The organism is Pseudomonas sp. FG36, assembly GCF_057809275.1.
Window position 1 is genome coordinate 1 of record NZ_JBMDJQ010000038.1, and the last position, 51,999, is coordinate 51,999.

Consider the following 51,999-nt stretch of genomic DNA (forward strand, 5'->3'; position numbering starts at 1 on the left):
CGAACGGCAGCAGGTGAACGTGGTGCAGTTCGTGCCGGCCTTGCTGCAGCAGTTCCTCGACGAGGACGCCAGCTCCGCCTGCGCCAGCCTTACCGACATCGTCTGCGGTGGTGGCGAGCTCACCGAAGCCCTGGCCCGCCAAGTGCGCGAGCGCTTGCCGCAGGTGCGCCTGCACAACGTCTATGGCCCCACCGAGACCACGGTGGATTGCAGCGTCTGGACCTTGGAAGCGCGAGATCCGCTACCGTCCGGCGCATTGCCGATCGGCCGGCCGGTCGACAACACCCGCCTGTACGTCCTCGACGCCCACGACCAGCCCGTGCCGTTCGGCGTTGCCGGTCAATTGCACATCGGCGGAGCCGGGGTGACGCGTGGCTACCTGGGCTTGCCGGAACAACAGACCGAGCGTTTCATCGCCAGCCCGTTCGTTGACGGTGAGCGTCTGTACCGCAGTGGCGACCTGGTACGCCAGCGCCAGGACGGCGTGCTGGAGTTCCTCGGCCGCACCGACCACCAGATCAAGCTGCGCGGCCTGCGTATCGAACCGGGCGAGATCGAGGCCTGCCTGAACCGGATCGCGGGTGTGCGTGAGGCGCTGGTGCTGGTGCACGAACATCCGCACAGCGGTGCGCGCCTGGTCGCCTATCACCGTGGTGAACCGCAACAGGCCGACGCGCTGCGCCGAGCCTTGCTGGCACAGCTGCCGGAGTACATGGTGCCGGCGTTGTTCATCCATCTCGACAATTGGCCACTGACCCCGAACGGCAAGCTGGAGCGCAAGGCACTGCCGCTGCCGGATCTGCAGGCGGGCGGCTACGAAGCGCCACAGGGCGATACGGAAACCCTGCTCGCCGAAATCTGGGCGCAGTTGCTGGGTGTCGAGCGCGTAGGGCGTCACGACAACTTCTTCGAACTGGGCGGCCATTCGCTGCTGGCCGTAAGCCTGACCGCACGGCTGCGCCAGGCCGGCCTGCAAGCCGACGTGCGCACGCTGTTCGGCCAGCCGATGGTGGCGGCGCTGGCAACCACCCTGGGGCACAGCCGCCAGGTGCCGGTTGCGGCCAACCTCATCCCGGCCGATTGCACCCGCATCACCTCGGACATGCTGCCGTTGGTGGCGCTGGAGCAGGCCGCCATCGAACGCATCGTCGCCACGGTGCCGGGCGGCGCGGCCAACGTGCAGGACATCTACCCACTGGCACCGTTGCAGGAAGGCATCCTCTACCTGCACCTGAGCAGCGCGGACGCCGATCCGTATGCCTTGCGCGCGCAATTGCGCTTCGACAGCCCGGCGCGGCTGCAGGCGTTCGCCCAGGCCCTGGAGCAGGTCATCGCCCGGCACGACATCCTGCGCACCGCGGTGCTCTGGGAGGGCCTGGCGCAACCGGTGCAGGTGGTCTGGCGCCAGGCGCCGCTGCAACTGGCGCCGCTCGACGCGCAGCACCTGGCACGCCTGGACCTGGGCCAGGCGCCGCTGATCAGGCTGCTGCACCGCGCCCTGCCGGGCAGCCAACGGATCGAGGCGGTGCTGCAGTTCCACCATATCGTGCTCGACCATATCGCCATGCAGGCGGTGCAGGCCGAGCTGCGCGGCTATCTGTCGGGCCACGGCGAGCCGCTGCCGCCGTCGGTGCCGTACCGCAACTATGTGGTGCAGGCGCGCCAGGGCGTCAGCGAGGCCGAGCATGAAGCGTTCTTCCGCGCCCGACTGGGCGATATCGACGAGCCGAGCCTGCCGTTCGGCCTGCGCGAGGTGCAAGGCGAGGGGCTGGCCCTCGATGAGGCCGAGGTCGAGTTCGAGGGGGCCCGCTATGGCCGCCTGCGTGACCAGGCCCGCCAGCTGGGGGTGAGCACCGCGAGCCTGGTGCACCTGGCCTGGGCGCGCCTGCTGGGCAGTGCCTGCGGTAAGGACCAGGTGGTGTTCGGTACCGTGCTGTTGGGCCGTCTGCAGGGCGGCGAGGGCAGCGAACGGGCGCTGGGCATGTTCATCAACACCTTGCCGCTGCGGGTCGACCTGGGTGGGCTCGGCGTGCGCGAAGGCGTGCTGGCCACGCACCGCGAGCTTTCGGCGCTGTTGCTCCACGAGCACGCCTCGCTGGCCCTGGCCCAGCGCTGCAGCCAGGTGGCGGCGCCGCTGCCGCTGTTCAGCGCCTTGCTCAACTACCGCCAGAGCAGCCGGGCAGCGCCGCAGGCGCAAGCCTGGGAAGGTATCGAGGCGCTGGGCAGCGAGGGGCGCACCAACTACCCGCTGAGCCTTAACGTGGATGATTTCGGCGACGGCCTGCGCCTGGGCGTGCAGGTGTCTGCCCAGGTCGGCGCGCAAAGAGTCTGCGCGCAGATGGTACAGGTGCTCGACGGCCTGCTGCTAGCGCTTGAACAGCACCCCGAGGAGCAACTGGAGCGCCTGCCCGTACTGAGCGCCGATGAACGGCGTCAGGTGCTGGGCGATTTCAACGACACGACCCAGGCCTACGACCTCGACCAGACCCTGCACGGGATGATCGAGGCCCAGGTGCGGCGCACCCCTGATGCCGTGGCGGTAAAGGCAGAGGAGGGCGAGCTGAGCTATCGCCAGCTGGATGACCGAGCCAACCGCCTGGCCCATCACCTGATCGCCTTGGGCGTGAAGCCCGACGACCGGGTGGCGATCTGCGTCGAGCGCGGCCTGGCGATGGTGGTCGGCCTGCTGGCCATCCTCAAGGCCGGCGGTGCCTATGTGCCGGTGGACCCGGAGTACCCGGCCGAGCGCATCCGCCACATGCTCGGCGACAGCGCCCCGCTGGCGGTGCTGGTGCACGCCGCCACACGCCATGTGCCGCAGGCCGGCGCGGTGCCGGTGATCGACCTCGACCTGCCGACCTGGCTGAAGCAACCGGCACAGGCGCCGCAGGTGGCAGGGTTGACCCCGCGCCACCTGGCCTACGTGATCTACACCTCCGGTTCCACCGGCCTGCCCAAGGGGGTGATGAACGAGCACGCCGCGGTGGTCAACCGCCTGCTGTGGATGCAGGACGCCTATCGCCTGGGCGCTGACGACGTGGTACTGCAGAAGACCCCGTTCAGTTTCGACGTGTCGGTGTGGGAGTTCCTCTGGCCGCTGCAGACCGGGGCACGGCTGGTGATGGCGCGCCCTGGCGGGCACCGCGACCCCGAGTACCTGCGCGAGGTGATCCGCGCCGAGCAGGTCAGCACCTTGCACTTCGTGCCGTCGATGCTCGATGTGTTCCTCGCCCATGGCGATGTCCTGCCGCACCGCCTCAAGCGCGTGCTGTGCAGCGGCGAAGCCTTGCCGGGTAGCCTGGTGCGGCGCTTCCAGGCACAGTTGCCGACGGTCGAGCTGCACAACCTTTACGGCCCGACCGAAGCGGCGGTGGACGTCAGCGCCTGGCACTGTGTGACGGCGCCGGACAACACGCCGATCGGCAAGCCGATCGCCAATACCACGCTGTACGTGCTCGATGCCCAGGGCCAGCCCGTGCCGCGCGGCGTGGCCGGCGAGCTGTATATCGGCGGCGTGCAGGTGGCGCGTGGCTACCTCAACCGCGAGCAACTGACGGCCGAACGCTTCCTCGACGATCCGTTCGCCAGCCAGGCCGGTGGTCGCCTGTACCGCACGGGCGACCTGGCCCGGCATCTGCCCGACGGCAACCTGGAGTACCTGGGGCGTAACGACGACCAGGTGAAGCTGCGCGGCCTGCGCATCGAACTGGGCGAGATCCAGGCCTGCCTGACCCGCGTCGAAGGGGTCAAGGAGGCGGTGGTACTGGCCCGCGAGCAGCGCCTGCTGGCCTACTACACCGGTGCCCGGCAGGCGCCGGAGGCCTTGCGCGCGGCACTGCTCGGCCAATTGCCGGAGTTCATGGTGCCAGCCTCGTTCACCTACCTCGAGGTGCTGCCGCTGAGCCCCAACGGCAAGCTGGACCGCAAGGCGCTGCCGCAGCCAGAGGCGACGCAGCAGGTCTACGAGGCGCCGCAAGGCGAGGTCGAGACGCTGTTGGCGCAACTCTGGCGTGAGTTGCTGGGTGTCGAACAGGTCGGTCGCCACGACAACTTCTTCGAGCTCGGCGGCCACTCGCTGCTGGCCGTGACCCTGACCGCGCGCATGCGCCAGGCGGGCCTGGCGGCGGATGTGCGGGTGCTGTTCGGCCAGCCGACCCTGGCGGCGCTGGCGGCGGCGGTGGGCGGCGAAGTGATGGTGGAGGTGCCGGCCAATCGCATCCCGGCCGACTGCCAGCGCATCACCGTCGATATGCTGCCACTGGCGAAACTGGACCAGGCGGCGCTCGACCAGGTCGTGCGGCAGATCCCCGGCGGCGCGGCGAATGTCCAGGACCTCTATGCCCTGGCGCCGTTGCAGCAGGGCATTCTCTACCACCACCTGGCCAGCGCCGAGATCGACCCCTATGTGCTGCAACTGGGCTTCGCCTTCGCCGGCCAGGCCGAGCTGGACGCTTTCGTCGCCGCGCTGAACAAGGTCATTGCCCGTCACGACATCCTGCGCACCAGCGTGCACTGGCAGGGGCTCGATGAGGCCGTGCAGGTGGTCTGGCGCGAAGCGCGCCTGGACATCCTGCCGGCACTGGACAGCGTGCGCCTGGACCTGGGGCGCGCACCCCTGATGCACCTGAGCAGCAGTGTGGAGCACGGCCGCCTGCAGGCAACCCTGCTGCTGCACCATATCCTCCTCGACCACGCCGCCATGGAGCTGCTGGTGGCGGAGGTCGGCGATGTGCTGCTGGGCCGCGAGCCTCAGGGCGACAGCGTGCCGTACCGCAACTATGTGGCCCATGCGCGACTGCGCGACGATAGTCAGGCGCAGGAGGCGATGTTCCGCCAGCTGCTGGGCGATATCGATGCGCCGACCGAGGTGTTCGGCCTGCGTGACGCGCTGGGCGATGGCAGCCATGTGCTCGATCATCGCCAGTACCTGGACGACAGCCTGGCGCAACGCTTGCGCGGTCAGGCGCGGGCGCTGGGGATCAGTGTCGCCAGCCTGGTGCACCAGGCCTGGGGGCAGGTGCTGGCGCAGTTGTCCGGCCGTGAGGAGGTGGTGTTCGGCACCGTGCTGCTCGGCCGCCTGCAAGGCGGTGAGGGTGCCGAACGGGCGCTGGGCATGTTCATCAACACCCTGCCGTTGCGGGTCAGCGTGGGTGACATGGACGTGGTCGCAGGCGTGCGCCTGACCCACCAGCGCCTGGCGCGCCTGCTGGCCCATGAACAGGCCTCCCTGGCCCTGGCCCAGCGCTGCAGCGGCGTGCCGGCCTCACAGGCACTGTTCACCAGCCTGCTGAACTACCGCCACAGTGCGGCTGGCGGCACGGAGCAGGCCCAGGCCTGGCAGGGGATCGAACTGCTGGCCGCCCATGAGCGCAGCAACTACCCGCTGGTGGTCAGCGTCGACGACCTGGGGGATGGCTTCGCCCTGACCGTGCAAGCGGTGTCGGCCGTGGACGGAGGCTTGGTCTGCCAGCTGTTGCAGGAGGCCCTGGCCCGCCTGGTCGAGGCATTGGCGCATACGCCGGCAACGCCACTGAGCCGGCTGCATGGCTTGCCGGCAGCCGAGCGCGAGCGGGTGCTGCGCCAATTCAACGCCACCGGGCGCGACTACCCACGTGATCTGCCCGTGCATGTGTTGTTCGAGGCGCAGGCCAAGGCCAGCCCGGATGCGCTGGCGGTGGCCCATGGCACCAGGCGCTGGAGTTACCAGGCCCTCGACCGGCAGGCCAATCGGCTGGCCGGGTATCTGCTGGAACTGGGCGTGCGTGCCGGTGATCGCGTGGCCTTGTTGCTGCCACGCTCCTTCGACCTGCTGGCGGCCCAACTGGCGGTGAGCAAGTGCGCGGCAGTGTTCGTGCCGCTCGACGGCAATGCCCCGGCCGAGCGCCAGGCGTTCATGGTCGGTGACAGCGGGGCGGCGTTGCTGCTGACCCACAGCGACCAGCCCGAAGTGGCGGCGGCGCGCCGGGTCGAACTCGACCGACTCGACCTGAGCGACTATGCCGATGCGCCGCTAGGGCTGGCGGTGGATGCCGACAGTGCGGCGTACATCATGTACACCTCCGGCTCCACCGGCACACCGAAGGGCGTGCAGGTGCCGCACCGGGCCATCGTGCGCCTGGTGATCAACAACGGTTTTGCCGACTTCAATAGCCAGGACCGAGTGGCGTTCGCCTCCAACCCGGCGTTCGACGCCAGCACGCTGGAAGTCTGGGCGCCGCTGCTCAACGGTGGCGCGGTGGTGGTGATCGATCAGGACCAGGTGCTGTCGCGCCAGGCCCTGCGCGAAACACTGCTGGAGCAGGGCGTGACGGTGCTGTGGCTGACTGCAGGCCTGTTCCACCAGTTCGCCGACGACCTGCTGCCGACGTTGCGTGGCCTGCGTTACCTGATGGTCGGTGGCGATGTGCTGGACCCGGCGGTGATCGCCCGGGTACTGCGTGACGGCGCGCCGCAACACCTGCTCAATGGCTACGGCCCGACCGAGGCCACCACCTTCAGCACCACCCACGAAATCACCGCGGTGGGCGAGGGCAGCATCCCGATTGGCAAACCTATCGGTAACAGCCGCTGCTACGTGCTTGATGCCCGTCAGCAACTGCTGCCAGTGGGGGCGGTGGGCGAGTTGTACATCGCCGGTGACGGCGTTGCCCTGGGGTATCTGGGCCAGCCGGAGCTGACCGAAGAGCGCTTCGTGCCGGATCCATTCAACGGCGGCTCGATGTACCGCAGCGGCGACCTGGTCAGCTGGCAGGTCGACGGCACCCTGCGTTACCTGGGCCGTGCCGACCAGCAGATCAAGCTGCGTGGCTTCCGTATCGAGCTGGGCGAGATCGAAGCGCGTCTGGGCGAGTGCCCGGGGGTGCGTGACGCCGCCGTGATCGTGCGTGAGGACGCGCCGGGAGACAAACGCCTGGTGGCGTACTTCACCGGCGAGATCCCGGCCATCGGCGAACTGCACGAGCGTCTGCAAGGTGTGCTGCCGGACTACATGCTGCCGTCGGCTTATGTGCGACTTGAAGCCTTGCCATTGACCGCCAACGGCAAGCTCGACCGCCGTGCGTTGCCGCAGCCGGGCAGCGAGGCCGTGGTCAGCCGCGCCTTCGAGGCGCCGCAGGGCGAGGTGGAGACGGCACTGGCCGCGATCTGGGCCGAGGTGCTCAAGGTCGAGCAGGTCGGTCGCCACGACCACTTCTTCGAGCTGGGCGGCCACTCGCTGCTGGCGGTGAGCCTGGTCGAGCGCATGCGCAAGGCCGGGCTGGCTGCCGATGTGCGCGTGCTGTTCGCGCAGCCGACCCTGGCCGCGCTGGCGGCGGCGGTGGGCTCTGGACGAGAGGTGGCCGTACCCGAGAACCGCGTCCCCCACGATGCGACCCGGATCACGCCAGAGATGCTCAGCCTGATCGAACTGGACCAGACCAGCATCGACCGCATCGTTGCCGGCGTGCCGGGCGGCGCCGCCAACGTGCAGGAAATCTACCCGCTGGCGCCGTTGCAGGAAGGCATCCTCTATCACCACCTGAGCGCGGAGCAGGGTGACCCCTATCTGCTGCAGACCCGCCTGGCCTTCGACAGCCTGGAACGGCTGCAAGCCTGTGCCGGTGCCTTGCAGCAGGTCATCGACCGCCACGATATCCTGCGCACTTCGGTGGTCTGGGAAGGTTTGGCGGAGCCGGTGCAGGTGGTCTGGCGCCAAGCCCGCCTGGACGTGCACGAAGTCACTGGGCTGGGCGAGGAGGCGGTGATCGAGCGCCTGCACGATCATTTCGACGCACGCTCGCAGCGCCTTGACCTGACCCAGGCGCCACTGCTGCGCCTGACCTACGCCATGGACCCGGCCGGGCAGCGCGTGGTCGCGGTGCTGCACTTCCATCACCTGGCCCTGGACCACACGGCGATGGAGGTCATTGTCCATGAAATGCAGGCGTTGCTGTCCGGGCGCCAGCACCTGCTGAGCGCACCCGTGCCGTACCGCACCTACGTGGCCCAGGTACGCCTGGGCGCCGCCGAGGCGGGGCACGAGGCATTCTTCCGTGACATGCTCGGCGATGTCGAGGAGCCGACCCTGCCCATGGGCCTAGCCGATGTGCAGGGCGACGGGCGTGATATCGAGGAAACCCGCCTTCCACTGGATCCCGCCTTGTCGCGCCGGGTGCGCGAACAGGCGCGGGCGCAGGGTGTCAGCGCCGCGAGCCTGATGCACCTGGCCTGGGCCCGGGTGGTGGGCGTGCTGGCGGGGCGTCACGACGTGGTGTTCGGCACCGTGCTGATGGGCCGCCTGCAGGGCGGCGAGGGCGCCGACCGTGCTTTGGGCGTGTTCATCAATACCTTGCCGTTGCGCATCGACACGGCCAAGGCGGCCAGTGACGCGGTACGGCTCACCCACCAGCGGCTGTCGGCGCTGCTCGGTCATGAGCACGCGTCGCTGGCCCTGGCCCAGCGTTGCAGTGGGGTGGCGGCCTCGTCGCCACTGTTCAGCGCCTTGCTCAACTACCGTCACAGTCCGGTTGATGTCGCCGCAGCAGCTGGCGACAGCTTCCAGGGTATGCACCAGTTGGGCGGCGAGGAACGCAGCAACTACCCACTTACCCTGAGCGTGGACGACCACGGCGAAGGCTTCACCCTGAGTGTGCTGGCCCTTTTGGGGATCGGCGCCAAGCGGGTCGCGGGCTGGATGAGCTCGGCTGTGGCCGGGCTGATCCTGGCGTTGGAGCAAGGTGGCGCGGGGCAGGTCGACACATTGCCCATCCTCGATCACACAGCGCTGGGCCAAGTGCTCGAAGGCTTCAATGCCACGGCTGCGAGCTACCCGCAAGGGCACACCGTGCATGCGCTGGTCGAGGCCCAGGCGCCCGAGGCGCTGGCCGTGGTGCAGGGCGAGGAAGGCCTGAGCTATGGCGAGCTGAACCAGCGCGCCAATCGCCTGGCCCATTACCTGATCAAGCGTGGCGTGGTGCTGGGCGACCGTGTCGCGCTGTGCCTGCCGCGCGGTCCGCAGCGGCTGGTGGCGATGCTGGCCGTGCTCAAGGCCGGCGCGGCCTATGTGCCGGTCGATCCGGGCTATCCGGCGGAGCGCATTGCCTATCTGCTCAGTGACAGTGCGCCGACGCTGGTGCTGGTCGAATCGGGCACTGAGTCGCTGGTGGGCGAGGTGGCCAAGGTTGCGCTGGACAGCGATGAGTGGCTGGACCAAGCCGATGACAATCCGGTTGTTCAGGGCCTGGACGAGCATCAACTGGCTTATGTGATCTACACCTCCGGTTCCACCGGCCAGCCCAAGGGGGTGATGGTCGAGCATCGCACCCTGGCCAACCTGGTCCACTGGCATTGCCAGGCCTTCGACCTGGGCGCCGGCAGCCACACCTCCAGCGTCGCCGGCTTCGGCTTCGACGCCATGGCCTGGGAGGCCTGGCCGGCGCTGTGCGCCGGGGCGGTGCTGCACCTGCCGCCGGTGCAGATCGGCGGCGAGCACGTGGACGAACTGCTCGACTGGTGGCTGCAGCAACCGCTGCAGGTCAGCTTCCTGCCGACCCCGGTGGCCGAGCAGGCGCTGCGCCGCGGACGCCAGCACCCGACCCTGCGCACCTTGCTGGTGGGCGGCGACCGCCTGCGCCAGTTCGACCGCGATCCGGGCTTCGTGCTGGTCAACAACTACGGCCCGACCGAGACCACGGTGGTCGCAACCTCCGGTCAACTTCAGCCGGGTGGCGCGCTGCATATCGGCAAGCCGACCGCCAATACCCGTGTCTATGTGCTGGATGAGCAGCGCCAACCGGTGCCGGTCGGCGTGACCGGCGAGCTGTACATCGGTGGCGCGCAGGTCGCCCGTGGCTACTTCAACCGCCCCGACCTTACCGCCGAGCGTTTCCTTGACGATCCGTTCGCTGGTGGCCGGATGTACCGCACCGGCGACCTGGTGCGCTGGAACGCTGACGGCACCCTGGACTACCAGGGGCGCAACGACGACCAGGTGAAGATCCGCGGTGTGCGGGTTGAACTGGGCGAGATCGAGGCCGCGCTCAAGGCCCAGCCGGGCATCGCCGATGCCGTGGTGCTGGTACGCGACGAGCGCCTGCTGGCGTGGTTTACCGAAGCGGCAACGGTCGATATCGAGCGCCTGCGCGAGGGCTTGCAGGCCAGCCTGCCGGCGCATCTGCTGCCGCAAGCCTTGGTCCGCCTGGATGCATGGCCACTGACCAGCCACGGCAAGCTGGATCGCAAGGCGCTGCCGGATCCCGATCCCTCGGCCCTGGTTCGCCAAGCCTATGTTGCGCCGAGCGGTGCTTCCGAGGTGGCAATAGCCGCGATCTGGGCCGAAGTGCTGGGTATCGAGCAGGTTGGTCGCCACGACAACTTCTTCGAACTCGGCGGCCACTCGCTGCTGGCGGTAAGCCTGACCGCGCGCCTGCGCCAGGCCGGCCTGCAGGCCGACGTACGCACCTTGTTCGGCCAGCCGACGGTGGCGGCGCTGGCGGCGACCCTGGGCCAGGGCCGTCAGGTCGAGGTCCCGGCCAACCGGATCCCGGCCGGCTGCACCCGGATCACCCCGGACATGCTGCCATTGGTGGATCTTGAACCGGCCGCCATCGAACGCATCGTCGCCACGGTGCCGGGCGGCGCGGCCAACGTGCAGGACATCTACCCGCTGGCGCCGTTGCAGGAAGGCATCCTCTATCACCACCTCAGCTCGCCGGAGCACGACCCCTACGTGCTGGCCTCGCGCATGGCGTTCGCCAGCCACGAACGCCTGCACGCCTTCGTCGATGCCCTGGGCAAGGTGATCGCCCGTCACGACGTGCTACGCACCTCGGTGCTGTGGGACGGCCTGCCGCAGGCGGTGCAGGTGGTATGGCGCCAGGCCGCTCTGGCGGTCTTCGAGGTGGCGGATGAAGCCGCGGTGCCGCACGCCCTGGCCCTGGAGCAGGCCCCGCTGGTGCGCCTGTACCACTGGCCGGACCCGCAAGGTCCAGGGTTGCTGGCCGCGTTGCAGTTCCACCATATCGTCCTCGACCATACCGCCCTGGATGTACTGGGCCGCGAGCTGGTCGGTTACCTGCAGGGCGCGGCGGTGCCCGCCGGGCAGGGCGCGCCGTACCGCAACTACGTGGCCCAGGCGCGCCTGGGCGTCAGCCAGGCCGAGCACGAGGCGTTCTTCCGCGAGCAACTGGGCGATATCGACGAGCCGACCTTGCCTTATGGCCTGGGCGACGTGCAGGTCGATGGCCAGGGTATCGAGGAGGCCCAGCTGTGGCTGGACGAGACCCTGTGCGCAGACCTGCGCCAGCAGGCCCGGCAGTTGGGCGTCAGCGTCGCCAGCCTGTTCCACCTGGCCTACGCCCGTCTATTGGCCGCCACCAGCGGCCGCGACAGCGTGGTGTTCGGCACCGTGCTGCTGGGCCGGCTGGAGGCTGGCGAGGGCGCGGAACAGGCCTTGGGCATGTTCATCAACACCCTGCCGCTGCGCCTGGACCTGCAGGCCGCGACCCTGCAAGAGGCGGTGCATCAGACCCAACAGCGCCTCAGCGCCTTGCTCGCCCACGAACACGCTTCGCTGGCCCTGGCCCAGCGCTGCAGCGGCGTGCCGGCGCCGGCGCCGCTGTTCAGCGCGATGCTCAACTACCGTCACGGCAGCCAGGCGGACGAGGCCCAGCGCCTGGCGCTGCAGGGTATCGAGACCCTGCAGAGCAACGAGCGCAGCAACTATCCGCTGAGCCTGAGCGTGGACGACATCGGTGCAAGCTTCCGTCTGGTAGCCCTGGCCCCGGCGGCGGTCGGCGCCGCGCGGGTCTGCGAGCAGCTGCGGCAGGTGCTGCAGGCCATGGTCGAAGCGCTGCCACACGAGCCACGCCAGGCGTTGCTGCAACTGCCGGTACTGTCGCTCGATGAGCGCCGTCAGCTGCTGCACGACTGCAACCGCACGGCGCGGCCTCATGACCTGACCCAGACCCTCCAGGCGCTGTTCGAGGCCCAGGCCCTGCGTACGCCCGAGGCCGTGGCCATCTGCGCGGAGCAGGGTGAGCTGAGTTATGCCCAGCTCAATGCCGAGGCCAACCGCCTGGCCCATCACCTGATCGCATTGGGTGTGAGACCCGACGACCGGGTGGCGATCTGCGTCGAGCGCGGCCTGCCGCTGGTGGTCGGCCTGCTGGCGATCCTCAAGGCCGGTGGCGCCTACGTACCGCTCGACCCGGACTATCCGGCCGAGCGCCTCGGCCATATGCTCGCCGACAGCCAGCCGCGGGCGTTGCTGGTGCAACAGGCCACCCGTGCGCTGGTGGGCTCGTCGGCGACATTGGTCGACCTCGATCAGCCGACTTGGGGTGACCTGTCGGACAGCAATCCGCAGGTGCCTGGCCTGACCTCGGAGCACCTGGCCTATGTGATCTACACCTCCGGCTCCACTGGCGTGCCCAAGGGCGTGATGGTCGAGCACCGCAACGTGGTCAACCTGGTGCACTGGAGCGCCGGGCTGTTCCCGAACAAAGGCGCGGTGCTGCACAAGACCCCGGTGAGCTTCGACGCCTCGGTGTGGGAGCTGTTCTGGCCGCTGTGCAGCGGGCTGCGCCTGGTGCTGGCGCGCCCGGATGGCCAGCGCGACCCGCAGTACTTGGTAGAGCTGATCGAACGGCAGCAGGTGAACGTGGTGCAGTTCGTGCCGGCCTTGCTGCAGCAGTTCTTCGACGAGGACGCCAGCGCCGCCTGCGCCAGCCTCACCGACATCGTCTGCGGTGGTGGCGAGCTCACCGAAGCCCTGGCCCGCCAGGTACGCGAGCGCTTGCCGCAGGTGCGCCTGCACAACGTCTATGGCCCCACCGAGACCACGGTCGACTGCAGCGTGTGGACCCTGGAAGCGCGGGATCTGCTGCCGGCGGGCGCATTGCCGATCGGACGGCCGGTCGACAACACCCGCCTGTACGTCCTCGACGCCCACGACCAGCCTGTGCCGTTCGGCGTTGCCGGTCAGTTGCACATCGGCGGGGCCGGGGTGACGCGGGGCTACCTGGGCTTGCCGGAACAACAGGCCGAGCGTTTCATCGCCAGCCCGTTCGTTGACGGTGAGCGTCTGTACCGCAGCGGCGACCTGGTGCGCCAGCGCCAGGACGGCGTGCTGGAGTTCCTCGGCCGCACCGACCACCAGATCAAGCTGCGTGGCCTGCGTATCGAGCCGGGCGAGATCGAGGCCTGCCTCACCCGTGTGGCCGGGGTGCGCGAAGCCGTGGTGCTGGTGCACGACGCCCAGCCGGCCGGCCCGCGCCTGGTGGCCTATGTCACCGGCGACGTGCCGCCGGCCGAGGCCTTGCGCGAAGCGTTGCTCGGCCAGCTGCCGGAATACATGGTGCCCGCACTGTTCATTCCGCTGCCGGCCCTGCCGCTGACCGCCAACGGCAAGCTCGACCGCAAGGCGCTGCCGGCAGTTGACCTGCCGACCCGCGACTACGAGGCGCCCGCCGGCGACACCGAACAGCTGCTGGCGCGGATCTGGAGCGAGCTGCTGGGCGTGGAGCGGGTAGGGCGCCATGACAACTTCTTCGAACTGGGCGGCCACTCGCTGCTGGCGGTGACCCTTACCTCGCGCCTGCGCGAAGCGGGCCTGGAGGCCGACGTGCGCAGCCTGTTCGAACACCCGACGCTGGCAGGCTATGCCGCCATCACAGACAGAATGGAGATCGTCCTGTGAGCATCAACGAACTACTGGCGACACTGACCGCCAACAATGTCCAGCTGGCCCTCAAGGATGGCCAACTGGTGGTCCAGGGCAATCGCCAGGCCTTGACCGATGCGGCCCTGGTGGCACGCTTGCGCGAGCACAAGCCGGCGCTGGTCGCCCTGCTGGAGCGCGGCGAATACGTGGCGGCGCGCCAGGGCAGCGTCGAAGTGCCGGAAAACCGCATCCCCGCCGATTGCGAGCGCATCACCTGCGTCATGCTCAGCCTGGCCGAACTCGACCAGGACAGTCTCGACCAGCTGGTCGCGGCCATCCCCGGCGGGGCGGCCAACGTGCAGGACATCTACCCGCTGGTGCCGCTGCAACAGGGCATGCTGTTCCACCACGCCAGTGCCGGCGAGCACGATCCCTATGTGATGCAGGCGCGCTTCGTGTTTGCCGACAGCAGCCGGGTCGAGGCCTTCGCCCAGGCGCTGCAAGGGGTGATCGAACGCCACGACATCCTGCGCACCTCGGTGCACTGGAAGACCCTGGAAACGCCGCTGCAGGTGGTCTGGCGCAAGGCCCGGCTGCGTGTCGTGCAACTGGCTCCCGGCGCATTGCCCGACACCGGCTTCGACCTGACCCAGGCCCCGCTGATCCGCCTGCAGTGCCAGGCGCCGGAGCCCGGCGGGCAGGTCCACGCCACCCTGCAGTTCCACCACGTGGCCATGGACCACAGCGCCCTGGAAGTGGTGCGCCACGAGATGCTCGCCTTCCTGCTCGGCGAGAGTGACCATCTGGGCCGGCCGGTGCCGTTTCGCAACCACGTGGCCCAGGCCCTGCTGGGCGTGAGCGAGGCCGAACACGAGGCGTTCTTCCGCGACATGCTCGGTGCTGTCGACGGGCCGACCCTGGCCTATGGCCTGGGCGATGTGCAGGGTGACGGCGCGGCGCTGAACGAGCACGCCCTGGATCTCGACCTGGCGTTGTGCCGCGACCTGCGCAGCCAGGCGCGCAGCCAGGGGGTGAGCGTCGCCAGCCTGTTCCACCTGGCCTGGGCGCGGGTGCTGGGTGGCCTGACCGGGCGCGAGCAGGTGGTGTTCGGCACCGTGCTGATGGGGCGCCTGCAAGGCGCCGAGGCCACCGACCGGGCGCTGGGCATCTTCATCAATACCTTGCCGCTGCGGGTCGACCTGGATGCCGCCGACCTGGCCACGGCGATCAAGGCCACCCACCAGCGTCTGAGCACACTGATGCGCCACGAGCATGCGCCCCTGGCCCTGGCCCAGCGCTGCAGCGGCGTGGCGGCGCCGACCCCGTTGTTCAACGCCTTGCTCAACTACCGCCACAGCGCGCCCTCGGGCTCCGAGGCGGTGCGCCGGGCAGGCTGGGCAGGTATCGAGATCGTGCATGCCGCCGAGGCCACCAACTACCCGCTGACCTTGAGCGTCGACGACTTCGGCGAAGCCTTCCGCCTGACCTTGCTGGCCAGCCCAGAAGTGCCAGCGCAACGCGTCTGCGCCTATCTGCAGCAGACCCTGCGCAGCCTGCTTGCAGCCTTGAACCAGGCATCCGCGGTTGCAGTCCGCGCGTTGCCGATGCTGCCGGACGAAGAGCGCGAGCACATACTGCAAACCTTCAACCAGACCCCTGGCGCCACGGATGCTCATGGGCCGTTGCACCAGCGTATCGAAGCCGTGGCCCAGGCCCATCCGCAGGCCCTTGCCGCCACCTGTGACGACCAGTCGCTGAGCTACCAGCAGTTGAATCAGCTCGCCAACGCCCTGGCCCATCAGCTGATCGGCCTGGGCGTGCGCCCCGACGACCGGGTGGCGGTGTTCGCCCGGCGCGGCCTGGACACCTTGGTCGGCCTGCTCGCGGTGCTCAAGGCCGGCGCCGCCTACGTGCCGGTGGACCCAGCACACCCCGACGAGCGCGTGCGCTATCTGCTGGATGACTGCGCGCCAGTGGCCGTGCTGACCCAGCAGGCGCTGCGCGGTCGCCTGGGCACGCGCGCGACGCCGGTGCTGGCACTCGACCAGCCGGACTGGCCGGCGCGCCACGACGATCCCCAGGTGAGCGGCCTGGGCCCGGCGCACCTGGCCTATGTGATCTATACCTCAGGCTCCACCGGCCAGCCCAAGGGGGTGATGGTCGAACACCGCAACCTGAACAACCTGGTGGACTGGCACTGCCGCGCGTTCGACCTGTGCCAGGGGCGCCACACCTCGAGCCTGGCCGGCTTCGGCTTCGACGCCATGGCCTGGGAAGTCTGGCCGGCGCTGTGCGCGGGGGCGACCCTGCACCTGGCCCCGTCCAGCGAAGGCCACGAAGACCTCGACGCGCTGCTGGCCTGGTGGCGCGCCCAGCCGCTGGATGTTAGTTTCCTGCCCACGCCGGTGGCCGAGTATGCCTTCAGCCACCAGCTCGAGCACCCGACCCTGCGTACCTTGCTGATCGGTGGCGATCGCCTGCGCCAGTTCAATCGCACCCAGACCTTCGCCGTGGTCAACAACTACGGCCCCACCGAGACCACCGTGGTGGCCAGCTCCGGTGTGGTGGAGGCGGGCGGCGCCCTGCACATCGGCGGCGCCGTGGACAACGCCCGCCTGTACGTGCTCGATGCGTACCTGCAGCCCGTGCCCCTGGGTGTGCCCGGCGAGCTCTACATCGGCGGCGCCGGGGTCGCCCGTGGCTACCTGGACCGCGCGCAACTGACCCGCGAACGCTTCCTCGACGACCCGTTCAGCGCGACACCCGGTGCACGCATGTACCGCACCGGCGACCTGGTGCGGTGGCTGGCCGACGGCACCCTCGATTACCTGGGCCGCAACGACGACCAGGTGAAGATTCGCGGCGTGCGCATCGAGCTGGGCGAGATCGAAAGCCGCCTGAACGGCCTGCCGGGCATCGGCGAGGCGGTGGTGGTGGCCCGCGAGGACCAGCCCGGCCAACCGCGGCTGGTGGCCTACTTCACCGCCCAGGCGGGCCTGGAGCCGGCCCAGCCTGAGCAGCTGCGCGCGCAGTTGCTGGCCCATCTGCCGGAGTACATGGTGCCGGTGGCGTATGTGTCGCTGGACGCACTGCCCCTGACCGCCAACGGCAAGCTCGACCGCCGTGCGCTGCCAGCGCCGGAACGCTCGGCCCTGTTCGAGCGTACCTACGTGGCCCCCGAGGGTGAGCTGGAAGAGGCCCTGGCCCAGGTGTGGGGCGAGCTGCTGCACGTGGAGCGGGTTGGTCGGCATGACCACTTCTTCTCCCTGGGCGGGCATTCGCTGCTGGCCATGCGCATGGTTTCCCAGGTGCGCTTGCGCCTCGGCGTGGAACTGGCCCTGGCCGACTTGTTCGCCAATCCCGAGCTGGCGGCGGTGGCCCAGGTGCTGGCCGGCGCCGGGCGCAGCGAGCTGCCAGCGCTCGTCGCGGTGTCCCGTGAGCAAGCCTTGCCGCTGTCGTTTGCCCAGCAGCGCCTGTGGTTCCTCGCGCAACTGGAAGGCGGCAGCCAGGCCTACAATGTGCCGCTGGCGCTGGGCCTGCGCGGAGCACTGGATGCCGATGCGCTGGAGGCCGCCTTGCTGCGCATCGTCGCGCGCCATGAGAGCCTGCGCAGTCGCTTCGTGCCCTGCGGCGACAGTGCCGAGGTGATCATCGCCGCGACCCCGCAAGCCGGCTGGCTGCAGCGCCGGACGCTGGCGCCGCAGGCATTGGCCGGGCACCTGCGTGACGAGGCCGCCGCGCCCTTCGACCTGACGACGGGGCCGTTGCTGCGGGCCAGCCTGCTGCGCCTGGGTGAGGGGCACCATGTGCTGCTCCTCACCGTGCACCATATCGTCGCCGATGGCTGGTCCCTCGGCGTGCTGACCCGCGAATTGAGCGCGCTGTATCCGGCGCTGCGCGAGGGCAAGGACGACCCGTTGCCGGCGCTGGCCATCCAGTACGCCGACTACGCCGTGTGGCAGCGGCGCTGGCTGGCCGGTGAGCAACTGCAACGCCAGGCCGACTATTGGCGCCAGGCCCTGGACGGTGCGCCGACCTTGCTGAGCCTGCCCAGCGACCGGCCACGACCGGCGCGCCAGGATTTCAGCGGCGCCAGCCTGGCGCTGCAGCTGGATGCGCGCCTGGGGGCCGGCCTGCGGGCCCTCGCGCAGCGGCACCAGGTGACCCTGTACATGGTCCTGCTCGGCGCCTGGGCCGCTACCCTGGCCCGGCTTTGCGGGCAGGCCGAGGTGGTGGTGGGCTGCCCGGTGGCCGGGCGCGGGCGCGCCGAACTGGAGCCGTTGGTCGGCCTGTTCGTCAATACCCTGGCCCTGCGTATCGATACCGCCGGCGCGGCAAGCACCGAGCGCCTGCTGGCGCAGGTCAAGGCGCGCCTGCTCGACGCCCAGGCGCACCAGGACCTGCCCTTCGAACAGGTGGTGGAGATCGCCCGGCCGGCGCGCAGCCTCGGCCATACCCCGTTGTTCCAGACCACCCTCAACTGGCTGGCCACCGAGGGCGCCGCGCCGACCCTGGCGGGGCTGCAGCTGGAAGGCGTGGAACAGGTCGGCCAGGTGGCCAAGTTCGACCTGTCGCTGAGCATGGGCGAGCAGGGTGAGGCACTGGTCGGCAGCCTCGAGTACGCCACAGCGTTGTTCGACGAAAGCACCGTGCGCCGCTTCACCGGTTATTTCGACAGTATGCTGCGCGCCATGCTGGCCAATGACCAGGCGCCGCTGGCCGAGGTCGAACTGGTGGGCGAGGCCGAGCGCAAGCGCCTGCTGGACACCTTCAATCGCAGTGCCCTGGCGTTCCCGAACGGGCAGACCGTGCATGGCCTGGTCGAGGCCCAGGCGGCCCGCACACCGCAGGCACTGGCCGCCAGCCAAGACGACATGACCCTGTCCTATGGCGAGTTGAACCAGCGCGCCAACGCCCTGGCCCATTACCTGCTCGGGCTGGGTGTCGGCCCCGACGAGCGGGTGGCGGTGGTGGCCCGCCGAGGCCTAGACACCCTGGTGGCGTTGCTGGCGGTGCTCAAGGCCGGCGGCGCCTACGTGCCGGTGGACCCGGCGCACCCGGACGAGCGGCTGCGCTATCTGCTCGAGGACAGCGCCCCGGTGGTGGTGCTGGCACAGCAGGCATTGTTGCCGCGTCTTGCAGGACTAGGCGTGGCGGCGCAGGCACTGGACAGGCCGCACTGGCCGGAGCGTGCGGAAAACCCCGAGGCCCCCGGCCTGCAGGCCAGCCACCTGGCCTACGTGATCTACACCTCCGGCTCCACCGGCCAGCCCAAGGGCGTGATGGTCGAGCACCGCACCCTGGCCAACCTGGTGCACTGGCACTGCAAGGCCTTCGAACTCGGCGCGGGGGATCACACCGCCAGTGTCGCCGGCTTCGGTTTCGACGCCATGGCCTGGGAAGTATGGCCGGCGCTGTGCGCCGGCGCGGTGCTGCACTTGCCACCGGCGCAGTTGGGCAACGAGCAGCTCGACGGTCTGCTGGCCTGGTGGCTGGAGCAACCCCTGAAGGTGGCGTTCCTGCCGACCCCGGTCGCCGAGTACGCCTTCGCCCAGGGGCTGCGCCACCCGACCCTGCGCACCTTGCTGATCGGCGGTGACCGCCTGCGTCAGTTCAACAGCGACCCCGGCTTTGTGGTGGTCAACAACTACGGCCCTACCGAGGCGACCGTGGTCGCCACCTCGGGCCTGGTGCTGCCGGGCGGCGTGCTGGACATCGGCCGGCCGATCGCCAATGCCCGCGTGTATCTGCTGGATGATGCGCGGCAGCTGGTGCCGTGCGGTGTGGCCGGCGAACTCTACGTGGGTGGCGCCGGCGTGGCGCGGGGCTACCTGAACCGCGCAGAGCTGAGCGCCGAGCGCTTCCTCGACGATCCGTTCAGCGAGGTGCCCGGCGCACGCATGTACCGCACCGGCGACCTGGCGCGCTGGAATGCCGACGGTACCCTGGACTACCTGGGCCGCAACGACGACCAGGTGAAAGTGCGCGGCCTGCGCATCGAACTGGGCGAAATCGAGGCGCAGTTGCTCGCCCTGGAGGGTGTCGCCGAAGCCCTGGTGCTGGCCCGCGAGGACCAGCCTGGGCAGCCGCGGCTGGTGGCCTACTACATTGCCGGCGCCGAGGCGCAGCCGGTCGGTACCCTGCGCGCCGCGCTGCAACAGCGCCTGCCGGCCTACATGGTGCCTGCGGCCTGGGTACGGCTGGATGCCTGGCCGTTGACCGCCAATGGCAAGGTCGACCGCAAGGCCCTGCCGTTACCCGAGCGCGAAGCGGACAGCCAGGCCTACGAGGCCCCGGCTGGGGCCTTGGAGGTTGCCCTGGCCGAGCTGTGGGGCGAGCTCCTGCAGTTGGAACGGGTAGGCCGTCAGGACCGCTTCTTCGAATTGGGCGGCCATTCGCTGCTGGCCATGCGCATGGTCGGCCAGGTGCGCACACGGCAGGGCCTGGAGTTGTCGCTGGGCGAGCTGTTCGCCGACGACCGCCTGCTGGCGGTGGCAGCGACCCTGGCCGAGGATCGCCACGACGTGCTGCCGGTCATCGAGCCAGCGCCGCGCGGCCAGTCCCTGCCACTGTCGTTCGCCCAGCAACGGCTGTGGTTCCTGGCACAGATGGACGATGCCAGCGCCGCCTACCATATTCCCCTGGGACTGGCCTTGCGCGGCCCGCTGGACCGTGCCGCCCTGGAGCGGGCGCTGGAGCGCATCGTCGAGCGCCACGAGAGCCTGCGCAGCCACTTCACCCAGGCAGGCGCCGAGGCGCGGGTGCGGGTGGCGCCCGGACGGGGCGGCTTCGCCTTGGCCTGGCATGACCTGCGCGGCGCGGCGCAGCAGTTGCCCGAGCTGATGCAGGCCGAGGCGTTGCTGCCATTCGACCTGGCGCACCAGTTGCCGGTGCGTGGCCGCCTGCTATGCCTGGCGGCGGAGCACCATGTGTTGCTGCTGACCTTGCACCATATCGTTGCCGACGGCTGGTCGATGGGGGTGTTCACCCAGGAGCTGGCGGCGTTGTACCAGGCCTTCAGCGAAGGCCGCGACGACCCGTTGCCGGCACTGGCGATCCAGTACGGCGACTACGCCCTGTGGCAGCGTCGCTGGCTGAGCGGTGACGCCTTGCAGCGCCAGGGCGACTACTGGAGCCAGGCCCTGGCCGGCGCGCCGGTGCTGCTGACCCTGCCCACCGACCGGCCGCGACCGGCCCGTCAGGACTACCTCGGCGACCGCGTCGAAGTGCGCCTGGACCGGCGCCTGAGTGAAGACCTGCGGGCGCTGTGCCTGCGTCATGGGGTCACTCCGTTCATGCTTTTCGCCGGCGCCTGGGCGGTGCTGCTGGCGCGCCTGTCCGGCCAGGCCGAGGTGGTGATCGGCACCCCGGTGGCCAACCGCCGGCAGGCCGAGGTCGAGGGGCTGATCGGCTTGTTCGTCAACTCCCTGGCGCTGCGCATCGATACCGCCGGCAGCCCCGATGTCGGCGCGCTGCTGGCCCGGGTCAAGGCCTGCGTGAGCCAGGCCCAGGACCATCAGGACCTGCCGTTCGAACAGGTGGTGGAACGCTTGCACCCGCCGCGCAGCCTGGCCCACACACCGCTGTACCAGGTATCGCTGGCGTGGAACGGCGTGCCGGGCGAGGCCCTGCGCCTGGGTGAGCTGCAACTGGAGGCGCTGGGCGGCGCGCAGACCTTCGCCAAGTTCGACCTGACCCTGAGCCTGGGCGAGACCGCCGATGGCTACGGTGGTGCCCTGGAGTTCGCCACCGCGCTGTTCGACCGGGCGACCATCGAGCGGCACCTGGGTTACCTGGAGCAACTGCTGTGGGCGATGGCGGGCAGCGACCAGGCCGTGCCGGCGAAGGTCGAGCTGCTCGGCGCCGCCGAGCGTCGCCAGGAACTGGTGGCCTGCAACGCCAGCGAGCGGATCGGCGGCCTGCAGCAACCACTGCATGCACTGTTCGAGGCGCAGGCGGCGCGTACGCCGCAGGCTATCGCGGTGCAGGCCGAGGACGGGCAACTGACCTACGCCGAACTGAATGCGGCGGCCAACCGTTTGGCCCACCGCCTGATCGAACAGGGCGTGGTCGCCGACAGCCGGGTCGCCGTGTGCCTGGCGCGGGGGCCAGGGTTGCTGGTCGGGCTGCTGGCGGTGCTCAAGGCCGGTGGCGCCTATGTGCCGCTGGATCCGGGCTACCCGGATGAGCGCCTGGCGTACATGCTCGAAGACAGCGCGCCGCTGGCGTTGCTGGTTGATGCCGCCAGCAACCGGCGCTTCAGCGACAGCCCGGTGGCGCGGCTGGACCTCGACCAGCCGGACTGGACCGAGCAGTCGCCGGACAATCCGCAGGTACCGGGCCTTGGCGCCCGCCACCTGGCCTACGTGATCTACACCTCTGGTTCCACCGGCACGCCGAAAGGGGTGATGGTCGAGCACCGCAGCCTGTGCAACCTGGTGCACTGGAGTTCGCGGTTGATCGCCCCGAGCGCCGCAGGCGCGCTGCTGCACAAGACCCCGGTGAGCTTCGATGCGTCGGTTTGGGAGCTGTTCTGGCCGTTGTGTGCCGGCCTGCGCCTGGTGCTGGCGCGCCCGGATGGCCAGCGCGACCCGGACTACCTGGCGGCGCTGATCCAGCGCCAGCGGGTCAGCGTGGTGCAGTTCGTGCCCGCGCTGCTGCAGCAGTTCCTCGCCTTGGAGGCCAGCGCGGCCTGCGACAGCCTCACCGATGTGGTCTGTGGCGGTGGCGAGCTGACTTCGGCGTTGCTGCGCCAGTTGCGCGAGCGCCTGCCGCAGGTGCGGCTGCACAACGTCTACGGCCCCACCGAGGCCACCGTCGACTGCAGCGTCTGGACCCTCGAGCCCCGGCAACCCGTGCCCGAAGGGGCGCCACCGATCGGTCGGCCGATCGCCAACACCCGCCTGTATGTGCTCGACAGCCATGGCCTGCCGGTACCGCGGGGCGTGGTGGGCGAGCTGTATATCGGCGGCGTCGGCGTGGCGCGTGGCTACCTGGGCCTGGCGGTGCTGGAGGCCGAACGTTTCGGTGCCAGCCCGTTCGTGGTCGATGAGCGCCTGTATCGCAGCGGCGACCTGGTGCGTCGTCGCGCCGATGGCGAGCTGGAGTTCCTTGGCCGCAACGATTTCCAGGTGAAACTGCACGGTCTGCGTATCGAGCTGGGCGAGATCGAGGCCTGCCTGGCCAGCCATTCGCACGTGCGCGAAGTGGCGGTGCTGCTGCGCGGCGAGCGCCTGGTCGCCTGGTTCACGGCCGACGATGGCGCGCCGGGCGTGGCGGCATTGCGCAAGCATGCCCAGGCACGTTTGCCGGACTACATGGTGCCGTCGGCCTACGTGGCACTGCCGGCCATGCCGTTGACGGCCAATGGCAAGCTCGACCGCCAGCGGCTACCCGACCCCGGTGCCGACGCGGTGCTCAGCCGTGCCTACGAGGCGCCGCAAGGCGAGGCCGAGCGCCATCTGGCGGCGCTATGGGCCGAGTTGCTCAACGTGCCGAGGGTAGGGCGCCAGGACCATTTCTTCGAGCTCGGTGGCCACTCGTTGCTGGCCGTGACCCTGATCGCCCGCTTGCGCGCCGAGGGCCTGGACGCGGACATCCGCGTGCTGTTCGCCGAACCGACCGTGGCCGCCGTGGCCGCGACCCTGGGCCAGCATGGCGGGAGCCGGGTGCCGGCCAACCGCATCGGCAGTGATTGCCGGCGCATCACGCCGGACTTGCTGCCGTTGGTGGCGCTGGAGCAGTCGCACATCGAGCGGATCGTTGACCAGGTGCCTGGCGGTGCCGCCAATGTACAGGACATCTATCCGCTGGGGCCGTTGCAGGCGGGGATCCTCTATCACCACCTGGCCAGCGAGGGTGACGACCCCTACCTGCTGCAGGCGCGTTTCGCGGTGGCCGACCAGGCTCGGTTGGAGGCGTTGCGCCAGGCGCTGGACCAGGTGATTGCCCGGCACGACATCCTGCGCTCTTCGTTGTACTGGGAAGGTCTGGCGCAGCCGGTGCAGGTGGTATGGCGCCAGGCGGCGTTGCCCGTGCAGGAACTGGCCGCGGATGAGCCGATCAGCTTGCGCCTGGACCTGACCCGCGCGCCGCTGCTGCGCCTGGTGCACAGCCAGGACCCGAGCAGCGGGCGGATCACCGCCACCTTGCTGTTCCACCACCTGGTCATGGACCACGTGGCCCAGGATGTGTTGCGCGCCGAATTGCAGGCCTGTCTGCTCGGCGAGCAGCTGCGCTTGCCGCCGCCGGTGCCGTACCGCAACTACATCGCCCAGGTGCTGCAGGGTGCCGGCGAGGCCGAGCATGAGGCGTACTTCCGCGAGCAGTTGGGCGATATATACGAGCCAACCCTGGCTTACGGCCCGCATCCGCTGGCCCACGCCGACGCCGTGGCCGAAGCCCAGCACTGGCTCGACGACGGGCTGGCGCGACGGGCCCGCGAACAGGCGCGGCTGCTGGGTGTCGGCGCGGCCAGCCTGATGCACCTGGCCTGGGGCCTGGTGCTGGGGCAGTTGTCGGGACGCGACAGCGTGGTGTTCGGCACCGTGCTGCTCGGTCGCCTGCAGGGTGGTGAAGGCATGGAGCGGGCCTTGGGCGTGTTCATCAACACCTTGCCGCTGCGCCTGGACGTGGGCCGCCTGCCGGTGCGCGAGGCGCTGCTGGACACCCATCGCCGGCTGACCGGGCTGTTGGTGCATGAGCATGCGCAACTGGCCCTGGCCCAGCGCTGCAGTGCGCTGCCGCCCGGCGCGCCGCTGTTCAGCGCCTTGCTCAACTACCGCCACAGTGCCGCCGCGCTGGCCCATGACACTGCCAGTGGGCGTGCCTGGCAGGGCATCGAGCTGCTGCATGCGCAGGAACGCAGCAACTACCCGCTGGCCCTGAGTATCGACGACCTCGGAGAGCGCTTCAGCCTGACCGCGCAGTGCGCGGCGGGCCTGGACGCCCGGCGGCTGTGCGGTTACCTCGAGCAGGCTCTCGCACACCTGGTCGAGGCCCTGGCGCATGATCCCGGGCAAGGCCTGGAGCGGCTGGACATCGTGCCGGCCGAGGAGCGTCGCCGATTGCTCGGCTACAACGCCACGCAGCGCGACTACCCCAGGTCGGTGCCCGTGCACCGCCTGTTCGAGCAACAGGTGGCGCGCCATCCGTTGGCGCTGGCGGCGCTGCATGATGAGCGCCAGCTGAGTTACGCCGAGCTCAATGAACAGGCCAACCGCCTGGCGCACTGGCTGATCGGCGAGGGGGTGGCGGCCGGCGATCATGTGGCGATCCTGCTGCCACGCTCGCTGCCTTTGCTGGTCGCGCAGTTGGCCGTGCTCAAGTGTTCGGCGATCTACGTGCCGCTGGACATCAACGCCCCGGCCGAGCGCCAGGCGTTCATGGTCCAGGACTGCCAGGCGGTGATACTGCTGACCCTCGGCAGCCTGGCGGCCGATTGCGAGGCGCGGCGCATCGACCTGGACTGCCTGGCGCTGGACGAGCAGCCCGCGTACAACCCGGGCCTGGCCCTGGAGACCGACGCTGTGGCCTACGTGATGTACACCTCCGGTTCCACCGGCACGCCGAAAGGCGTGCGGGTGACCCATCGCGGCATCGCCCGGCTGGTGCTGAACAACGGTTATGCCGACTTCAACACCACGGACCGTTTCGCCTTCGTCGCCAACCCGGCGTTCGACGCGGCGACCATGGATGTCTGGGGCGGCCTGCTCAACGGCGGCCAGGTGCTGGTGATCGACCACCAGACCCTGGTGGAGCCGGCGCAGTTCGCCGCCGCCCTGCGCCAGGGCGGCGCCAGCGTGATGTTCGTCACCACGGCGCTGTTCAACCAGTATGTGCAGCTGATCCCCGAAGCCCTGGCCGGCCTGCGCATCCTGCTGTGCGGCGGCGAGCGCGGCGAACCCGCCAGCTTCCGCGCCTTGTTGACCCGGGCGCCGCAGTTGCGTCTGGTGCACTGCTATGGGCCTACCGAGACCACCACCTTCGCCACCGCCAGCACGGTGCGGGCGCTGGTCGAAGGCTGCGAGCACGTGCCCATCGGCGGCCCGATCGGCAACACCACGGCCTATGTCCTCGATTGCCACGGGCGCTTGCTGCCCGAGGGCGTCACCGGCGAGCTGTACATCGGTGGCGACGGCGTCGCCCTCGGCTACCTGAATCGTCCGCAGTTGACCGCCGAACGCTTCCTCGACGATCCGTTCGCCGCAGCTGTCGGGGCGAGGTTGTACCGCACCGGTGACCTGGCCCGCTGGCGCGAGGATGGCCAGCTGGAATGCCTGGGCCGCACCGACGACCAGGTGAAGATCCGTGGTTTCCGCATCGAGCTGGGTGAGATCGAGCAGCACCTGGCCCAGTGCCCGGGACTGGAGGAGGCCGTGGTCATGGCCTTGCGCCTGGAACAGGGGCCGTTGCGCCTGGTGGCGTGGTACACCCGTACCGACATGGACCTGGACGGTGCGGCACTGCGCGCTTTCCTGCGCGATCGGTTGCCGGAGTACATGCTGCCGGCGGCATTCGTGGCACTCGAGGCGTTGCCGTTGACCAACAATGGCAAGGTCGACCGGCGGGCGCTGCCGCTGCCGGGCGCGCAAGACCTTGCCGTGGCGGTGTTCGAGGCGGCGGTTACGCCTGTGGAGCAGGCGTTGGCCGCGCTGTGGGCGCAGGTGCTCGAGGTCGAGCGGGTGGGGCGGCATGACAGCTTCTTCGAGCTGGGCGGGCATTCGCTGTCGGCGATCCGCCTGGTAGGCGAGATGCGCCAGGCTGGCCTGCACACGACCCTGGCCGAGCTGTTCCAGCACCCGTCCATTGCCGCCCTGGCGCCGCTGCTCGACGAGGTGGCGGCCGAGGACGAGGCGCAAGGCCTGGTCACGGTGCGCGCCACAGGCAGCCAGCCTGCACTGTTCCTGATCCATGAGTTCAGTGGCCTGGACCTGTATTTCCCGGTCCTGGGGCGGCATATCGAAGGTGATTTCCCTGTCTATGGGCTGGCCGGCGTCGCCGTCGGGCAGGCGCAACTGAACACCATGGAGTGCCTGGCGGCGCGCCTGGTGCGGCAGATTCGCGCCGTACAGCCACACGGGCCGTATCGCCTGGCCGGCTGGTCGTTCGGCGGTGTGCTGGCCTACGAGGTGGCGGCGCAACTGCTGGGCGCGGACGAGCCGGTGGCCTTCGTCGGCCTGATCGACACCTACGTGCCGCGCCTGAGCGACCAGGGCAAGGCACGCTGGCAAGGGCCGCACCTGGTGCAAGCGCAGTTGCTGCTGCATTGCCGCGTGCACTGGCAGGCGCAGGGCGAGGCGGGGGCTATGCAACTGGCCGAGATCGAGGCGTTGCAGCCGGGCGCATTGCCCTTCGAGGCACTGCTTGCCCTCTGCCGTGAGCGACAGTTGCTGGTGCCGGGCCTGGCCCAGGCCAGCGATGGACAGTTGCGCCACTTCTTCGAGCGTCACCTGGCCCATGGCCATGCCCTGGCTCACTATCGCCTGGCGCCGTTGCCGGTGCCACTGCACCTGTTCATCGCCGAACAGCGCAGCGCCGGTATCGTCACCGACAGCCCGAGCCTGGGCTGGGCCGAGGCCTTGCCTGGGCAGGAGCTGAAGTGCCTGAGCGTGCCGGGGGATCACCAGAGCATGGTGCAGGACCCGCAAGCCGCCGTGCTCGGCCAGGCCATCGCCCAGGCGATGCAGGCCGCGTCGGCGCTCGCGCCGGCGGCGCACCAGCCGCTACTGGCAATCCAGAGTGGCGTGCCGGGCCATGTGCCGGTGTTCTGCGTGCCGGGCGCCGGCGACAGCGTGACCAGCTTCATCGGCCTGGCCGAGGCGCTGGGGCCGGACTGGCCGGTGCATGGCCTGCAGGCGCGCGGCCTGGCTGCGGGTGAAGTGCCCCATTGCTCGGTCGAGGTGGCTGCGGCGTGCCATGTCCAGGCCATAGAGGCGCTGTACCCCGAAGGGCCGTTGAACCTGGTCGGGCACTCGTTCGGTGGCTGGGTGGCCCATGCCATGGCGATACGCCTGCAGGCCAAGGGGCGCGAGGTGCGCTCCCTGACCCTGATCGACAGCGAGGCGCCGGGCGCGGGGGGCAGTTGCGGCAAGCCGTACACCTATACCCAGGCCCTGCAGCGGCTTATCGAGTCGTTGCAACTGTCCACCGGCAAGTCGTTGGGCATCGAGCCTTTAGCCTTCGCCGAAACCGACGATCAGGAGCAGCTGCGCCAGTTGCACGCGGCGATGGTACGGGTCGGCCTGATGCCGTCGCGCTCTTCGCCGCAGGCACTTGAAGGCGTGGTGCGCACCTTCGCCACGGCGCTGCGCACGGTGTATCGCCCCGAGGGTGGCTTCAATGGCTTGGCGCGGCTGGTGCTGGTGGCCGATCCGAGCCTGGACGCCGCCGGCAACCAGGGCGAGCAACAGGCCATGGAAGACGGTTGGCGTGAATGGCTGCCGCAGCTGGAGGTGTGGCAGGGGCCAGGCAACCATTTCAGCATCCTCAAGGTGCCGGATGTGTTCAGCCTGGCCGCCTGGTGGCATGACGGGCAGGCCCTGTATCACAGCAGGGTGAAGCAGTAACACCGTCGTGAGAGCGGGCTTGCAAAGCGATGGCGTCACCTTGGAGTGGCGTTATCGCGGGGCAAGCCCGCTCCCACGGGACCTCATCAGCTTCAGGAAGAACGGTTTTATGGAAAAGACGAAGTTTCGCAAGATCACCCTCGGTGTCGCCGTGGCCCTGGTCGCCGGCATCGTGCTCTACGCGGTACAGGCCCCAGCCAAGCCGCCGCAGTACATCACCGCCACGGTCGAGCGTGGCGATATCGAAAACGCGGTGCTGGCCACCGGCACCCTGGAAGGTATCCGCCAGGTCGACGTCGGCGCCCAGGTTTCGGGGCAGCTCAAGTCGCTCAAGGTCAAGCTTGGCGACAAGGTCGCCGAAGGCCAGTGGCTGGCCGAAATCGACCCGCTGGTGCCGCGCAACTCGCTGCGCCAGGCCGAGGTCGACGCCGAGAAGCTGCAGGCCGAGCGGCGCTCGGTGCAGGCCAAGCTCAAGCAGGCCAAGCGGGTCTACGAACGCTACGACGTGCTCCAGGCCGACGAGTCGATCTCGCGCCAGGACTTCGAGAACGCCGAGTCCGAATTCGAGGTGCAGCAGGCCAACCTGCGCTCGCTGGACGCGCAGATCAAGAGCGCCCAGGTGCAGATCGATACGGCGCGGGTCAACCTCGGCTACACCCGTATCGTCGCGCCGATCGATGGCCATGTGGTGGGTATCGTCACCCAGGAAGGGCAGACGGTGATCTCCAACCAGCTGGCGCCGGTAATCCTCAAGCTCGCCGACCTCGACACCATGACCATCAAGGCCCAGGTGTCCGAAGCCGACGTGATTCATATCAGCCCCGGTCAGCAGGTGTACTTCACCATCCTCGGTGACGACCAGCGTTATTACGCCAAGCTGCGCGGCACCGAGCCCGCGCCGCAGAACTACCTGGAAAGCAGCGACAAGAGCGGCGGCGCCGCCAAGCAGGCCAGCGCGGTGTTCTACAACGCGCTGTTCGAGGTGCCCAACCCCGAGCACCGCCTGCGCATTTCGATGACCGCCCAGGTGCGTATCGTCCTCGACACCGCCCTGGGCGTGCTCACCGTGCCGGTGGCGGCGCTGGGGCCGCGTGACGCCGACGGCAGCTTCCCGGTGCGGGTGCTCGATGGCAAGGGTTTCGCCCAGGTACGCAAGGTCCAGGCGGGGATCAACAACAACGTCAAGGTGCAGGTCAAGGACGGCCTGGCCGAAGGTGACCGCGTGGTGATCGGCGAGCCGGTGTCGGGCGAGGCGGGGGCGTGAGCATGAACATGAACGTGGAACTGTCGCCGGCACGGGCGGTGTCGGCGCTCGAGGACCAGCCGCTGCTGCGCCTGGACGGGGTCAGCCGCAGCTTCATGGCGGGCGATCGCGAGTTCCTGGCGCTCAAGGGCATCGACCTGGAGATCCATGCCGGCGAGCTGGTGGCGATCATCGGCGCCTCGGGTTCGGGCAAGTCGACGCTGATGAACATCCTCGGTTGCCTGGACCATGCCAGCGCCGGCAGCTACCAGGTCAGCGGCCAGGAAACCCGCGATCTCGACGACGACGCCCTGGCCGCGCTGCGCCGTGACCACTTCGGTTTCATCTTTCAGCGCTACCACCTGTTGCCGCACCTGGATGCCCTGCGCAATGTCGAGATCCCGGCGGTGTACGCCGGCGTGGCGCAGGCCGGGCGCCATGCCCGGGCGCGGGAACTGCTGGGCCGCCTGGGCCTGGGCGGACACCTGGCGCACCGGCCCAGCCAGCTGTCGGGGGGCCAGCAGCAGCGGGTCAGTATCTGCCGGGCGCTGATGAACGGCGGCGAGGTGATCCTTGCCGACGAGCCCACCGGAGCCCTCGATACCGCCAGCGGCAAGGAGGTGATGAACATCCTGCTGGAACTGCACGGCGCCGGGCACACGGTGATCCTGGTGACTCACGATCCCAAGGTCGCCGCCCATGCCGAGCGGATCATCGAGGTCAGCGACGGGCAGATCGTCAGTGACCGGCGCACCCGCGCCGAGCCCCCCGCGCCGACCGCCGAGGCGGCGCCGGCCCGCGAGCAGGTGCCACGGCGGCTGGTTGCCAGCCTCGGGTTGTTCCGCGAGGCCTTCAAGATGGCCTGGATCGCCTTGGTCTCGCACCGCATGCGCACCTTGCTGACCATGCTCGGGATCATCATCGGCATCACTTCCGTGGTGTCGATCTCGGCCATTGGCGAGGGCGCCAAGGGCTACGTGCTCAAGGATATCCAGGCGATCGGCAGCAACACCATCGACATCTACTCCGGCACCAGTTTCGGCGACAGTCGGGCCAAGGCCATCGAGACCCTGGTGCCGGCCGACGTGACCGCGCTCAACGAACTCTATTATGTTGACAGCGCCACCCCGGTGATCGGCCAGAGTTCGCTGGTGCGCTACCGCAACATTGACGCCGACGTGCAGCTCAATGGCGTCAGCGAGCAGTACTTCCAGGTGCGCAACATCCCCCTGGCCGCGGGGATCGTGTTCAGCGCAGACGATGCCCGGCGCCAGGCCCAGGTGGTGGTGATCGACCACAATACGCGCAAGCGCCTGTTCGGTGACGGCGTCAACCCGTTGGGGCAGGTGATCCTGGTCGGCAACTTGCCGTGCACGGTGATCGGCGTGACGGCGGAGAACAAGAACCTGTTCGTCGCCGGCAACACGTTGAACGTGTGGATGCCCTACGAAACTGCCGCCGGGCGCGTGCTTGGCCAGCGCCACCTGGACAGCATCAGCGTGCGGATCAAGGACGGCATGCCGAGCAAGCGGGTGGAGGAGGAGGTCAACAAACTGATGCTGCAGCGCCACGGTACCAAGGATTTCTTCACCAACAACCTCGACAGCATCATGCAGACCGTGCAGAAGACCAGCCGCTCGCTGACCTTGCTGCTGTCGCTGATCGCCGTGATTTCGTTGGTGGTGGGGGGGATCGGGGTGATGAACATCATGCTGGTGTCGGTCACCGAGCGCACCCGCGAGATCGGCATCCGCATGGCGGTGGGGGCGCGGCAGTCGGATATCCGCCAGCAGTTCCTGGTGGAGGCGGTGATGGTCTGCCTGATCGGCGGGGTGATCGGGATCGGGCTGTCCTATGGGATCGGGTATCTGTTCGCGTTGTTCGTCAAACAGTGGGAGATGGTGTTCTCGCTGGGGTCGGTGGTCACGGCGTTCGTCTGCTCGACCTTGATCGGCATCGTATTCGGCTTCGTGCCGGCGCGCAATGCGGCGCGGCTGGACCCTATCGAGGCATTGGCGCGGGATTAGGCCCGAGAGCGAGCGCTATATGCATGGCGCTCGCTCTCAGGTGTCCTGCGGGGGACTAGATTTCGGCATACATCCAGCGCATCAGCGAGTGGCGTCCGCTGATGCCCAGCTTGATCGCGGCCCGGCGCAGGTAACTTTCCACCGTATTGACCTTGAGCCGCAGATGCCCGGCCTGCTGCGGCGCGGTGCGCCCGGCCAGCAAGCCTTCGCACACCTGCATTTCGCGCTCGGACAGGCGGATGCCGGTCTGACGCAGGCGCTCGAGAAAGCGCTGTTCGAGGCTGTCGGGGTCCGCGGGTACCGGCGCGGCAGGCTGCAGGGCATTGATGTGTTTTTCCAGCATGGGCAGCAGCAAGGGCGAAATGTCCTCCAGCCGGCTGCGATCGGTAGCTGAGAAACCAACGCGGGTGTCGGCCCGCAATACCGTGATTTCGTAGCGGAAACCATCCTTGCGCCGGGCCAGGTGCAGGCGCGCCGGGTCGTCGAAGCCGTCGCCCGTATCGCCGGCGCTGAATACCGTCTCGCTGACCAAGGTCGCGTCTGGCTGGCTGGCGCAAGCCGGGTTGATGCGCAGTTGGCGGATATGCGTGGCATCGATGGTCAGGTGGGTCTGGATCAGGTCGTGCAGGTGCCGGGGGAAATGGCGGCTGCCGGTACTGGCTATGACTTTGCCGATCTGCGGAAAGAGCAGGTGCGAATTCATCGTGTCATCCATGATAGGCGGTGGAACGGAGGCCCTTGCGCCAGCAACCAGCATCCTTGACTGTCGGCCGGGCCATTGGGCTGCTAGCTATCCTAGTACAACGAATCAGTGACGGTTAAATGAAGCGGCAATAATGGCATAACAATATCATTGTTGACGCCAGAGGTATGTCCAGGCACGACTCGGGTATGATGCGCATCCCATCCAACAACGAGACCGCCCCATGTCCCTGAGCGCTGAACAGATCGGCGAATTCCGACTTTTCTCCGAGCAACTGGCCGATGCCGCCGCGGCGGCGATCCAGCCGTACTTTCGTGCCAGCCTGGATGTCGAGGACAAGGGGGGGCGGCTGTACGACCCGGTGACCATCGCCGACAAGGCCGCCGAAGAGGCCATGCGCGCGCTGATCCAGGCCCGCTATCCCACCCACGGCATACTGGGTGAAGAGCAGGGCGCGGCACTGGGCAGCAGCCCGCTGACCTGGGTGCTCGACCCGATCGATGGCACCCGCGCCTTCATCACCGGCCTTCCGCTGTGGGGCACGCTGATCGCCCTCAACGACGGCACTCGCCCGGTGCTCGGGGTGATGAACCAGCCCTTCACCGGCGAACGCTTCATCGGCACCCCGCACGGCGCCTGGCGCAATGACACACCGCTGAAGACCCGCGCCTGCGCCGACCTGGCGTCGGCCACGCTGATGTGCACCACCCCTGACATGTTCGACACCCCGGCGCGCAAGGCGGCGTTCGAGGCGGTCGCCGGCAAGGCCCGGCTGATGCGCTATGGCGGTGATTGCTATGCCTACTGCATGCTGGCGTGCGGATTCGTCGATGTGATCGTCGAGGCCAGCCTGCAGCCGTACGACGTGCAGGCGTTGATGCCGATCATCGAAGGCGCGGGTGGGGTCATTACGTCCTGGGATGGCGGCTCGGCCCAGGACGGGGGCTGCGTGGTTGCGTGTGGCGATCCGGCGTTGCATGCGCAGGTACTGGCAATGTTGCGTCACGCCATCTGATAGACCCTGCACGAGACGTTTGCCGTGGACTCAATCACCCAAGCCGTGCTCGGCGCGGCCCTGCAAGGCACCGTCCTGGGCCGTATCCAGGGCCGCCGTTCGCTGATCTATGGCGCCGCCCTGGGGACACTGCCCGACCTGGATGTGGTGATCCGCTATGCCGATCCGGTGTCGCAGATGACCTTCCACCGTGGCTTTTCCCATTCGATCTTCGTCCTGACCGGCCTGGCCCTGTTGCTGGCCTGGCTGGTCGCCTGGCGTTGGCCAGGTCGAGGCTATACCCCTGGCAGGCTGTTCCTGGCCTTCTGGCTGGCGCTGGTCACCCACCCGGTGCTCGACGCCTTCACCGTTTATGGCACCCAGCTGTTCTGGCCTTTGCACCTGACGCCGGAGAGTTGGGCGGCGGTGTTCATCATCGACCCGGTGTATACCGTGCCGTTGCTGCTGGCGGTCGGCTATGCGGCGATCAGGGGCCTGAAGGGCAGGGCGACCGCGATGTTGTGCCTGGCACTGGGATTCAGCACGCTGTACCTGGGTTTTGGCCTGGCCGGGCGCATGGCCGCCGAGCAACGTTTCCACCTGGCCTTGCAGGCGCAGGGAGTAGAGCCCAGTGAGGTCCGCGCGGTGCCCATCGCCTTCAACAGCCTGATCTGGCGGGTGCTGGCGAAAACCCAAGACGGCGATTACTACGAGGGCGTGAGCAGCGGGTTCGATCGCGAACCTCCGGAGATGCTGCACCAGTCGCGCAATCTGGAGGCAGCCAAGGTACTGGCGGGCGCACCGCTGTACGAGCGTCTGCGCTGGTTCACCGATGACTGGCTGCGCTACGACATCATTGGCGACTCGCTGGTGGTCACCGACCTGCGCATGGGCATGCCGGGCAACTACAGTTTCCGCTTCGAGATGGCCCGGCGTGACGCCGCGGGGCAATGGGCGGTGATCCAGCCCAGGGGCTGGGTTGGTGGCGGTGCCGCCTCCCTGTTCGATGGCGAGCGGCTGGGCTTGATCTGGCGCCGTATCCTCGACCAGCAACCACCACTGCCACTTGCCGTGTGGGCGGGGCACTTGTAGGCGGCTGGTTGGCGAGCAAAAAAAAGCCCGCCGGGTGGCGGGCTACAAGGGCTTAGGGAGCAACACACAACAAATTCGGGGTCAGGCGACCAAGGTCTGGTCGAGCAAGCGGTCGGCCAGGCTCTCGGCGCAGCGGCGGCTGGTCAACGGGCCACTGATGGCTTCACCGTCGCGCAGCAGATACCAGCAGGCCAGGAGGCCCTGTTGGCGCAGGCTGCTGGGGACTGCGCTGCCGACAACGGACATGATCTGGATCGGGGCCATGGTGGATCTCCTCTCGAACATGGCCCTACCTTACCCAGGCGCCTTCAGGGTTTGAAATCAATGTCCTCGATAGTGGTCATTGCTTTTATCAACTATGCCGCTTACCAGCGCGGCGGGCCGTAGTACACCGGCGGCGGGCCGTAATAGCGGCGATAGACCGGGGGCGGGGAGGGCACATAGCGCTCGACCACGTAGGGCTGGTAATACACCGGCGGTGGCGGCGCCTGCACGTAGACCGGTGGCGGTGGATAGTAGGCCGGCTGGCGTTCGACGTAGACAGTGCGGTCGTGGCCGCCCGATACGGCCGCCCCGACCACCGCGCCCACCACGGCCGCGCCGATCACCGGCCCCGGGCCGTACCAGCCGCCACCATGGGCCGAGGCTTGTCCGCTGATGGCCAGCGCGCCGACCAGCAGGGCGATTCCGGGGATGAAACGCTTCATGGTGACACCTCGCAAGACAACCCCACGTTCGGGGTCTGTCTACTATGACCGCAGCCTCGGTCAACTGCGCACTGGCAAAGGGTAAAGGTTGTGTAAGGGGCGACCGGCGGCAGGGTCTGGTACGCTGGCGCAATCGATTCAGCCATGACAGAGGAACCGCGATGAGCCATTCACCGAGCAGGGACACCGTGTTGTGCATTTCCCTGGCCGGGCGCCCCGGTACGTTCGGCGTGCGCTTTCACAACCATCTGTATCAGCAGTTGGGCCTGGACTATTACTACAAGGCCATGACCACCCAGGATCTGCCGGCCGCCGTGGCCGGCATCCGCGCCCTGGGTATTCGCGGTTGTGGCGTATCGATGCCCTACAAGGAAGCCTGCCTGGCCCTGGTGGACGAGGTCGACCCCTCGGCGGCGGCCATCGACTCGGTGAACACCCTGGTCAATATCGCAGGCCATCTGAAGGCCTACAACACCGATTACCTGGCGGTACGGCAGCTGCTGGCCGAACGGCGGGTCGATCCGGCGACCGGCTTCGCCTTGCGCGGCAGCGGTGGCATGGCCAAGGCGGTGGCCAGCGCGCTGCGCGACGCGGGCTTTGGCGACGGCATCATCGTCGCCCGCAACGAGCAGGCCGGGCGGCAATTGGCGGATGTCTGCGGCTATCGTTGGCTACCGGAACTCGAAGACCGTTGCCCGCCGATGCTGATCAACGTCACGCCGATCGGCATGGCCGGCGGCCCGGAGGCCGACCAACTGGCCTTCAGCGAAACCGCCATCGCGGCGGCTGAGCGGGTATTCGATGTGGTTGCCCTGCCGGCACGCACACCGCTGATCCGCGCCGCCGAGGCGCTGGGCAAGCCGGTGATCACCGGCCTCGACGTCATCGCGCTACAGGCGCTGGAGCAGTTCGTGTTGTACACCGGGGTTCGGCCGACAGCTGAGCAGGTGGCGGCGGCTGTGGCCTATGCCCGTGAAGGCTGATTGGGTATAGAAGGGCGCCGCTGCGCGCCGCATCGCCGGCAAGCCGGCTCCCACTCTGTGGGTGCTGGCTGCTGGCGTGGGGTTATCAGAACACCCGCTGATCCTTGTCATCCAGCTGCTGGTCAACCAGCGCCCGGCCATGGGCCAGGGACACGTGCTGGGCATTCTCCAGGTCGGCGAAGAACTTCATCGGCATCGATAGTCGCCTGCTGCTGTGGCCGGCAGGGTCGGTGATCACGCAGCCTGCAGCATAGGGCAGGGGAGAGTCGGGGTGGGGCATCACGCTGGCGGTGATGGTGTGGTCGCGGTATTCACAGTGAAGGGTTTGCATCGTCCTTACCTCGCTGTGGCTTGGAACAGGAGTTACTTCCATATACCACAGCGAGGGGCCGGGAGTTCCCGGCCCGACGAGCGCCACCTGTGGCTATCAGCCCTTGAGTTCGGTCGGCTGGATGACTTCGACCCAGTAGCCGTCCGGGTCCTTGACGAAGGCCAGGTGGTTCATGCGGCCATCCTGCAGGCGCTTCTGGAACGGGACGTCCAGGGCCTCGAAGCGGGCGCAGGCAACACGTACGTCCGGTACCGAAATGCAGATGTGGCCGAAACCGCGCGGGTCGGTGTTGCCATTGTGGTAGGCGAACTCGGGGTCGTTCTCGGTGCCGTGGTTGTGGGTCAGCTCGAGTACGCCGGGGATCGATTTCATCCACTGATGGCGCTCGGCGTCATCGGCAGGAATCTGCGCCGGGTCGACCAGGGCCAGGAAATACAGGCTGAAAGCCGCTTCCGGGAAGTCGCGCTTGTCCACCAGGCGGAAGCCCAGGACGCGGGTGTAGAAGTCCAGGGACTTCTCGATGTCCTTGACCCGCAGCATGGTGTGGTTGAACACGAATTGGGCGGTGGCGGTGTCTGGTTGGGCGGTCACGCCGGGAAGGGTTTGCAGATCGTGCAGGCTCATGGGTACTCCGGAATCAGGGCCTTGAATAGGTTTGCCATGATACGGAAGTCAACCAGCAGCGCAAATGAAAGCGCCCCGCACGAGTGCGGGGCGCCGGAATTAGAGGCCCGCATGTGCGGGCGCGTGATGGGGTCGCTAGTCCTTTAGCTGGTTCGATACTGAGCCTGCGGGTGTGAAAAAAGTGTGAAGCGGGTGTCGAGGTTTCATCAGCGCACCCAACTTTCCACCGTCTGCGCCCCGTACTGTTCCTTCCAGGCTTTCAGCCCGCGGTGGTTGCCGCCTTTGGTCTCGATCCGCTCGCCGGTATGCGGGTTCGCGTAGACCTTCACCACCCGCGGGCGGCGTTGCTGCTTGACCGCGGCCGGGGCGCGGGTCACGGCTTTCGGGTCGAGAATGGCGATGATATCGCGCAGGCTCTTGTCATAGCTTTTCATCAGGCCGACTAGTTTCTGCTCGAATTCGATTTCGCGTTTAAGGCCGGCATCCTTTTTCAGCGCTTCCAGTTGTGCCATCTGTTCCTTGAGCGCTTTTTCGGCAGCACGAAACTCTGCAAGTCTGGACACTGTCTTCACTCCTGTAAGTCTGCCGTGGCGGGACGTGACGAACATGAAACCAGACTGAACGCCGGCCACGTGGATGGGTAAAGCTGTTCGCTAAGCGAGAGTGTAGTAGTCGCTTGCGAGTGGGTAAACAGCAAACTTTCTATCAATTAGTCGGGAACTTTGCCGATTTTTTACGCGTTATTCGAAAAGACCCCGCCAACCACCTTAGACCATGGTCCCATGGCTTAGGCTAGAGCCCTTGGCGGAAAATTATGGATGATGGTCGAAGTGTATTCGTTCATCGCGTAGTGCCGGTGCAGATGACTGCCCGGATGGTTTTTCGCCTTTCTTCTGGATGTTCCTTCGCATGTTTGCCCCTTTCCCCCTCGCCCCCGGGCGCCGAGTTGCCGGCTTGTTCTTCCTGTTTGCCGGTGTCAACGCCCAGGCCGCCGGTTTTCTTGAAGACAGCAGTGCCAAGGTCGAAGCACGCAATGTCTATTTCAACCGCGACTTCCGTGACGGCCACACCAGTTCCAAGCAAGGCGCCTCGAAGCGCGAAGAGTGGGCGCAGGGCTTTATTCTCAATGTTCAGTCCGGTTATACCCAGGGACCGGTCGGGTTCGGCGTGGATGCGCTGGGGATGGTTGGTTTCAAGCTCGACTCCAGCCCCGCCGACAGCAATAGCGGCCTGTTGCCGTCGTCGGGGCACGACCCGCGTCACTCCGCCGACCAGTACGCCAAGATGGGCGTCGCCGGCAAGGTGAAGGTGTCCAGGACGGTATTCAAGTACGGTTCGATGATGCCGGACGTGCCGCTGCTCAAGTACAACGACGGGCGCCTGCTGCCGACCATGTTCCATGGCGCCTGGTTGACCTCCGAGGAAGTGCGCGACCTCAAGTTCACCCTGGCGCGCCTGAACCAGTACACCGCGCGGGACTCCACCGACCGCCAGGACATCCGCGTGCACTGCAAGAACAAGCGTTATGCCTGCGATATCGAGGCCGATCATTTCGATCTGGCCGGCGTCGACTACCGCTTCAACGACCGCGTCAGCGCGCAGTACCAGGTGTCCAAGCTGGAAAACATCTACCGCCAGCACTTCCTCGGGCTGGTCGCCAGCCAGCCACTGGAAGTCGGCACGCTGTCGGCGGACCTGCGGGTGATCAAGAGCGACGACATCGGCAATGCCCGTGCCGGGCGCATCGACCACCGCGCCTTCAGCGGCATGCTTGGCTACAGCCTGGGTGGGCACAAGCTCAGCGCCGGCTGGCAGCGCATGTACGGCGATAGCGCCATGCCGTACCTCGACGGCACCAACCCCTACCTGGTCAACTATGCCCAGGTCAACGACTTCGCCGCCGCCCAGGAGCGCTCCTGGCAGGTGCGCTACGACTACGATTTCAAGGCCCTGGGCGTGCCCGGCCTGACCTTCTTCACCCGCTACATCAATGGCGACAATGTGAAGGTCCCTGGCAGCAACGCCGAAGGCAAGGAATGGGAACGCGACAGCGAGCTGAAGTACCAGGTGCAGAGCGGCACCTTCAAGGACGTCAGCGTGCGCCTGCGCAACTCCACCTACCGCAGCAACTACGAGAAGTGGGCGCGTGACATGGACGAAACCCGGGTCATTGTCAGCTACAACTTCTCGATCTTCTGACCCGCTTTGCCAAACGGCCGGTGGTCGGTCGACAATGACCACCGGCAACCAGGCAGGGCAGGCGATGAAACAGCTTCTACTGATCGGCATCGGACCGGGCGATCCTCGCCAGGTCACCTACGAGGCGGTGGAGGCGCTGCGGCGCGCCACGGTGTTCTTCGTCCTCGACAAGGGCAGCGACAAGGACGAACTGGTGCGTCTGCGCCGGGCCATCCTCGAGCGTTACCTGCCCGAGGGCGGTTACCGCCTGGTGCAGGTCGAGGACCCGCGCCGGGACGGCCAGGCGCCGGACTATGTCGGCGCCGTGCAGGACTGGCACGCCCAGCGCGCCGCATTGTACGCCCGGCTGATCGAGGATGAGCTGGGCAGCGATGATGTCGGCGCGTTCCTGCTCTGGGGCGAGCCGGCGCTGTACGACAGCACCCTGCGAATTCTCGACCTGGTCCGCGAACGCGGCCTGGCGCTGGCCTTGCAGGTGATTCCCGGCATCAGCAGCATCCAGCTGCTGGCCGCCCGTCACCAGATCCCGCTCAACCGTATCGGCGAGCCGCTGACCGTGCTGCCGGGCCGACGCCTGGGCGAACAGGCGCGGATCGACAATGTGCTGGTGATGCTCGACGGCCAATGCGCGTTCGCCGCCCTGGATGATCCGCAACTGGTGATCTACTGGGGCGCCTACCTGGGCACGCCGGACGAGCTGCTGGTGAGCGGGCCGTTGCAGGCGGTGAAGGCGCGCATCCTTCAGTTGCGCGATGAGGCGCGGCGGCGCAAGGGGTGGATCATGGATACCTATCTGCTGCGTCGTGAAGGGTAACCCTGGGCAGGTGATTCGAAACGCCTGTCAGGTACTTCAAGGCCGCTGTGGCACCACCGAACTGCCAAAGCTGTTGCCCATGCGCGTCGAGGTCGCTGCCGGTGTCGCCAAACCCATCTGGTTTGGTGCCCTGCGCTGCATCTGCTTGACCGGGTCGAGCTGATCGCGCAGACCCTTGGCGGCGCGCGGATCGGCCCCTTGCAACTGTCGGGTCAGACAGTCGTAGGCCAGCGCCCGCGACTGCCCGACCTGCACGTCGATGCAGCCCTTGGGCGGTTCGGCCAGCGCCGGCAGGGCGCAGGCCAGCAGCAGGGGCAAAGTGATCAGCGACAGTCGGGCCATGATGCTTCTCCGTGCAGTCATTCCTTGCGCCAGTCTATTCGCTGCCGGCATGGGACGGGGTGAAGCTTTGATTGCCGAGGCCTGTCACCACAGCGTCATACACAGGCCCCAGGATGACGTTTCCCCGGCGACGGCGGCCAGCAAGGAGGCCTGATCTCCCGTGCGTGCATTGCTTGTGGTCGGCGCGCTGATACTGGCCTGGTTGGCGGCGGCGCCAGGGGCGCGTGGCCAGCCGTTACTGACCTTCGACATACCGGCGCAGGCGCTGGATCGGGCGCTGGACAGCTTCGGCCGGCAGAGTGGCCTGGCGGTGCTGGTCGACCAGGCGTTGCTCGCCGGCCAGCGCTCCAGCCCGCTGCGCGGCCGCTACACGGCGCGCGAGGGTTTGCAGCGCTTGTTGCAAGGGACCGGCCTGCAGGCGCGTCACGGCAGCGGTGGATTCACCCTGCAACCGTTGCGCCTGCGCACATCGCCCGGGCGTGGACGAAGTGAAGGCCCGGCGTCGGGCAGTTATGCGGTGGCATTGCAACACGCGGTGGAGCGCGCCCTGTGCGCTTGGCCGTCGACCCGCCCGGGCAGCTACCGGGCGGCCGTGCAGGTCTGGATCGATGCCAGCGGGCAGCTGGTGCAGAGCCGGCTGTTGGCCTCCACCGGCGACTTCGCCCGCGATGCCGCGCTGGTCGAGCGCTTGCAGGCGGTACGCCTGGAGCAGGCGCCGCCAACTTCACTGGCACAGCCGCTGACCCTGTTGCTGCGCCCGGAACCTATGGATTGCCCTCTTTAGCAAGGAGCTGTGGCGGCATGAACAAACCTCGGGACAGTGCGCTGGTCAAGCTGTTTCTGACCTCCTACGACACCTTCAGGGTCCGCCTGAGGCGCCGGCTTGGCTCGGATGACCTGGCCAACGACGTGCTGCAGGAAACCTACCTGCGGGTGGATCGCATGGACGCCGCGCACGACCTGCACAAACCCGGTGCCTACCTGTACCGCATGGCCTTGAACGTTGCCGCCGACCGCCGCGAGGCCGATGCGCGGCTGCTCACTGGCGCCGAGATCGAAACGCTGCTGCAGGTGGCCGAGGACCAGGACCCGGCTCGCATCGTCGGCGGCCAGCGCGAGATCCAGAACCTGCTGGGCGCGCTCTACGAGCTGCCGGCCCGGCGCCGGCGGATTTTCATCGCCGCACGGCTGGAGGAGGCGTCGCACCAGGAAATCTCCCAGCGTTTCGGCATTTCCACACGCACCGTGGAAAAGGAACTCAAGGCGGCACTGGGGCATTGCGCGATGCGTCTGGACAGAAAAGTGTTTCAGCGCTTCGGTCCCGGCGCGGGAAAACCGTCTTGAACGATAGTCGACCTTTTCATGTGAGCACCATGCCCCAGATTCCGCCCGATCCCGACTTGCAGCGCCAGGCCCAGGGCTGGCTGTTGCGGCTGACCTCCGGCCAGGCCACCCAGGCCGATGCCCGGGCCCTGCACCAGTGGTGCGCGCGCAGCCCCGCGCACGCCGAGGCGTTCGCCCAGGCGCGTCAGCTCTGGTGTTTGCTCGGGCCTGCGGCGCAGCAGGTCAGCCAGGCGCCATCGGCGCCGCTGCTCGGGCGTCGGGCGCTGCTGGGCGGGGCGCTGGCCGCGTCGCTGGCGGTGGTTGCCTGGCGTGGCGGCTGGCTGGACGAGGCCATGGCGCCGCCTGCGGCGTTCGCCACCCAGGTGGATGAGCAGCAACGGGTGGAGCTGGCGCCAGGGATCAAGCTGGAGCTGAACGTGCGCACGCGCGTCAGCCGCGAGGCACAGGGTATCGCCCTGCTGGCGGGCGAGATCGAAGTGCAGGCCCACCAGCCCATGCAGGTGCGGGCGCAGGAGGGGGTGATCAGTACCGAACAGGCTCGATTCAATGTGCGCGAGGACGACGATGGCGTCTGCGTCACCTGCCTGAGTGGCGAGCTGCGCATCCTTGCCCAGGGCCGGCTCGAGGCGCTGCCGGCCGGCCGCCAGTTACGCTATGGCGCGCAAGGCGTCGGCGTGCCCGAGGCCTTCGACATTGGCCAGGTGACGGCCTGGCGCGAGCGCATGCTGGTGTTCCGTGATGCATCATTGACCCAGGTAATCGACGAGATCAACCGCTACCGCCCCGGGCGCCTGGTACTGCTCAACCCGTCACTGGGGCGCCGCCGGGTGCAGGCGCGGTTCAGTTTCGATCAGTTGCGCCAGGCCGCCGAACTGATCCGCGTCGCCTATGGCGCGCGCTGCCTGGAACTGCCCGGCGGGGTGGTGCTGGTCAGTTGAATGGCCCCAGCACCTGGCGGTAGTGTTCCTCGCCCTGGGGACCGCGCCGGTTCAGGCGCACCTCGAGCCCGACGGGGTTGTCGTCGGCCTCGCTGGCCGGGGAGCGCCAGCCGCCCTTGGCCTGCCAGGTGCGCAGGCTGAATGCGCTGACGTTGTCCAGCACCGCCACCGCGGCTTTCGGCGCGGGCAATGGGAAGCCTTCGCGCAGTGGCGCGGCGGCGCGATACAAGGTGCTGCCGCGCACATACCAACGCACCCGCTGCAGGCCGCTGCCAGCCACGGCACCGGCGCGCACCAGCTCCAGGCGCTCGGCGCGGGCGCGCATGGCGGGTAGCAAGGGCTTGCCCCGCGGCTCGTGGCCGGGCAACACCGGCTCGACCAGTTCCACCGTGGCACGCAAGGCCAGGTCGCGCTCCAGCTGCTGCAGCACACGCATCACCGCCTGATGTTCATCGCTGGCCTGGCGCAGATGCCGGTCGGCGCGGCTGACGCTGTCCAGGCCACGCCAGGCGATCAGGCTGACCACCGCCATCAGCAGGATGGCGATCATCACTTCGATCAGGGTAAAACCGCGTTGGCGGGTCATGGTTGGCTCACCCGTACCTGCCCGGCGGCGTTGCGCGCCAGTTCCAGGCGCAGCGTGCCGCTGTGCAGGCGCAGGGTCAGGGGGGCGCCGATCCATTCGCCATCGAGCCACACCGCGCCACGGGGCTCGGCCTGCACCTTCACCGTTTCGGCCTGCCAGCGCCGCGGCTTGAGTGGTCCCTCGGCCAGCACCTGGCCATCGGCGCGCACGAAGCGGTAGCCGTCGCGGTCGCTCTGCCAGCGCAGCGGCTGACCGTCGGCCTGGGCTTCGCTTTGCGCCAGCTCCAGCAAGCGCGCCAGGCGTTCGCCGTCTGCGCGCAATTGCTTGCCCGGATCGGGGCGGATGTTCAGGCTGATGGCGGCGCTGGCGATGCCGACGATTACCAGCACCACCATCAGTTCGATCAGGGTGAAACCACGTTGTCCGTTCACGGGGCGCTCCTTGTCCTGGCAAGGCAGCTTGCCCGAGCAAGATGATCGGCGTGTGAAACAAAACCGTGAGAATCACCCGGTATGCTTGGGCGCAGGCACACAAGGAGCACGTGACCATGCGTATCGTTCGTCCCAACTTGTCACTCGGGCTGTTGTTGCAGGCGCTGGGGCTGCTGGTCGCCATGGCCGGGCTGGCGACCTGGGGGCAGTTGTTGTGGCCGCCAGCGGCGGGGCAGGCCACGGCCCGGGCGGCCGACGCCCCGGTAGTGGCCGAAACAGCGGCCGGGCGATGGTTTGCCGATATTCCCCTGCAGGTGCAGATCCAGGTCAGTGGGGTGATGGCCGGCAGCCAAGGCGCCGTGGCCATCGTCAGCCTCGACGGCGGCCCGGCACGCGCCGTGCGCAGTGGCGAGGAGCTGGCTCGCGGGGTGCGCCTGGTGGCTATCGAGGGACGCGGCCTGGTGATCGAGCGCGGCGGCCAGCGCAGCCGCGTCGAGGTGCCGGTACTGGCCCAGACGGCGTTTCCGGGCGAGGCGCCTCAGCCTTCGGCGAACTGACGCAGGCGCTCGCCGTCGAGACGATAGCGAATCCACTCGTCCTGCGGCTCGGCGCCCAGAGACTGGTAGAAGCCGATGGCCGGCTCGTTCCAGTCCAGCACGCTCCACTCCATTCGCCCACAGCCGTTTTCGACAGCTTCGCGGGCGATATGCCGCAGCAGCTTGCGCCCCGCGCCGTCACCGCGTTGCTGTGGGGTGACGTAGAGATCCTCAAGGTAGATACCGTTGCGCCCCAGCCAGGTGGAGTAGCTGTAGAAATACACGGCGAACCCGATGGCCTGACCGTCGCGCTCGCAAATCAGGCTACGCACTGTGCTGCCAGGGTCGAACAGGCTGTGCTCGATGTCGGCGAGGGTCGCCACCACTTCGTGGCGGGCGCGTTCGTAGTCGGCCAGCTCGGTGATGAAGGCCAGGATCTGGGCGGCGTCGGCCAGGACTGCGGGGCGGATGGTCACGGGCATGATGGGGCTTCCTTGTGCGGGGTAGGGTGCGAAGGCCTCAGTAGTGTCAGGTAGGACGAGGGGAGGCCGCCAGGTGTCTGGCGGAAGATTTGCCGCGCGTTGCTGCGACGATGGCGTGGAGGCACGCAATTGAGTGAAACAGAAATGTGTATTCATTCAATTTCGCGCAACTGTACCGGTCATTTCCTACAAGCCTCCGCTACCGTGGCATTTCGATAATCAGAAAAGCCGGAAACCGCCGCCATGCTTGCCTCGCTCGATCTGCTCAGCGCGTTCGTCCTGTTCGCCTTTGTCTCTTCCATCACCCCCGGTCCGAACAACACCATGCTGCTGGCCTCGGGGGTCAATTTTGGCGTGCGCCGCACGATTCCCCACGCGCTGGGTATCAGCGTCGGCTTCATGGTGATGGTGCTGGCGGTTGGCCTGGGGCTCGGTGAGGTGTTCAAGGCCTGGCCACCGTTGTACAGCATCCTGCGCTACGCGGGCGCGGCCTACCTGTTGTACCTGGCCTGGAAGATCGCCACCTCCGGGCCGATGTCCGGCGACACCAATGGCAGCCGCAAACCGCTCGGGTTCTGGGGGGCCGCGGCGTTCCAGTGGGTCAACCCGAAGGCCTGGGTGATGGCGATCGGGGCGATCACCACCTACACCCCGGCCCAGGGCTACGTGTTCAACGTGATCGTCATCGCAGCAGTGTTCGCCCTGGTGAACCTGCCCAGCGTCGGCATCTGGGTGATGTTCGGCAGTGCCTTGCGCAACCTGCTGCGCAATCCGCGCGCGGTGGTGCTGTTCAATGTCCTGATGGCCGTGCTGCTGGTGATTTCACTGTATCCGCTGCTGTTTGTAGAATCGGCGTTTTCCTAGAGCCGATGAGTGCCGTCGATGGAGTTGATTCCCTGGTCCCATGAATGCGCCGAAGGCTTCACCCTGCGCGGATGGCGAACCCCCGCCAGCGGCAGGCCGCTGCTGCATTTTCTGCATGGCAACGGCTTCTGCAGCCTGGCCTACCGGCCCATGCTGATGCGCCTGGGTGAACATTTCGACCTGTGGCTGAGCGATGTCCAGGGCCACGGCGACAGCGACCATGGTGGCGTGTTCCTTGGCTGGAACCGCACCGCAGCACTGGCGGTGGAGGCCTTCGAGGCCGGGCGTGGCGAATACGGCGACGTGCCGCGCTTTGCCTTGGGCCACAGTTTCGGCGGCGTGCTCACCGGCTTGATCCTGGCTGCCGAGCCGCAGCTGTTCCAGCGTGCGGTGTTGCTCGATCCGGTCCTGTTCAGCCGGCGCATGATCGGGGTGATGGGCGCCGCCGCCATGGTCGGCCTGCACCGCCGCCATGCCCTGGCGCGCAAGGCGGCCACCCGCCGCAGTCATTGGCCAGACCGTGAGGCGGCCCAGGCCTCGCTGCAGGGGCGCGGTATCTTCAAGGGCTGGACCGATGCGGCCTTGCAGGCCTATGTGGAGCATGCCATCGGCGATTGCGGGGAGGGGGTGGTGCTCAAGTGCCGGCCCAGCCGCGAGGTGGAGATCTTCAGCTCGTTCCCTGAGCGCATGTGGCAGCAACTGAGTCGTATCCAGACGCCGACGCGGATCTTGTACGGCGAGCAGACCTATCCGTTCGTGCCGCACTCGGTGCAGCGCCTGGTGGCGCTCAATGGCCAGGTGAGCGCGCAGCAGGTAGCGGGTGGGCACTGCTTCATGCAGGAAGATCCGATAACGGCCACAGAGCAGGTGGTGGCTTTCCTGCAGCATTGAAAGTGGTCCGCTCGCAGGGCTGATCTGTTGTCCATTTTGCGACGATTGAAGGCCTGTTCGCGAGCGAACGACAATCTCAGATTCCGTAATCTGGCGCTCCCCCCACCGGATGGAGCCCAGCATGAACCAGGCGGTCAGCCCAGATCCCCAGCACACCCTCGAGCAAATCCGCGCCCGGCGCCGCCAGCGCCTGCTGCGCTTCGGCCTGGCCGGGGGCCTGGGTTTGCTGGTGGCGGCCTATGGCGCCTACTGGTGGCTCGACGGGCGTTTCCTGGAGCAGACCGACGACGCCTACGTGCGCGCCGACTGGGCGCCGATCAGTGCCCGGGTCAGTGGCTACGTGGCCGAGGTGGCAGTAGCGGACAACGCCACGGTCAAGGCCGGCGACCTGCTGGTGCGCCTGGATGCGCGCGATTTCCGCGACCGCCTGCGCAAGGCCGAGGCGCACCTGGCGGTCAGCGAGGCGGCGTTGCAGGTGCAGCGTATGCGCCTTCGCGCCTTCGTCGCCGAGCAAGACGAGCAGACCCACGCCATTGCCCGCGCCGATGCCGAACGCGGCGGTAGCCGAGGCGAGGCGCAGCGGGCCGAGGCCGACTGGCAGCGTTACCAGCACCTGGCGCAATGGCAGGCGGTCAGTGTGCAGCGGATGGAGCAGGCCCGCGCCACCCGCATCCAGTCTCAGGCGCTGCAGCGCGCCGCCGATGCCGAACTGGCCCGCCAGCACGCACGCAAGGCGATGCTGGAGCAGCAGGGCAAGCAGCTGGAGGCCGAGTTGCTGCAGCGCCAGGCCGACCTCGACCAGGCTGCTGCCGAGGCCGACCTGGCCCGCAGCGCCCTGGCCGACACCGAAATCCGCGCGCCCTTCGATGGTGTGGTCGGCCAGCGCAAGGTGCGCCAGCAGCAGTACGTCACCCCCGGCCTGCCGCTGCTGGCAGTGGTGCCGGTGGAGCAGGCGTACGTGGTCGCCAACTTCAAGGAAACCCAGCTGGCACACATGCGTCCCGGCCAGGCGGTGACACTGGAAGTGGACACCTTCGGCCAACACTGGCGCGGCACCGTGGACAGTGTCTCGCCAGGCTCCGGCGCCGTGTTCGCCTTGCTGCCGCCGGACAACGCCACCGGCAACTTCACCAAGATCGTCCAGCGCTTCCCGGTACGTATCCACCTCGACCCAGAGGGCGATGACAGCCCACGGTTGCTGCCCGGCATGTCGGTGATCGCCACCGTCGACACCCGGCAGGCCCGCCATGAGCGCTGAGGACAAAGTCTCCCTGCGAGCCTGGGTGGCGGTGATCGGCGGCTTGTTCGGCTGCTTCATGGCTGGCATGAACGTGCATGTCACCAGCGCTGCCTTGCCCGAGATCGAGGGCGCGCTGGGAGCCAGCTTCGAGGAAGGGTCCTGGATCTCCACCGCCTACCTGGTGGCCGAGATCAGCATGATCCCGCTGACCGCCTGGCTGGTGCAGGTGTTCTCGCTGCGCCGGGTGATGCTGGTGGGCTCGGCGGTGTTCCTGGTCAGCTCGGTGAGCTGCGCCATGGCCGGCAGCCTGGAGGCGATGATCGCCTTGCGGGTGATCCAGGGCGCCTCGGGCGCGGTGCTGATCCCGTTGTCGATGCAACTGATCATCACCGAGCTGCCGGCCAGCCGCCTGGCGCTGGGGATGGCGCTGTTCAGCCTGTCCAACAGCGTGGCCCAGGCCGCCGGCCCGTCGATCGGTGGTTGGCTCACCGACATCTATTCCTGGCGCTGGATTTTCCTGCTGCAATTGCCGCCGGGAGTGGCGCTGCTGGCGGCGGTGGCCTGGTCGATCAAGGGCCAGGCCGGTGACCGCGGCGCCTTGCGCCGGGCCGACTGGCTGGGCATCGCGGCCATGGCGCTGGGGCTGGGGGCATTACAGGTGGTGCTGGAGGAAGGGGGGCGCAAGGATTGGTTCGAATCGCGCTTCATCGTCGCTTTCAGCATCGTTGCGGTGATCGCCCTGGCCCTGTTCATCCAGCGCCAGTTGTGGGGGGAACGGCCGTTCATCAACCTGCGGCTGCTGGGCAGCTACAACTTCGGCGTGTCGAGCCTGGCGATGGCGGTGTTCGGCGCGGCCACCTTCGGCCTGGTGTTCCTGGTGCCCAACTACCTGTCGCTGGTGCAGGGCTACAGCGCCAGCGAGATCGGCAAGAGCCTGATCGCCTACGGCATGGTCCAGCTACTGCTGGCACCGCTGCTGCCCCGGCTGATGCGCTGGCTCAACGCCAAGCTGCTGGTGGCCAGCGGCTTCGCCATCATGGCCCTGGGCTGTTGGCTGGGATCGACGCTGACAGTGGACTCGGGCAGCAACGTGATCATCCCCTCGACCGTGGTGCGTGGCATCGGCCAGCCGTTGATCATGGTGGCGTTGTCGGTGCTGGCGGTGAAGGGCCTGGACAAGGCCCAGGCCGGCTCGGCCTCGGCGCTGATCTCGATGCTGCGCAACCTCGGCGGCGCGCTGGGTACGGCGTTGCTGACGCAACTGGTGTCGCAGCGCGAGCGCTTTCATTCGGTGCGGGTCGGCGAAGGGCTGACGCTGTTCGACGGCGCGCTGCAACAGCGCCTGCCGGGCGGCATGGTCGACCCGCAGTCGCCGCAGGTCATGCAGACCCTGGCGTTGATCGACCAGAGCGTCCGCGAGCAGGCGTACCTGATGGCCTATTCGGATGCGTTCTACCTGTCGTGCGTGGCGCTGCTGGCCTGCGCCGCGGCGTCGCTGCTGCTGCGCAGCCGCTGAGCTTTACGGCTGGCGTTCGGCCACGGCGCGCAGGGTGCGCAGGGTGATCATCGGCGCATCCACCACGAAGCGGTTGGCCAGCCAACCCGGCACATCACCGGCCGGGTCGGCACGCAGCTGGTAGGTGACCTCGGTATCGCGCTCGCCCAAGGGGCGCATGATCCATTCGCCGCTCAGCCGACGCACGCGGATCAGCCCGGGTTCGGTCGGCACCCGCCCGGGCTCGGCGCTCAGGTGGCGCACCAGCGAGTCGTCGTCCAGGCGCTCGGTACGCACCTTGAGCACCATGTCCCTGGGCTTGGCCGGCCAGGGCAGGGCGGTGGTCAGGTAGACCCAGGTAGTATCGCCGTCCACTTCCAGCAGGCGCATGTCGGCACAGGCGTACAGCCATTTGCAGGCCACGCGCAGGTTTTCCTGCAGGTCGCTCAGGGTACGGACGCTGGCCTTGATCCGGGTGACGCCGCGAAACTGCTGGTAGGCCGAACCGTCGACGCTGGCCAGGTAGACGTCGATGCCGTCTTCTTGGTGCGCGAGTTGCCAGTCATCTGCCCACGGCAACGCGCCCGGCAGCAGGAGCAGCAGGGCAAGTAGAAGGCGATGGAAGGTCATGGCGGGCGGCCGGGAAGGGGCGGTCCGCTCAGTATGGCTCAAGACTGCAGGAGCGGCGGGCTGCCGCTCCTGCAAGGTCATCAACGCTGCGGGTTGAGCGTCAGGTGCACGTGACGGTTGACGTCCTTGTACAGCAGGTAGCTGAACGGGCCCGGGCCGCCGGAGTAGCAAGCTTGTGGGCAGAAGGCGCGCAGCCACATGAAGTCACCGGCCTCGACCTCGACCCAGTCCTGGTTCAGGCGGTACACCGCCTTGCCTTCCAGGACGTACAGGCCGTGCTCCATGACGTGGGTCTCGGCGAACGGGATCACGCCGCCGGGCTGGAAGGTCACGATGTTCACGTGCATGTCGTGGCGCATGTCGGCCATGTCGACGAAACGGGTGGTCTTCCAGGCGCCATCGGTGCCCGGCATCTCGATGACGGTGGCGTTGTCGCGATGGGTGACGAACGACTCGGGAACCGGCAGGCCCTCGACCTTCTGGTAGTGCTTGCGCAGCCAGTGGAAGGTGACGTTGGCCTTGCTGTTGTTGCGCAGGCTCCAGTCGGCGCCGGGGGCGAGGAAGGCATAGCCGCCCGGCACGAGGGTGTGGTGCTTGCCTTCGACGGTGACGTCGATCTCGCCTTCGACCACGAACAGCACCGCTTCGGCGTTCGGGTCCAGTTCAGGACGCTCGCTGCCGCCCTCGGGAGCGACTTCGACGATGTACTGCGAGAAGGTCTCGGCGAAACCGGTCAACGGACGAGCGATGACCCACATGCGCATCTTGTCCCAGAACGGCAGGTGGCTGGTGACGATGTCACGCATCACGCCCTTGGGGATCACGGCATAGGCTTCGGTGAACATGGCACGGTCAGTCAGCAGCTCGGTCTGAGCCGGGTGCCCACCGTGGGGGGCGAAGTAGGAAGATTTCGACATGAACGGTCTCGACTTTGTTGTTCTCTCCCCATGCCTTGGACCACACCGGCCGGTGCGTGCAGGGGATGCCGGGACAGCATAGGGGGCGGGTGCTGTCATCCACAAATTAAATGTTGAAATACTCGGTATCCACTTACTGAATGGGGCGTGTAGGAAAATACTTGGAAATCGTGGCGTCGACATTTTTTTCACATCACCTTGCTAGCATCGCCCGCACTTTCCAGGAGCCGACTTGATGATCCATGTGCTACGCAAACGCGGTGTCCGCCTCGCCCTGGCGGCTACCACGGGCCTGATGGTCTGTAGCTTGGGCTTTTTCGCCTGGCAGACCTTCTACCCGGTGCAGGCCGCCGAGGGCTGGAACGTACAGGTGCTGCACAACTCGGTGACCCGGGCCGCTTCGCTGCTGCCTCAGGCCGACGGCAGCCTGCTGGTCAGCCGCGAGCTCAACGGCGGCAAGGGCAGCATCCTGCGTATTACTGCCGAGGGGGACCGGGTGGTGGTGCTCGAAGGCCTGTCCAAGCCGGACGGCATGGTCGCCGTCGACGGTGGCTGGGCGTTCAGCCAGGAGGTCGGCGGGGCACCGGTCAGCATGTCGCGCGATGGCCAGGTCAGTCAGCTGTTCGACGGCAACAACGTGCAGGGGTTGTACAACGATGGCCAGCACCTTTACGCCATCGAGGACCGCAAGGGGGATGGCCGGTTGATGCGATATGACTGGCAGAGCGGCGAGCTCGACGTGTTGCGCTCGGGGCTTACCGAAACCGAGGGCCTGACCCGTTGTGCCGACGGGCGCCTGCTGTATACCGAAAAGGCCACCGGCAAGATTCGTGCGCTGAGCGAAGGCGGGAATGACCCGGTGGTGATCGAAGGTCTGCGCAACCCGACTTTCCTGCTCTGCGACCAGCGCGGGCTGTGGATCAGCGAGGATTCGACCCATCGTGCGCGGCTGTTGCGTATCGATGGTGATGGTACGCGCCACACGGTTCTCAGCTACCTGAAGGCACCGCAGGCCATCGTTCCGGATGGCAAGGGCGGATACCTGCTTGCCGAGGGGGGGCGCGACAGGGTGCTGCGGCTGACGCCACCGGCCAAGGGCAGGACTGCGCAGGCCGAGGCCTCGTCGCGGGGGCCTGAAGCCTGAGTCATAACTGCGAGCGGTTTTTGCCTTCTTTTGCCCGCGTCGGTGTAAAAGAAGGTCGCCGTAAAGGTGAAAAGGCAACTTTGCGGCGACATGGCGAATGTTTACAACTAAAAAATCGATGCCGAGTGACTTTGACTTTGACTTACACAACGTTTGTCTCGAAAGTTATATACGCATTCAATTGCGATGGTGACGCATAATCACCTTTCCGCCCTTACGGCGGGTCCCTTTTTGAA

At 67.8% G+C, this 51,999-nt stretch carries 30 protein-coding genes; 18 read left to right on the forward strand and 12 right to left on the reverse strand.

The genetic code is table 11. The features are described from left to right. The first annotated feature begins 13 nt into the window (after positions 1-13). From ACODS9_RS22550 to ACODS9_RS22565, 4 genes are all read left to right on the forward strand, one after another. Complete coding sequence (locus ACODS9_RS22550) at positions 14-13,675, forward strand: amino acid adenylation domain-containing protein (RefSeq protein ID WP_489094778.1); 13,662 nt, start codon at positions 14-16, stop codon at positions 13,673-13,675. After that, entirely contained in the window at positions 13,672-28,206 is a 14,535-nt protein-coding gene (locus ACODS9_RS22555) for an amino acid adenylation domain-containing protein (protein ID WP_489094779.1), read from the forward strand. Before ACODS9_RS22550 ends, ACODS9_RS22555 begins: the two co-directional genes overlap by 4 nt. Before the next feature lie 109 nt (positions 28,207-28,315). After that, positions 28,316-29,470 carry a macrolide transporter subunit MacA gene (gene macA / locus ACODS9_RS22560; RefSeq protein ID WP_401111811.1) on the forward strand — a complete coding sequence of 385 codons (1,155 nt, stop codon included), beginning with the start codon at positions 28,316-28,318 and terminating at the stop codon, positions 29,468-29,470. A gap of 2 nt (positions 29,471-29,472) precedes the next feature. Beyond that, positions 29,473-31,476 (forward strand): MacB family efflux pump subunit, encoded by a 2,004-nt coding sequence (locus tag ACODS9_RS22565; RefSeq protein ID WP_401111813.1) that lies wholly within the window; start codon positions 29,473-29,475, stop codon positions 31,474-31,476. 55 nt (positions 31,477-31,531) lie between these two features. Here ACODS9_RS22565 and ACODS9_RS22570 read toward each other — a convergent pair whose 3' ends face one another. Further along, the gene (locus tag ACODS9_RS22570) at positions 31,532-32,179 is read right to left on the reverse strand and encodes a helix-turn-helix transcriptional regulator (protein ID WP_401111816.1); all 648 of its coding nucleotides are present in this window, start codon (positions 32,177-32,179) and stop codon (positions 31,532-31,534) included. Positions 32,180-32,402: 223 nt separating this feature from the next. Here ACODS9_RS22570 and hisN point away from each other — a divergent pair, with 223 nt between their 5' ends. Both hisN and ACODS9_RS22580 read left to right on the forward strand, forming a co-directional pair. Next, a complete protein-coding gene (gene hisN / locus ACODS9_RS22575) occupies positions 32,403-33,194 on the forward strand; it encodes a histidinol-phosphatase (RefSeq protein ID WP_489094780.1) in 792 nt (263 codons plus the stop codon). A gap of 24 nt (positions 33,195-33,218) precedes the next feature. Continuing rightward, positions 33,219-34,265, forward strand: coding sequence for a metal-dependent hydrolase (locus ACODS9_RS22580; protein ID WP_489094781.1), 1,047 nt, complete (start codon positions 33,219-33,221; stop codon positions 34,263-34,265). 81 nt (positions 34,266-34,346) lie between these two features. Here the strand turns inward: ACODS9_RS22580 and ACODS9_RS22585 are convergent, their stop codons facing one another. Beyond that, positions 34,347-34,529 carry a hypothetical protein gene (locus tag ACODS9_RS22585; RefSeq protein ID WP_489094782.1) on the reverse strand — a complete coding sequence of 61 codons (183 nt, stop codon included), beginning with the start codon at positions 34,527-34,529 and terminating at the stop codon, positions 34,347-34,349. Positions 34,530-34,630: 101 nt separating this feature from the next. Then, positions 34,631-34,972: a hypothetical protein gene (locus ACODS9_RS22590; RefSeq protein WP_489094783.1), complete on the reverse strand. Its 342-nt coding sequence runs from the start codon at positions 34,970-34,972 to the stop codon at positions 34,631-34,633. Between the two features lie 161 nt (positions 34,973-35,133). Here ACODS9_RS22590 and ACODS9_RS22595 point away from each other — a divergent pair, with 161 nt between their 5' ends. Continuing rightward, entirely contained in the window at positions 35,134-35,955 is an 822-nt protein-coding gene (locus ACODS9_RS22595; RefSeq protein WP_489094784.1) for a shikimate 5-dehydrogenase, read from the forward strand. An 85-nt stretch (positions 35,956-36,040) separates the two neighbouring features. Here the strand turns inward: ACODS9_RS22595 and ACODS9_RS22600 are convergent, their stop codons facing one another. The 3 genes from ACODS9_RS22600 to ACODS9_RS22610 form a co-directional block, all read right to left on the reverse strand. After that, positions 36,041-36,286 carry a hypothetical protein gene (locus ACODS9_RS22600; protein ID WP_023630255.1) on the reverse strand — a complete coding sequence of 82 codons (246 nt, stop codon included), beginning with the start codon at positions 36,284-36,286 and terminating at the stop codon, positions 36,041-36,043. A gap of 96 nt (positions 36,287-36,382) precedes the next feature. After that, positions 36,383-36,910, reverse strand: a complete 528-nt coding sequence (gene gloA / locus ACODS9_RS22605; protein ID WP_023630254.1) for a lactoylglutathione lyase — start codon at positions 36,908-36,910, stop codon at positions 36,383-36,385. Between the two features lie 206 nt (positions 36,911-37,116). Beyond that, on the reverse strand, positions 37,117-37,473 hold the full coding sequence (locus ACODS9_RS22610; RefSeq protein ID WP_046855429.1) for a histone-like nucleoid-structuring protein, MvaT/MvaU family: 357 nt from the start codon (positions 37,471-37,473) through the stop codon (positions 37,117-37,119). A gap of 346 nt (positions 37,474-37,819) precedes the next feature. On the opposite strand from ACODS9_RS22610, the gene ACODS9_RS22615 reads away from it, so the two are divergent. Together ACODS9_RS22615 and cobF are read left to right on the forward strand one after the other, a co-directional pair. Next, positions 37,820-39,109 (forward strand): OprD family porin, encoded by a 1,290-nt coding sequence (locus ACODS9_RS22615; protein WP_401111830.1) that lies wholly within the window; start codon positions 37,820-37,822, stop codon positions 39,107-39,109. Positions 39,110-39,173: 64 nt separating this feature from the next. After that, positions 39,174-39,923 carry a precorrin-6A synthase (deacetylating) gene (gene cobF / locus ACODS9_RS22620; protein WP_401111833.1) on the forward strand — a complete coding sequence of 250 codons (750 nt, stop codon included), beginning with the start codon at positions 39,174-39,176 and terminating at the stop codon, positions 39,921-39,923. A 36-nt stretch (positions 39,924-39,959) separates the two neighbouring features. Here cobF and ACODS9_RS22625 read toward each other — a convergent pair whose 3' ends face one another. Further along, positions 39,960-40,265, reverse strand: coding sequence for a hypothetical protein (locus tag ACODS9_RS22625; protein WP_489094785.1), 306 nt, complete (start codon positions 40,263-40,265; stop codon positions 39,960-39,962). A gap of 160 nt (positions 40,266-40,425) precedes the next feature. Between ACODS9_RS22625 and ACODS9_RS22630 the strand changes: the two genes are divergently transcribed. The 3 genes from ACODS9_RS22630 to ACODS9_RS22640 are packed head-to-tail and all read left to right on the forward strand — an operon-like array spanning position 40,426 to position 42,547. Then, positions 40,426-41,049, forward strand: coding sequence for a secretin and TonB N-terminal domain-containing protein (locus ACODS9_RS22630; protein ID WP_401111838.1), 624 nt, complete (start codon positions 40,426-40,428; stop codon positions 41,047-41,049). Positions 41,050-41,066: 17 nt separating this feature from the next. Then, entirely contained in the window at positions 41,067-41,609 is a 543-nt protein-coding gene (locus tag ACODS9_RS22635) for an RNA polymerase sigma factor (protein ID WP_046855432.1), read from the forward strand. Between the two features lie 29 nt (positions 41,610-41,638). Continuing rightward, complete coding sequence (locus ACODS9_RS22640) at positions 41,639-42,547, forward strand: FecR family protein (protein WP_489094786.1); 909 nt, start codon at positions 41,639-41,641, stop codon at positions 42,545-42,547. Here ACODS9_RS22640 and ACODS9_RS22645 read toward each other — a convergent pair. Both ACODS9_RS22645 and ACODS9_RS22650 read right to left on the reverse strand, forming a co-directional pair. After that, the gene (locus ACODS9_RS22645) at positions 42,540-43,133 is read right to left on the reverse strand and encodes a type II secretion system protein GspJ (RefSeq protein WP_489094787.1); all 594 of its coding nucleotides are present in this window, start codon (positions 43,131-43,133) and stop codon (positions 42,540-42,542) included. The genes ACODS9_RS22640 and ACODS9_RS22645 overlap by 8 nt on opposite strands. Next, entirely contained in the window at positions 43,130-43,564 is a 435-nt protein-coding gene (locus tag ACODS9_RS22650; RefSeq protein WP_094012116.1) for a GspH/FimT family pseudopilin, read from the reverse strand. Before ACODS9_RS22650 ends, ACODS9_RS22645 begins: the two co-directional genes overlap by 4 nt. A 116-nt stretch (positions 43,565-43,680) precedes the next feature. Here ACODS9_RS22650 and ACODS9_RS22655 point away from each other — a divergent pair, with 116 nt between their 5' ends. Further along, positions 43,681-44,121, forward strand: a complete 441-nt coding sequence (locus ACODS9_RS22655) for a type II secretion system protein N (RefSeq protein WP_489094788.1) — start codon at positions 43,681-43,683, stop codon at positions 44,119-44,121. On the opposite strand, the gene ACODS9_RS22660 is transcribed toward ACODS9_RS22655, so the two are convergent. Next, entirely contained in the window at positions 44,103-44,582 is a 480-nt protein-coding gene (locus ACODS9_RS22660; protein ID WP_046855436.1) for a GNAT family N-acetyltransferase, read from the reverse strand. The two genes, ACODS9_RS22655 and ACODS9_RS22660, sit on opposite strands and share 19 nt — an antisense overlap. Before the next feature lie 243 nt (positions 44,583-44,825). On the opposite strand from ACODS9_RS22660, the gene ACODS9_RS22665 reads away from it, so the two are divergent. The 4 genes from ACODS9_RS22665 (at position 44,826) to ACODS9_RS22680 (ending at position 49,093) form a co-directional block, all read left to right on the forward strand. Then, positions 44,826-45,446, forward strand: coding sequence for a LysE family translocator (locus ACODS9_RS22665; RefSeq protein WP_046855437.1), 621 nt, complete (start codon positions 44,826-44,828; stop codon positions 45,444-45,446). 18 nt (positions 45,447-45,464) lie between these two features. Further along, positions 45,465-46,337 (forward strand): alpha/beta fold hydrolase, encoded by an 873-nt coding sequence (locus ACODS9_RS22670; protein WP_489094789.1) that lies wholly within the window; start codon positions 45,465-45,467, stop codon positions 46,335-46,337. A gap of 121 nt (positions 46,338-46,458) precedes the next feature. Next, positions 46,459-47,595, forward strand: a complete 1,137-nt coding sequence (locus tag ACODS9_RS22675) for an HlyD family efflux transporter periplasmic adaptor subunit (protein WP_401111859.1) — start codon at positions 46,459-46,461, stop codon at positions 47,593-47,595. Continuing rightward, a complete protein-coding gene (locus ACODS9_RS22680) occupies positions 47,585-49,093 on the forward strand; it encodes an MDR family MFS transporter (RefSeq protein ID WP_489094790.1) in 1,509 nt (502 codons plus the stop codon). Before ACODS9_RS22675 ends, ACODS9_RS22680 begins: the two co-directional genes overlap by 11 nt. Before the next feature lie 3 nt (positions 49,094-49,096). On the opposite strand, the gene ACODS9_RS22685 is transcribed toward ACODS9_RS22680, so the two are convergent. Further along, the gene (locus ACODS9_RS22685) at positions 49,097-49,702 is read right to left on the reverse strand and encodes an START domain-containing protein (protein ID WP_489094791.1); all 606 of its coding nucleotides are present in this window, start codon (positions 49,700-49,702) and stop codon (positions 49,097-49,099) included. A gap of 80 nt (positions 49,703-49,782) precedes the next feature. Next, positions 49,783-50,619: a bifunctional allantoicase/(S)-ureidoglycine aminohydrolase gene (locus ACODS9_RS22690; protein WP_046855442.1), complete on the reverse strand. Its 837-nt coding sequence runs from the start codon at positions 50,617-50,619 to the stop codon at positions 49,783-49,785. A gap of 235 nt (positions 50,620-50,854) precedes the next feature. Here ACODS9_RS22690 and ACODS9_RS22695 point away from each other — a divergent pair, with 235 nt between their 5' ends. Beyond that, the gene (locus ACODS9_RS22695; protein WP_489094792.1) at positions 50,855-51,763 is read left to right on the forward strand and encodes an NHL repeat-containing protein; all 909 of its coding nucleotides are present in this window, start codon (positions 50,855-50,857) and stop codon (positions 51,761-51,763) included. Positions 51,764-51,999 lie beyond the last annotated feature (236 nt).

Coding starts and splice junctions, on each gene's coding strand:
- macA (WP_401111811.1), top strand. CDS start 28,316: ATGGAAAAGACGAAGTTTCGCAAGATCACCCTCGGTGTCGCCGTGGCC.
- ACODS9_RS22565 (WP_401111813.1), top strand. CDS start 29,473: ATGAACATGAACGTGGAACTGTCGCCGGCACGGGCGGTGTCGGCGCTC.
- ACODS9_RS22570 (WP_401111816.1), bottom strand. CDS start 32,179: ATGAATTCGCACCTGCTCTTTCCGCAGATCGGCAAAGTCATAGCCAGT.
- hisN (WP_489094780.1), top strand. CDS start 32,403: ATGTCCCTGAGCGCTGAACAGATCGGCGAATTCCGACTTTTCTCCGAG.
- ACODS9_RS22585 (WP_489094782.1), bottom strand. CDS start 34,529: ATGGCCCCGATCCAGATCATGTCCGTTGTCGGCAGCGCAGTCCCCAGC.
- ACODS9_RS22590 (WP_489094783.1), bottom strand. CDS start 34,972: ATGAAGCGTTTCATCCCCGGAATCGCCCTGCTGGTCGGCGCGCTGGCC.
- ACODS9_RS22595 (WP_489094784.1), top strand. CDS start 35,134: ATGAGCCATTCACCGAGCAGGGACACCGTGTTGTGCATTTCCCTGGCC.
- ACODS9_RS22600 (WP_023630255.1), bottom strand. CDS start 36,286: ATGCAAACCCTTCACTGTGAATACCGCGACCACACCATCACCGCCAGC.
- gloA (WP_023630254.1), bottom strand. CDS start 36,910: ATGAGCCTGCACGATCTGCAAACCCTTCCCGGCGTGACCGCCCAACCA.
- ACODS9_RS22615 (WP_401111830.1), top strand. CDS start 37,820: ATGTTTGCCCCTTTCCCCCTCGCCCCCGGGCGCCGAGTTGCCGGCTTG.
- cobF (WP_401111833.1), top strand. CDS start 39,174: ATGAAACAGCTTCTACTGATCGGCATCGGACCGGGCGATCCTCGCCAG.
- ACODS9_RS22625 (WP_489094785.1), bottom strand. CDS start 40,265: ATGGCCCGACTGTCGCTGATCACTTTGCCCCTGCTGCTGGCCTGCGCC.
- ACODS9_RS22635 (WP_046855432.1), top strand. CDS start 41,067: ATGAACAAACCTCGGGACAGTGCGCTGGTCAAGCTGTTTCTGACCTCC.
- ACODS9_RS22640 (WP_489094786.1), top strand. CDS start 41,639: ATGCCCCAGATTCCGCCCGATCCCGACTTGCAGCGCCAGGCCCAGGGC.
- ACODS9_RS22645 (WP_489094787.1), bottom strand. CDS start 43,133: ATGACCCGCCAACGCGGTTTTACCCTGATCGAAGTGATGATCGCCATC.
- ACODS9_RS22655 (WP_489094788.1), top strand. CDS start 43,681: ATGCGTATCGTTCGTCCCAACTTGTCACTCGGGCTGTTGTTGCAGGCG.
- ACODS9_RS22660 (WP_046855436.1), bottom strand. CDS start 44,582: ATGCCCGTGACCATCCGCCCCGCAGTCCTGGCCGACGCCGCCCAGATC.
- ACODS9_RS22665 (WP_046855437.1), top strand. CDS start 44,826: ATGCTTGCCTCGCTCGATCTGCTCAGCGCGTTCGTCCTGTTCGCCTTT.
- ACODS9_RS22670 (WP_489094789.1), top strand. CDS start 45,465: ATGGAGTTGATTCCCTGGTCCCATGAATGCGCCGAAGGCTTCACCCTG.
- ACODS9_RS22675 (WP_401111859.1), top strand. CDS start 46,459: ATGAACCAGGCGGTCAGCCCAGATCCCCAGCACACCCTCGAGCAAATC.
- ACODS9_RS22680 (WP_489094790.1), top strand. CDS start 47,585: ATGAGCGCTGAGGACAAAGTCTCCCTGCGAGCCTGGGTGGCGGTGATC.
- ACODS9_RS22685 (WP_489094791.1), bottom strand. CDS start 49,702: ATGACCTTCCATCGCCTTCTACTTGCCCTGCTGCTCCTGCTGCCGGGC.
- ACODS9_RS22690 (WP_046855442.1), bottom strand. CDS start 50,619: ATGTCGAAATCTTCCTACTTCGCCCCCCACGGTGGGCACCCGGCTCAG.
- ACODS9_RS22695 (WP_489094792.1), top strand. CDS start 50,855: ATGATCCATGTGCTACGCAAACGCGGTGTCCGCCTCGCCCTGGCGGCT.